Origin of the sequence: Flavobacterium sp. UGB4466, assembly GCF_903469665.1 — a bacterium.
Lineage (GTDB): Bacteria > Bacteroidota > Bacteroidia > Flavobacteriales > Flavobacteriaceae > Flavobacterium > Flavobacterium lipolyticum.
In genome coordinates this window covers 1-57,671 of the sequence record NZ_CAGKLC010000017.1, presented here as the reverse complement: position 1 = coordinate 57,671, position 57,671 = coordinate 1, and the positions used below count along the sequence as shown (strand labels likewise).

General features: G+C 36.8%; 42 protein-coding genes (1 of these 42 running past the window's edge). 13 read left to right on the top strand and 29 right to left on the bottom strand.

Features of this window, described 5'->3' with window-relative positions; all coding sequences use genetic code 11:
* Positions 1 to 463: the 5' portion of an AraC family transcriptional regulator gene (locus JO950_RS06990; RefSeq protein ID WP_202701998.1), read on the bottom strand. Its footprint begins 389 nt before the window's first position; only the first 463 of its 852 coding nucleotides appear in the window; it begins with the start codon at positions 461 to 463; the stop codon falls past the left edge of the window.
* Positions 464 to 708: 245 nt separating this feature from the next.
* On the opposite strand from JO950_RS06990, the gene JO950_RS06985 reads away from it, so the two are divergent.
* From JO950_RS06985 to JO950_RS06970, 4 genes are all read left to right on the top strand, one after another.
* Positions 709 to 1,071 (top strand): hypothetical protein, encoded by a 363-nt coding sequence (locus JO950_RS06985; protein ID WP_017497169.1) that lies wholly within the window; start codon positions 709 to 711, stop codon positions 1,069 to 1,071.
* 224 nt (positions 1,072 to 1,295) lie between these two features.
* Positions 1,296 to 2,396: an efflux RND transporter periplasmic adaptor subunit gene (locus tag JO950_RS06980; protein WP_202701997.1), complete on the top strand. Its 1,101-nt coding sequence runs from the start codon at positions 1,296 to 1,298 to the stop codon at positions 2,394 to 2,396.
* A 32-nt stretch (positions 2,397 to 2,428) separates the two neighbouring features.
* Positions 2,429 to 5,542, top strand: coding sequence for an efflux RND transporter permease subunit (locus tag JO950_RS06975; protein ID WP_202701996.1), 3,114 nt, complete (start codon positions 2,429 to 2,431; stop codon positions 5,540 to 5,542).
* A gap of 8 nt (positions 5,543 to 5,550) precedes the next feature.
* Complete coding sequence (locus JO950_RS06970) at positions 5,551 to 7,047, top strand: TolC family protein (protein WP_202701995.1); 1,497 nt, start codon at positions 5,551 to 5,553, stop codon at positions 7,045 to 7,047.
* A 167-nt stretch (positions 7,048 to 7,214) separates the two neighbouring features.
* Here JO950_RS06970 and JO950_RS06965 read toward each other — a convergent pair whose 3' ends face one another.
* The 9 genes from JO950_RS06965 to JO950_RS06925 all read right to left on the bottom strand — a co-directional run bounded on the left by JO950_RS06965 (position 7,215) and on the right by JO950_RS06925 (position 25,481).
* Complete coding sequence (locus JO950_RS06965; protein WP_017497164.1) at positions 7,215 to 7,463, bottom strand: hypothetical protein; 249 nt, start codon at positions 7,461 to 7,463, stop codon at positions 7,215 to 7,217.
* 290 nt (positions 7,464 to 7,753) lie between these two features.
* Positions 7,754 to 10,705, bottom strand: coding sequence for an FAD-binding and (Fe-S)-binding domain-containing protein (locus JO950_RS06960; RefSeq protein WP_202701994.1), 2,952 nt, complete (start codon positions 10,703 to 10,705; stop codon positions 7,754 to 7,756).
* 146 nt (positions 10,706 to 10,851) lie between these two features.
* Entirely contained in the window at positions 10,852 to 13,149 is a 2,298-nt protein-coding gene (locus tag JO950_RS06955; RefSeq protein ID WP_202701993.1) for an aminotransferase class III-fold pyridoxal phosphate-dependent enzyme, read from the bottom strand.
* A gap of 202 nt (positions 13,150 to 13,351) precedes the next feature.
* Complete coding sequence (locus tag JO950_RS06950; protein ID WP_237732302.1) at positions 13,352 to 15,514, bottom strand: beta-galactosidase; 2,163 nt, start codon at positions 15,512 to 15,514, stop codon at positions 13,352 to 13,354.
* 206 nt (positions 15,515 to 15,720) lie between these two features.
* Positions 15,721 to 17,727, bottom strand: coding sequence for a trehalase family glycosidase (locus JO950_RS06945; protein WP_202701991.1), 2,007 nt, complete (start codon positions 17,725 to 17,727; stop codon positions 15,721 to 15,723).
* 511 nt (positions 17,728 to 18,238) lie between these two features.
* On the bottom strand, positions 18,239 to 19,738 hold the full coding sequence (locus JO950_RS06940) for a RagB/SusD family nutrient uptake outer membrane protein (protein WP_202701990.1): 1,500 nt from the start codon (positions 19,736 to 19,738) through the stop codon (positions 18,239 to 18,241).
* A 24-nt stretch (positions 19,739 to 19,762) separates the two neighbouring features.
* Positions 19,763 to 22,894, bottom strand: coding sequence for a TonB-dependent receptor (locus JO950_RS06935; protein WP_237732301.1), 3,132 nt, complete (start codon positions 22,892 to 22,894; stop codon positions 19,763 to 19,765).
* Positions 22,895 to 23,049: 155 nt separating this feature from the next.
* A complete protein-coding gene (locus tag JO950_RS06930; protein ID WP_202701989.1) occupies positions 23,050 to 24,603 on the bottom strand; it encodes an aldehyde dehydrogenase family protein in 1,554 nt (517 codons plus the stop codon).
* Between the two features lie 83 nt (positions 24,604 to 24,686).
* Positions 24,687 to 25,481, bottom strand: a complete 795-nt coding sequence (locus tag JO950_RS06925; protein ID WP_237732300.1) for a DUF1338 domain-containing protein — start codon at positions 25,479 to 25,481, stop codon at positions 24,687 to 24,689.
* 210 nt (positions 25,482 to 25,691) lie between these two features.
* Here JO950_RS06925 and JO950_RS06920 point away from each other — a divergent pair, with 210 nt between their 5' ends.
* Entirely contained in the window at positions 25,692 to 26,162 is a 471-nt protein-coding gene (locus JO950_RS06920; RefSeq protein ID WP_202701987.1) for an Lrp/AsnC family transcriptional regulator, read from the top strand.
* 103 nt (positions 26,163 to 26,265) lie between these two features.
* Here JO950_RS06920 and JO950_RS06915 read toward each other — a convergent pair whose 3' ends face one another.
* From JO950_RS06915 to budA, 4 genes are all read right to left on the bottom strand, one after another.
* Positions 26,266 to 27,108, bottom strand: a complete 843-nt coding sequence (locus tag JO950_RS06915) for a helix-turn-helix domain-containing protein (protein ID WP_202701986.1) — start codon at positions 27,106 to 27,108, stop codon at positions 26,266 to 26,268.
* Positions 27,109 to 27,429: 321 nt separating this feature from the next.
* Positions 27,430 to 27,660, bottom strand: coding sequence for a hypothetical protein (locus JO950_RS06910; protein WP_202701985.1), 231 nt, complete (start codon positions 27,658 to 27,660; stop codon positions 27,430 to 27,432).
* A gap of 312 nt (positions 27,661 to 27,972) precedes the next feature.
* Entirely contained in the window at positions 27,973 to 29,385 is a 1,413-nt protein-coding gene (locus JO950_RS06905) for an L-dopachrome tautomerase-related protein (RefSeq protein ID WP_202701984.1), read from the bottom strand.
* 35 nt (positions 29,386 to 29,420) lie between these two features.
* Positions 29,421 to 30,203: an acetolactate decarboxylase gene (budA, locus tag JO950_RS06900; protein WP_202701983.1), complete on the bottom strand. Its 783-nt coding sequence runs from the start codon at positions 30,201 to 30,203 to the stop codon at positions 29,421 to 29,423.
* 434 nt (positions 30,204 to 30,637) lie between these two features.
* Here budA and JO950_RS06895 point away from each other — a divergent pair, with 434 nt between their 5' ends.
* Positions 30,638 to 32,290, top strand: coding sequence for a hypothetical protein (locus JO950_RS06895; protein WP_202701982.1), 1,653 nt, complete (start codon positions 30,638 to 30,640; stop codon positions 32,288 to 32,290).
* A gap of 73 nt (positions 32,291 to 32,363) precedes the next feature.
* Here JO950_RS06895 and JO950_RS06890 read toward each other — a convergent pair whose 3' ends face one another.
* From JO950_RS06890 to lon, 6 genes are all read right to left on the bottom strand, one after another.
* A complete protein-coding gene (locus JO950_RS06890; protein WP_202701981.1) occupies positions 32,364 to 33,740 on the bottom strand; it encodes a nucleoside permease in 1,377 nt (458 codons plus the stop codon).
* A gap of 67 nt (positions 33,741 to 33,807) precedes the next feature.
* Positions 33,808 to 34,500, bottom strand: coding sequence for a (d)CMP kinase (gene cmk / locus JO950_RS06885; protein WP_202701980.1), 693 nt, complete (start codon positions 34,498 to 34,500; stop codon positions 33,808 to 33,810).
* A gap of 46 nt (positions 34,501 to 34,546) precedes the next feature.
* Positions 34,547 to 35,149, bottom strand: coding sequence for a murein L,D-transpeptidase catalytic domain-containing protein (locus JO950_RS06880; RefSeq protein ID WP_202701979.1), 603 nt, complete (start codon positions 35,147 to 35,149; stop codon positions 34,547 to 34,549).
* A gap of 126 nt (positions 35,150 to 35,275) precedes the next feature.
* The gene (locus JO950_RS06875) at positions 35,276 to 35,878 is read right to left on the bottom strand and encodes a murein L,D-transpeptidase catalytic domain-containing protein (RefSeq protein ID WP_202701978.1); all 603 of its coding nucleotides are present in this window, start codon (positions 35,876 to 35,878) and stop codon (positions 35,276 to 35,278) included.
* 4 nt (positions 35,879 to 35,882) lie between these two features.
* A complete protein-coding gene (gene porQ, locus JO950_RS06870) occupies positions 35,883 to 36,902 on the bottom strand; it encodes a type IX secretion system protein PorQ (RefSeq protein WP_202701977.1) in 1,020 nt (339 codons plus the stop codon).
* Positions 36,903 to 37,077: 175 nt separating this feature from the next.
* Complete coding sequence (gene lon, locus JO950_RS06865) at positions 37,078 to 39,531, bottom strand: endopeptidase La (RefSeq protein WP_202701976.1); 2,454 nt, start codon at positions 39,529 to 39,531, stop codon at positions 37,078 to 37,080.
* 286 nt (positions 39,532 to 39,817) lie between these two features.
* On the opposite strand from lon, the gene JO950_RS06860 reads away from it, so the two are divergent.
* From JO950_RS06860 to JO950_RS06840, 5 genes are all read left to right on the top strand, one after another.
* Entirely contained in the window at positions 39,818 to 40,372 is a 555-nt protein-coding gene (locus JO950_RS06860) for an RNA polymerase sigma factor (protein WP_026110196.1), read from the top strand.
* Complete coding sequence (locus tag JO950_RS06855) at positions 40,369 to 40,908, top strand: anti-sigma factor (RefSeq protein ID WP_089077905.1); 540 nt, start codon at positions 40,369 to 40,371, stop codon at positions 40,906 to 40,908. The genes JO950_RS06860 and JO950_RS06855 overlap by 4 nt, the downstream gene beginning before the upstream one ends.
* Entirely contained in the window at positions 40,892 to 41,956 is a 1,065-nt protein-coding gene (locus tag JO950_RS06850) for a hypothetical protein (protein ID WP_230000865.1), read from the top strand. Before JO950_RS06855 ends, JO950_RS06850 begins: the two co-directional genes overlap by 17 nt.
* Positions 41,957 to 41,977: 21 nt before the next feature.
* On the top strand, positions 41,978 to 42,709 hold the full coding sequence (locus tag JO950_RS06845; protein ID WP_202701974.1) for a head GIN domain-containing protein: 732 nt from the start codon (positions 41,978 to 41,980) through the stop codon (positions 42,707 to 42,709).
* 125 nt (positions 42,710 to 42,834) lie between these two features.
* The gene (locus tag JO950_RS06840) at positions 42,835 to 44,664 is read left to right on the top strand and encodes a serine hydrolase domain-containing protein (protein ID WP_202701973.1); all 1,830 of its coding nucleotides are present in this window, start codon (positions 42,835 to 42,837) and stop codon (positions 44,662 to 44,664) included.
* A gap of 133 nt (positions 44,665 to 44,797) precedes the next feature.
* Here JO950_RS06840 and JO950_RS06835 read toward each other — a convergent pair whose 3' ends face one another.
* The 6 genes from JO950_RS06835 to JO950_RS06810 form a co-directional block, all read right to left on the bottom strand.
* Positions 44,798 to 46,096 (bottom strand): MFS transporter, encoded by a 1,299-nt coding sequence (locus JO950_RS06835; RefSeq protein WP_202701972.1) that lies wholly within the window; start codon positions 46,094 to 46,096, stop codon positions 44,798 to 44,800.
* Between the two features lie 145 nt (positions 46,097 to 46,241).
* The gene (locus JO950_RS06830) at positions 46,242 to 47,054 is read right to left on the bottom strand and encodes a M48 family metallopeptidase (protein WP_202701971.1); all 813 of its coding nucleotides are present in this window, start codon (positions 47,052 to 47,054) and stop codon (positions 46,242 to 46,244) included.
* Between the two features lie 86 nt (positions 47,055 to 47,140).
* Positions 47,141 to 49,540, bottom strand: a complete 2,400-nt coding sequence (locus JO950_RS06825; protein WP_202701970.1) for a glycoside hydrolase family 31 protein — start codon at positions 49,538 to 49,540, stop codon at positions 47,141 to 47,143.
* 487 nt (positions 49,541 to 50,027) lie between these two features.
* Positions 50,028 to 51,932, bottom strand: coding sequence for a 1,4-alpha-glucan branching protein GlgB (gene glgB, locus JO950_RS06820; protein WP_202701969.1), 1,905 nt, complete (start codon positions 51,930 to 51,932; stop codon positions 50,028 to 50,030).
* A gap of 36 nt (positions 51,933 to 51,968) precedes the next feature.
* Entirely contained in the window at positions 51,969 to 53,249 is a 1,281-nt protein-coding gene (locus JO950_RS06815; protein ID WP_202701968.1) for a glucose-1-phosphate adenylyltransferase, read from the bottom strand.
* Entirely contained in the window at positions 53,239 to 54,666 is a 1,428-nt protein-coding gene (locus tag JO950_RS06810; RefSeq protein WP_202701967.1) for a glycogen synthase, read from the bottom strand. The genes JO950_RS06815 and JO950_RS06810 overlap by 11 nt, the downstream gene beginning before the upstream one ends.
* Positions 54,667 to 54,805: 139 nt before the next feature.
* Here JO950_RS06810 and JO950_RS06805 point away from each other — a divergent pair, with 139 nt between their 5' ends.
* Both JO950_RS06805 and nth read left to right on the top strand, forming a co-directional pair.
* Positions 54,806 to 55,672, top strand: a complete 867-nt coding sequence (locus JO950_RS06805) for an alpha/beta hydrolase (RefSeq protein WP_202701966.1) — start codon at positions 54,806 to 54,808, stop codon at positions 55,670 to 55,672.
* 48 nt (positions 55,673 to 55,720) lie between these two features.
* A complete protein-coding gene (gene nth / locus JO950_RS06800) occupies positions 55,721 to 56,365 on the top strand; it encodes an endonuclease III (RefSeq protein ID WP_202701965.1) in 645 nt (214 codons plus the stop codon).
* A gap of 5 nt (positions 56,366 to 56,370) precedes the next feature.
* Here nth and JO950_RS06795 read toward each other — a convergent pair whose 3' ends face one another.
* The 3 genes from JO950_RS06795 to JO950_RS22225 all read right to left on the bottom strand — a co-directional run.
* On the bottom strand, positions 56,371 to 56,805 hold the full coding sequence (locus JO950_RS06795; RefSeq protein WP_202701964.1) for a nuclear transport factor 2 family protein: 435 nt from the start codon (positions 56,803 to 56,805) through the stop codon (positions 56,371 to 56,373).
* A 15-nt stretch (positions 56,806 to 56,820) separates the two neighbouring features.
* Positions 56,821 to 57,273: a DUF1569 domain-containing protein gene (locus JO950_RS06790; RefSeq protein WP_202701963.1), complete on the bottom strand. Its 453-nt coding sequence runs from the start codon at positions 57,271 to 57,273 to the stop codon at positions 56,821 to 56,823.
* A gap of 215 nt (positions 57,274 to 57,488) precedes the next feature.
* Positions 57,489 to 57,671 (bottom strand): hypothetical protein (locus tag JO950_RS22225; protein ID WP_237732299.1); only part of this gene is annotated, 183 nt, incomplete at its 5' end.

Below are 57,671 nucleotides of genomic sequence, written 5' to 3'. Positions count from 1 at the left end.
TCGATTTGGCTAAGAACAACTGAATATAAGCTCTCAATACAATCTCGGATGGAGTTTCCTGCTTTAGTTCATCCGTAATCTGATCCATTAATTGTGTGTATAATTGATGCTGTTCAACCGTTAATAGTATAGAAGGTTCTAAATATATATTATTGAAAAGTAAACCGTTACAAGCAACTTCATTCCTGTGATACTCAATGCAATAGAAGTCACCATGAAATTGTAAAACACTATATACAAGAGGTTTAATTTCTTTTATATAAATAGATTGTTGAGGTGTTGAGAACAAAAGAACCGGGCCTCTAAAATGAAAAGAGGCAAAATCAGCATGAAAAATCCCCTCGCCTTCACTAACGAATAAAACAGTATACTCGCTAAACTGAACAGGTGTACTCAAAACAAATTGTTCTGATCGATCTGTTCCTAATAAAAATGTGCCCTGTTGGGAGAATACTTTATTCATTTCAATAATTTTAATGCTTCTTTGTCATTTTACAAAATTAAGAATGAATTCTGTTTTTATAACATCAAGCCTCTATAAAACCGTCCTAAAAATGAATGGTGTCTTTCCGGAATGTTATCCTATCCTCAATTTTTAATATTTTCTTAAAATTTTAAGAATCCTTTATTTTGCAAATGCCTATATTTGGCCCATATCAAATAGAAGTTGTCTTTACAGATGACAAGCTACAATTTTTTACTGCATACATGAAACCACTAAAGTTCATAGGTATTATTTTGCTGTTCTTACTCCCTTTTTTAAGTGGAGGAGAATCTGGTAAACATACTGCTGAACTTACGATTTGTCAGCTTCAGGAAAACTTCACTGCTTCAGAAGTACCTCAATTTTCGTCTTCCGCTTTGGTTAGTCCCAAAGATCTTGACATTCATTTCATTGTCAAAAAGAAGATCAAACACCGTGCTACAACTTCAGACAGCAGTACTTTAAAAACACCGTACTATACCAAATTAGTACCATTCAGAATTTTCAAAAATCGCTTAATTTATGGTATGGCCACTGTCTACCAGATTCAGCGTCATACCCATCTGCACCTGTACCAGTTATTCTAGGTCATAATCCGTTTCATTTTTATATTCCTCTTATGCAATGCACTTTCTGTGTTTTATTGCAAAGGACAGCTTGTGATATAAAAAAATTCTATCCAAACGTTACTGCTCTCTAAAAGCAGTAGTCGTTACAATATCCCTTATTTAACATTTAAATTATTCACGACTCCCTGCAAATCAATGTTGGGGAGCACCTTCATTTATATACCCCTATTTAAAAATTCATTATGAACACTACAAAAAATCAATTCTTGTTAATTGTTTTATCTGTTTTATTTCTGAGCTCTTGTGGAGATAAAACCAAAAAAGAGACTTCGAAAATCAAGACACTGCCCGTCTACAAAGTCACCTTGCAGGACACCATCGTTTCTAACCGGTTTGTGGCTGATGTGCACGCCAAAAACAATGTAGAAATACACGTTCGCATTCCCGGGTTACTGGATAAGGTTTATGTGAGCGAAGGGCAAAAGGTACAAAAAGGGCAACTGCTCTTTAAAATCAGTGATGTCGAGCTGCAAATACAATTACTAAAAGCTCAGGCTGTCTACAAAAGTACCATGGCAGATCTGAGAATTGCTACAGTCGAGCTTGAGCAGGCACAAACCCTGTTTAACAAGAAAGTAATTGCCGACAAAGAACTGGAACTTTCAAAAGCCAAGTATGAAGCCGCTTCTGCCAAAGTTGCCCATGCACTTGCCGAACGAAAAGCAATCAATCAGCAGATTAGTTTCACCACTATCAGGGCTCCTTTTGACGGAACGATCGATCGTATCCCGTTCAAAGAAGGCAGTCTTGTAGAAAATGGCTCCCTGCTGACAACGGTTTCTCAACTGGATGATATCTACGCTTACTTTTCGATCCCTGAAAACATCTATTTTCAAATGATGACCGACAAAACTCTGAACAAATCAGGTGGCGACATTAAACTGGAATTACCAAATGGAGTCGTTTACAACCAAAAAGGCGAATTAAGAACTGCCGACGGTGAAATTGACCGACAAACAGGTTCTATTCAGTACAAAGCAAAATTTCATAATCCGCAAGGTTTTATCAAACACGGAACATCGGGAAAACTAATTATATCAGAACCTAAAAAGAATGTGATTCTAATTCCGCAGAAAGCTGTTTTTTCGATTCAGGACAAACAGTTTGTATTTCTTGTCAACAAAGAAGGAATTGTAAAAATGACCAACATTAGTATTGGAAGCACGCTTGACGATGTATTTATCCTCAACAAAGGATTAAAAAGCGACGACCTGATTGTACAAGAAGGAACTCAATCACTGCGGGACGGTGACAAAATTAACATCCAAAACGCAAGCTTATAGTTCCTTATTAATTAGTATCAAAAAAATATAAAATGATAGAGTTATTTATCAAACGAAAAATACTATCGTTAATCATTTCGGTTATGATAGTACTCCTTGGTATACTGGCCTTGTTTCAGTTGCCTATTACACAATTTCCTGATATTGTTCCGCCATCTGTAACGGTAACGGCTAAATATACAGGAGCCAATGCCGAAGTTTCGGCCAATGCCGTCGCACTACCCTTGGAGCGCGCTATTAATGGTGTTCCGGGTATGACTTATATGTCAACGGTTACGTCAAACGACGGTCTGACGCTGATACAAGTCTTTTTTGAAGTGGGAACCGATCCCGATTTGGCAGCCGTAAACGTCCAAAACCGTGTGACTACTATACTCGATGAGTTGCCGGAAGAGGTAATTCGTGCCGGAGTAACGACCGAGAAAGAAGTGAACAGTATGCTGATGTACCTGAATATTACGAGTACGGATAAAACTCAGGACGAGCAATTTATCTTTAACTTCACCGATATCAACATTCTACAGGAACTGAAACGTATAGATGGTGTCGGACGTGCTGAAATTATGGGACAAAAAGAATACTCGATGCGGGTATGGCTTGATCCTCAAAAAATGCTCTCTTATGCTATATCGGCAAATGAGGTCATTGCTTCTCTTCAAAAACAAAACATCTCTGCTGCACCCGGAAAAGTAGGTGAAGGCTCCGGACAATTGGACAATCAGCTTCAATATGTGATCAAATACGGAGGGAAATTTTACGAACCCAAACAGTATGAAGAAATTCCGATTCGTGCCAATTCAGATGGAACCATCCTAAAATTAAAAGACATCTCTAAGATCGAATTTGGATCGATGAGTTACGGAATGGTTTCCAAAACCGATGGTAAACCGTCTGCTTCTATCATGCTAAAACAGCGTCCGGGTTCAAATGCTTCTGAAGTAATTGCCAGCGTAAAAGAAAAAATGGCCGAACTTCAAAAGACTTCCTTCCCTCCCGGAATGGATTACAATATTGCTTACGATGTATCGCGCTTTCTGGACGCATCGATCGATGAGGTTTTAAAAACACTTGTCGAAGCCTTTATCTTGGTAGCCTTTGTGGTTTTTATATTCCTTCAGGACTGGCGTTCTACTTTAATACCGGTTTTAGCCGTACCTGTAGCGCTTATTGGATCATTTGCTTTCATGTCGATGATGGGCTTTTCGATCAACCTGCTAACCTTGTTTGCTTTAGTACTATCGATCGGAATTGTGGTCGACAACGCCATTGTAGTCGTCGAAGCCGTCCACGTTAAAATTTCCGAAGAACATATGGCTCCACTTCCGGCAACCATAAGTGCCATGAAAGAAATTACGGGAGCAGTTATTGCCATAACGATAGTAATGAGTGCTGTGTTTATTCCTGTTGCCTTTCTTAGCGGTCCGGTTGGAGTTTTCTACAGACAGTTTTCTTTAACCATGGCGATTAGTATTGTGATCTCAGGTATCAATGCACTTACTTTAACTCCTGCGCTCTGTGCTATATTGCTTAAACCGCATAATCCGGACGAGAAGAAGACTTCTTTACTGAATCGTTTCTTCGACGCTTTTAATAAATGGTTTGATAATGTAACGGCAGGTTATATCAGAATACTGGCCAAATTTGCAGACCGTACTACCGTTACAGCCGGATTATTGGTTTTATTCTGTCTGCTTACCTGGGGAACCAGTAAATTTGTTCCAGGTGGATTTATTCCTTCTGAAGATCAAGGAATGGTTTATGTAAGTGTGACTACACCTCAGGGCGCCACGGTAGAACGTACTGAAAAAGTACTGGATGAGGTTACCCGATTAGCCAAAGAAATTAAGGGTGTCGACAACGTGACCACTCTTGCCGGATACAGTATTGTAACCGAAATTGCAGGAGCTTCTTACGGAATGGGAATGATCAATTTAAAAGACTGGAACGATCGTGATATCTCGGTAAACGAATTCATCACCAAACTGGGAGAGAAAACAAAGAACATTTCTGATGCTCAGATTGAGATTTTTGCACCGCCAACGGTACCCGGTTTTGGAAATACAAGTGGGTTTGAACTTCGCTTACTCGACAAATCGGGTGGAACGATTACTAATACCGATGCCGTAACCAAAAATTTCATCAAGGAACTCAATGCTTCACCTGAAATACAAAACTCTTTTACCAGTTTTGATGCTACTTTCCCCCAATATTTGATTCATATTGATTACGATCAGGCTGCCAAAAAAGGAGTTTCGGTAGACAATGCGATGTCGACTCTGCAAACGATGCTGGGTTCTTTTTATGCGACTAATTTTATTCGTTTCTCACAAATGTATAAAGTAATGGTTCAGGCCAGTCCTCAGTTTAGGAAGAATCCTGAAAGTATTCTGGATATGTATCTTAAGAATGATGCCGGCGAAATGGTTCCGTTCTCTACTTTCATCAAATTAGAACGTGTGTATGGTCCCGAAGTTTTAACCCGATACAACATGTACATGTCGGCTATGATCAACGGAGAACCTGCTGACGGATACAGCTCCGGTGAGGCAATTGCCGCTGTGGAGAAAATCGCTGCCGAAAAACTTCCGAGCAGGTTTGAACTGGAATGGTCGGGTATGACACGTGAAGAAATCCTGTCGGGGAATCAGACGATTTACATTTTTGCTTTATGTATACTGTTTGTCTACTTACTTCTTGCTGCCCAGTACGAAAGTTTACTACTTCCGTTTCCGGTACTTTTAAGTTTACCTGTGGGAGTGTTCGGATCGTATCTCGCGCTGTTAATGGTGGGACTCGACAATAATATTTATGCTCAGGTAGCACTCGTCATGCTGATCGGGTTGCTCGCCAAAAATGCCATTCTGATTGTAGAATTTGCGATGGCGCAGAACAAAATTGGACGGGACATCACGGAGGCTGCCATCGAAGGAGCCCGACTGCGTTTCCGACCTATTTTAATGACTTCTTTTGCTTTTATTTCAGGGCTGATTCCTTTATGTATCGCCTCGGGTGCGGGAGCCGTTGGTAACCGTTCGATTGGTACAGCCGCCGCGGGAGGAATGTTCATCGGAACGGTGTTTGGACTTGTTATCATACCGGGTCTTTATATACTGTTTGCCAAATTTGAAAAAGCACTGAAAAAATAAATACAATAATGAAAAAATCACTAAATCAATATAAAGCAGTTACTGATCAAAACTATAAGTTTAAGTCGTTTTCACTCTTATTGGTAACCGGAATTCTGTTATTCACAGCTTGTTCTGCTCCAAAAGTTAATGATAATCTGGCTGCTAAAGCACTGCCTAAAAATTTCGATGTTACTTCAAAAAAAGCTACTGACAGCGGAACAACTTTTGTTCCGCTGCAAACAGCCACTTATTTTAAGGATCAAAAATTAGAACAATTATTAGACAAAGCGATGGCTCAGAATCCGGATTATTTAATCATGGAACAGCGTATCTTAATAGCCAACTCGCATCTGAAAGCAGCTAAACTGGCTTTATTGCCTTCATTGGATTTTCAGGCCGATGCTTCAGGAACCCGTTATGGTAAATATACTATGGAGGGTGTTGGAAACTTTGATACTAATTTGTCTCAAAACATATCCGACAAACAACGAATTGCAACGGCTACTACTCCTAACTTTTTCCTGGGAGGAAAAGTATCCTGGGAAGCTGATATATGGGGAAAACTAAGCAATAGGAAGAAAGCGGCACGTGACCGATATTTTGCCTCTCAACAAGGAATGCGATTGCTGAAGACTAAATTGTTAGGCGATATTGCAGAGCTGTACTACGAATTAGTAGCCTTAGACAAACAAGCACTAATCTACAAGCGAAACCTTGACACACAACAGCAGGCACTGCATACCGTTTCGGCACAGCGATCTGTTGGAAAAGCAACAGAACTTGCCGTACAGCAATTCAATGCGCAAAACAACAATATACTGGCTGAGGCAGAACAATTAAATCTTAAAATCAATCAGGCAGAAAAGGCACTACTTACGCTGCTTGGAGAATACGGCGGAAAAATCGAAAGAAACACTGATTTTTCATCGGGTTATCTTAAAGTCTTAAATCAAAAAATAAGTGTAGACTCTATCATACACAAAAGACCCGATGTATCAGAAGCTTACTTTGAATTGAGGGCTACAAATGCAGATGCTAAAGCGGCTCGTGCAGCCTTCTTTCCCACTCTAAATTTAGGTGGATACGTAGGAATGAACTCTTTTTCTTTGAGTACTTTTTTTGACAGCGGTTCGTTTGCCTGGCAACTATTAGGCGGAATCACTGCTCCGATTTTCAATAAAGGACAAATCAAACAGGAATTTTTTACTGCCAACCGAAGACAGGAAATTTCTTTTCTTCAATATCAAAACACCATTACAACCGCTTATAATGAACTAAGTGCTTTACTGCACCGAACTGAAGCTTTTGAAAATGTGCTGAAATATAAATCTAAAGAGATTGAACATCTTGAAATTGCTGTAAATGTTTCCAATGATTTGTATCTGAGTGGTTACGCCAATTACCTTGAAATCATCAATGCGCAAAAAAACAAATTGCAGGCCGAACTTGATTTTGTAGATATTCAGTTGAAAAATGCAAATGCACAGATCTTACTTTACAAAGCTTTAGGAGGTGGGATGTGATAAACATTCTGTTTCAGGTTTCAAGTTTCAGGTTTTAGATTTTAGGTTTCAACTTGAAACTTGAAACTTTGACTTTGGACAAACTATTTTAAAACAAAGAATCCCGTTTCGGTATAGAAACGGGGTTCTTGTTTTTTATGCATTATTTATCGTTTACTGCAAAAGTATTATTTGTAAAACGAGATTGTATCGGTTAAGTTTTCTCTGTGTATAAAAGCTGTAATAAACTCCTGAACTTCGTTAGTACTTTCAGATCGTGTTTCAAAAGAGTTAATATGAAATTCATCATCCTGATCCAGAATATGTATGATTTCTGTATACCCTTTAGAAATTAAACTTCCTTTAAGTTTTATAATGTTCAACTGTTGGCGACCATCTAATTCCTTGCGAACTTTTAGTTTTATAGCTTTTTCCATAATAGATGTTTTAAAATGACAAACCTTTAACCTCTACTCAAATTTAAATATTATTCTTTTGAATGCTTGTTAAAAAAACAAACATAAGCTATTATTTATCAACAAACTATAAACAATTGATTAACAAGTTGCCACAGTCCTGATTAGCGGAGATGAAAAAAATCATTCGTTACAAACTATTCTACTATACTTTTTGTTTTTTTGAAAGTTAAATACCTTAATTCCAGTTACAAAACCTATGTTTCTACGTTTTCGAATTATTTAAAAACTAAAAATCAAGCCGCTACGACCTATTTTAACGCTTTGTACAAGATCTCAACCGGATGTTGTGCTTTTCTACCCGTACCATCAGCAATCTGATGTCTGCAGCTGGTTCCGGAAGCAGAGATTAAAGTGGCTTCTTCTTCAGAACGAATGGTTGGAAACAAAACCAACTCGCCAATTTGCATCGACAACTCATAATGTTCTTTTTCATAGCCAAAAGACCCAGCCATACCACAGCAACCACTCGGAATGTTCAAAACGGTATAATTTTCAGGTAAAGCCAGTATTTTTTTAAGGGGCACCAATGACGATAAGGCTTTTTGAAAACAATGTCCGTGCATGCGTATACGTTCCTGCCTATCGGTAAAATTACTTGAAGAAATTCTGCCTTCTTCCAGCGATTTTGCCAAAAATTCCTCGATCAGAAAAGCTTTTGCAGCAGTTTTTTTTGCTTTCACTTTTAATTCTCCTCGGCATAAATCGGGATATTCGTCCCGAAAAGTTAAGATCGCCGAGGGTTCAATTCCAATCAGAATACCATCCTGTGGAATCGCCTGCTCAAAATCCTTAATATTTTGTTCTGCAATTTCACGTGCTTCTTTTAGCATTCCTTTCGAAAGGTACGTCCTGCCGCTAATCCCTATTTTTGGAATTTCGACCTGATACCCCAAACGATTCAGTAATTGTACCGCGGTCTGCCCTATTTCGACATCATAATAATTTAAAAATTCATCATTGTACAGGTATACTTTACCATTGCTAAAATTACCCTTTTGACGATACGTCTTCATCCACTTGGCAAAAGTAATTTTATGCATCAAGGGTAATTTTCGTGCTGTAGCAAAACCTGTTGTTTTCTTAACCACATTCCCAAAAGCCCCTTTTGTAGATAAATTATAGATCCAAGGAATCGCAGCAAACCAGCTGTTTATTTTAGGAGTATTTCCGATAAGTCTGGAACGAAATTTCACTCCATTTTTATCATGATAGTGTTGTAAAGTTTCAGCTTTTAATTTGGCCATATCCACATTCGAAGGACATTCTGATTTACAGCCTTTACAGCTCAAACACAAATCCAATACGGCAACAAGATTGTCATCGTCAAATTTATTAGCTTTTGTTGAGTTGGTTATCGTCTCTCTCAGCATGTTTGCTCTGGCGCGTGTGGTATGTTTCTCATCACGTGTGGCCATATAACTCGGACACATGGTACCCCCACTTTTTTCGGTTTTTCGGCAATCTCCGGATCCGTTACACATCTCGGCAGCACGCAAAATTCCATTGTGTTCCGAAAAATCAAAATAAGTTTCTGGCATCGGGGTATCCTGTCCGGCAGTGTACCTTAAGTTTGTATCCATCGGTGGTGTGTTCACAATTTTGCCGGGATTGAAAATACCCCACGGGTCCCAAACTTCCTTAATCTGAACAAACAATTGATAGATTTCCTCGCCTAACATTAATGGAATAAACTCACCTCTTAACCTTCCATCTCCATGTTCACCGCTTAAAGAGCCTTTGTATTTTTTAACCAAATGCGCAATGTCTGTTGCAATAGTTCTAAAAAGCACCGTCCCTTCTTCGGTTTTTAAATCAATAATAGGACGAAGATGCAATTCTCCTGTTGCTGCATGCGCATAGTGTACACAGTTTAGATTTCGTTTTTTTAGAATAGCATTAAAATCTTCGATAAAATCGGGTAAATCGTTTACATCTACCGCTGTATCTTCAATTACGGCAACCGCTTTGGCATCACCGGGAATATTAGACAGCAAGCCCAATCCAGCTTTGCGCAAAGCCCAGACTTTATTGGTATCTTCACCATAAACAATTGGGAAATGATACCCTAAATTTTTAGAACGCAGCAAAGCTTCCATTTCTTTGGCAATGGTGTCAATTTCTTCAGGAGAATCTCTTAAAAATTCAACGGCTAAAATCGCCTGAGGATCGCCTTTTACAAAAAAACGATTCTTACTTTGTTCAATATTTTCTTTTGTACATTCCAGAATATAGTGATCGATTAACTCCACACTGTCCGGTTGAAATTTTAAAGCCTCAATATTGGCTTTAAGTGATTCATTAATACTTTCAAAATGAATGCACACCAATGCAGAATAAGGTTTTAACGCGTCGACCAAATTTAATTTTATAGCAGTCGAAAAGAACAAAGTTCCTTCTGATCCTGCTATTAATTTACAGAAGTTGAATTGCTCTTCTGAATCTTTAAAAGGCATTGTATCGGCCAGTAAATCTAAAGCATAACCGGTATTTCTTCTGGGAATTGATTTTTTAGGAAAATGATCTTCAAACAAAATTTGGTTTGATGCTGACGATAGTATTTCTTTGACCTGAGCATAAATGGCTTGTTCCAATGGACTTACGACGTTAATTCCGTTGCACTTATCTTCAAATTCAGCGTTGGTTAACGAGCCAAATGTGACTTCGTGGCCATCGGCCAAAAAGCCTTTGATTTCAAGCACGTGTTCGCGGGTCGACCCATAAATAACCGATCTCGCACCGCAGGCATTGTTGCCCACCATTCCGCCAATCATACAGCGATTGCTGGTCGAAGTTTCAGGCCCGAAAAACAACTTATAAGGTTTCAAATGGAGGTTCAGTTCATCACGTATAACTCCGGGCTCAACCCATGCCGTTTTAGCGATTTCATCGACCGATATAATTTTGGTAAACTCCTGTGAAATATCTACTATGATTCCGTTCCCCACAACCTGTCCCGCCAATGATGTTCCGGCAGCGCGCGGAATTACACTGCTTTTATGCTCTCTCGCAAAAGCAATAATCTTCTGAATATCTTCTTTTGTTTTTGGAACGGCAACTGCGAGCGGCATTTCTTTATAGGCACTCGCATCAGTGGCATAAAGCAAGCGCATGGTATGATCGTAGAATAATTTACCTTCTAATTGTTTTTCCAACTGTTCTAAAGGAACAGAACTATCGGAAAAGACATTATTGTTATTCATTTTTATTCTTTTATTAATTGCAGTTTGTCATTTCGAGGAACGAGAAATCTTCGCAAGAAAGTCGACAAAGTATTTCAATCTTTGCAGAATATTGACGTGAAGATTTCTCGTTCCTCGAAATGACAATATTGTGTGTTATTAGGTACCTACAATTCGCTCAAAGCAATATCTAATAATCGCACCATTTCATCAGCGTTTTGTTTGCTGAATGTCATAGGAGGTTTTATTTTCAAAACATTGTGCAAAGGACCGTCTGTGCTCAATAAATAGCCATGGGCTTTCATTTTTTCTACTACAAAATCTATTTCAGAAACAGCAGGTTCCATGGTTGATCTGTCTTTTACCATTTCGGCACCAATAAACAGACCATGTCCGCGAACATCACTAATAATTGGATATTTTGCCATTAACTTTCTAAGACCATCCATTAAATGATTACCCGTTTCCAGAGCATGCTGCTGCATTTCTTCCTCCTGAATCACATCCAATACAGCCAATCCTGTAGTCATCGATACGGGATTACCGCCAAAGGTGTTAAAATACTCCATTCCGTTATTAAAGGCATCCGCAATTTCTTCTGTTACAATCACCGCAGCAAGAGGGTGTCCGTTACCAATTGGTTTTCCTAATACCACGATATCCGGAACTACATTTTGTAATTCGAAGCCCCAAAAGTGGTCTCCGATTCGTCCAAATCCAACCTGAACTTCGTCGGCAATACAAACCCCACCGGCGGCTCTGACATAATCATACGCTGTTTTTAAATAATTTTCCGGTAGCGGAATCTGACCTCCTACTCCCAATAAAGTTTCACAGATGAATACCGCAGGAGCTTTATCCTCTTCTTTCAAGTCCTCTATAATTCTTTGTACATCGGCAGCATATTTTTCTCCCGCATTGGTATCACCATATTTATAAGGGCCGCGATACAAATCAGGATTAATCGCCTTGTGTATCCAAGGCATTTGGCCAAATCCACCTTTACTGTCAAATTTATACGGACTCATTTCCATCGCAACGGTAGAAGTTCCGTGATAAGCATGATCCAATACAATAATATCTTTTTGTTTGGTAAAATGACGGCTCATTCGAATCGCCAGATCATTGGCCTCACTACCCGAGTTCACAAAGTAACAAACGCTCAGTTTTGAAGGTAATGTTGCTGTCAGTTTCTCGGCATAGGCCGTAATCGCATCATTTAAATAGCGGGTATTCGTATTTAAAGTGGCAATCTGTTTCTGCATTTTTCGAACCACGACCGGATGACAATGTCCCACATGCGAAGGATTATTGACACAATCTACAAAGGTTCGTCCTTTATCATCATACAAATATTGCAAAGCACCCTTCACAATTTTCAATTTGTCCTGATAACCAATGCTTAAATTACGTCCTATTTTCTTTTTTCGAACTTCCAATAAATCACTGTAATCATCCGCAGTAATTACTCCTTCAAAACCACAGGCTTTTCTAAAAGCATCCTGTGCTTTGATTGGATTAATCTGAATCAGTTTAAACAATAAATTCCACGCCGGTTTTTCGGTTATAAAATGATGTTCGTTGTTGCTGTCTAATGAAGCATTGTAAGCCGATTGTGTTACACTGATACAAAGTCTTCCGGCAATCAGATAATACAATACATCCAATTCCTGCTCGGTTAAAGCATACGATTTATGGTATCCTTCAACGATTAATGCTGCAACGGCCACCGGATCTTCTTCATCCAGCATGGCATACGTACAGGCTATCGCTAAGTTGTTGATTAAAGCAGTATACACCATATCACCAAAATCGATTAAACCGCTGACACGATTGTCCTGTACCAGTACATTATAATCATTGGCATCGTTATGCACATAAGCATGACGCAAGCGATGCAATTGAGGCAAGACTTCGGTATCAAACTGCAACAGGAAATAGCCGGAAATACGTCTTTTTTCGTGATTTAGAATGTATTTTAAATTGTCCGCTGCTTCACTCGCACGACTGATGTCCCAAGTATAATTGCGGTGCATGGCAGGATGTGAGAAATCTTGCAGAGCATGATCCATCTTTCCTAAAAAGCTTCCCAGATCATATTGTAATTCTTTTGTTTTAGCTTTTTCATCCACCCAAAAAACACCTTCCAAAAAGTTCAGTATTCTGATATAGTAGGTTTGAGAATTACTAACAATTTTAGTCAGTTCTTCTCCATGTTTATTGATACTGAAATGCTGAAAACAATTTGAAACAGGGCTCTTTTTTAGATGCTGAATGATATTGATCTGCGCTTCTAAAAAAGGAAAAGGGTGACTTTCGTTTGATACTTTTAGAATGTACTTTTCATTCTTCTCATTCGATAAAAGAAAGTTCAGTTCATCATATCCATTTAATGCTTTTACGGTAACGTTTAATCCGTAATGTTCTTTTACTAAATCCTGAATAGTTGCTTCTGAAAAAATCATTGATACTATATTAAAATTGTTTCTTATTTTTTTGCCGCGAAATTCACAAATTAACGCGAATTATTTTTTGTTTGTTTACCCAATCTGACAAACCTTTTTCGCCACGACCCGAGCGATAGCGAACGGACGAAGTAATTCACGAACTATTGTACGCATGCCACTTAAAAAATTCGTGCTCATTCGTGAAATTCGTGTCTAAATTTTATTTCCAAATAATCGCCTGAGCCGGTTGTAAAGGATTTTGTCCTACCAAAATTTTGCTTCCCTCAGGAATTGCTAACTGTATAGGCTCATTGGTATAATTTACTCCTGTATAAAACCCGTCTCTCCATTCTAAATATACACCTTTTGGCAAATCTTCGATAGTAACTTTAGAACGTTCGTAAACCGATCTCACTACTTGTCTTTCCAAGTCGCCGTCTTTACTTTCTGCTCCTATAAAAGTAACCGTTCCTTTTCCTAGTTTTCTGGTAATTGCTGCCGCTTTTCCCTTATAAAACTGATCGGCATACGTTGCTAAAACTTCTGTTCCCGGTTTCGGACTTAAAACATCTGCCCAGGTATTCCATTTATAAGTATTGTTTCCGGAACTTATCGTTCCATTTACATCCGCCACAAGCATGTCAAAAAAGTCAACATCAGCACCAATTAACGGAACGATTGGCGCACTCCATTTGGCCTCAAAGAAATGCCCGTTTTTATCTTTCTGACCGGTACGGCATGACAAAATCAGGTTACCACCATTTTCTACATATTTCGTCCATTTGTCAACCAATTTCTGATCGATCAGCTGATAAGCCGGTGCTACAATAAACGGATAGGCCGAAAAATCATCTTCTTCTGTAATAAAATCCATTGGTGCACCAGTCGATTTTACTGCTGAAGTATAAGTATTTCGATGTCTCCACGTACTCCAGAACTCTGTTTGTTTTTGGTTCTCCAAATCCCACAGATTCTCATGACTCCATAAAAATCCTGTTTTTCTTTTGGCAAGATCAGCCGGAAGTACCGCTTTCGGATTGTACTCTTTTCGAAGCAGTTTCATATCTTCGATCGACTGTACAAACTCTTTTCCTCCTGTAGTCAAGGTTACACCATCGGTACCTACAATTCCGTCATGGTACATTTCACTGCTCCCTAGTGGGTGTCTGTATCGATAGGTGCAGGTGAAAGAACAGCCTCCTCCAAAAGCTTGTGAGATCCACATATGAACAGTTCCCGGAAGTAATTGTGGATTAATACTCGCCCAGTTCACTTGTCCCGGCTGCATTTCCATAACCCCAGTCACCCCATTGATCGATCTGTAATAATCATTGGCTTCCGATATTTTATTCGGATGTCCCATTCTAAAATTCTGACCACCTAATTGATTTCTCCCGCTCACCGGATACATAGTGTAAGTGGCAAAATCCATCTTATCGGTTCTTCTTGGGTCTGCACCATAAACTACATTCGTATAATTGGTCGTAATCCATTGTTTTGGATCAACATATTTTCGAAGTGTTTCTGCTTGTAAATTCAAATATTCGGCTTGTGAATCTGCCGTGAATCTTTTGAAATCTAATATAGCATGCGGACTCAATTTGTCTTCAAAATAAATCTCAGCATTTGGAATGGCAATCTGTTCGAAGTTGTTATAGCGAATACTCCAAAAACTGCCCAGCCACTCGGCATTCAATTTTTCGATTGTACCGTATTTTGCCTTTAACCATTTTTGAAATCCTTTTTGCGCAGATGGGCTAAAATCATCCGGAGCTCCCGGCTCGTTATCCACTTGCCAGCCCATAATATTTTTATTCTTTCCGTATCTTTTTCCAAGTTCAGTCACTATCTTTTCGACAAATGCTCTGTACTTTTCATTTGAAACTGATTGATTGGCTCTGTTTCCATGCTCTCTGCGACGTCCGCTCGCATCTACGAGATAAATTTCAGGGTACTTTTCCCCCATCCATGCCGGCGGAGTTGGTGTTGGCGTGCAAAAAATCACTTTTAAACCTTCTTTTTCGGCGATTGCCAAAGCGTCATCGAGCCATTTAAAGTCATACTTGCCTTCTTCCGGTTCCATATACGTCCAGGCAAATTCGGCAAAATGTGTAAACTCAAATCCCAGTTTTTTGATGTTTTTTAAATCGCGTTCCCATTGCTCCCTTGGCCATTGCTCCGGATAATAATAAACACCGATCTGCATTAAATCAGGCTTTGAGAAAAAACGCTGTGGATCTTTCTTTTCTGTCGCTGTAGTTTTTTTTGTTTGAGCAAAAACAGGTGCCGAATGGCAATTTGCAATTAGCAGGCCTGTTGCTACTATTTTTGTGAATGCTATTTTCTGGTTGAACATACTTTGTACTGTTGTTGTTTTAGTCAAATTTAGATAGTTATTCTCAACTCGCTGTCGCAATTTTATAAAAGTTTAATTAAACAGATAGGGACATAGATTTTATTCTTAAAAAAAGAGAATACAATAAGAAACACATTTCTTCACACATAGCTTTGAGTATTAATGCGAAGTGAAACGTCTTTCTTGAGCGTATATAATCTATGTCCCTATGTGTTTACTACAAATTATTTTTACTACTTATCTTCTAAAAGCAGCATTAAATAATGAGAAGCCGACCAGCTAAAGTTGTACGCTTCCAATCCTTTTCCTGTAATAGGTTGATAATTTTCTCTGATAGAAGTTCCTTTGTCCAAAACTCCTTCGGCATTGTAAATTAATTTATGAGCCAGTTCGTTTGCTTCTTTCACATAGCCATACTTTTCCAGTCCGTTTATACCAAAATAACTTTGATCAAGCCAGACCGGTCCTCTCCAATACCCATTGTCCGGTTTGAACTTTGGATGATTGGCTGCCAGTGTCGGTAAAGGAACAAATGTGTTCAGACTGGCCGTATCAAACATGTTTTGTTTGGCTAACTGAGCTTGCTCAGCGGTAGCGACCTCTGCCCAAACAGGCAAATATCCTTCACAGCCCATTGCTTTTATCAAGGTTTTACCATCGATAGTCGTGTCGTAAAACCAACCTGTAGCAGCGTCCCAAAACTGATTTTGAATTTTAACTTTCAAAGCAGTACTTTCTTCCTTCCATTTTTTCGATTCTTCAGTTAGTTTTAAAACTTCTGCCATCTTCTGCAAATAATTTTTCTCGGCATATAAAAAGGAATTTAAATCTACACTTTCCTGATCTAACGAAAAGGCTTTCTCACCGTTTTTCAAAATCTTACTGTCGTCAAAACGAACCGCATTGTCCATTCCGCTTTCCCATTTGGCAGCAATCACAGTTCCATCTGTAGAACCAAATTCACACAAACCATCCTGATCGTGATCGCGGTCTTTGTACCACCAATTGTGATATAATTTCAACTTTGGATAAAACTCTTTTATGAAAGTAACGTCTTTTGATTTTTCATAAATCTTCCAGATGGCCCAGGCTGCAAGCGGCGCTTTAGTGTTTCGGTAATTGTTTTCTTCGAGAAGATTATTTCTGTAAATACAATCCGGAATAAACCCGTTTGGCTCCTGATAATCAAACAAAGCACGCATCTGATCTTTTGCCAGTTCTGAATTATAATTGGCAACTGCAACAGCTTGTTTCCAACTGTCCCACGCCCAGAAACCATGAAACCATTCGTAATTATAGCTTGGGAAAAGTCCGCCATGTTTCAAACCCTCGGCAGCAATTCGGGTATTGTTTTGTAAAGTCAATAGCAGTTTAGCAATCAAATTAGAGTAAACGGCCTCTTTGTAAATATTTTTCTTTCTGGCAATTAATTGCACCAGTTGCTTTTCTTTTTCTTTTTGTGTGTTGTTTAGCAGGGTATTGAATGCCGTTTTAGCAATGCTTTCATTTTCCGTTTTCCAGGAATACTGAGAAAAAATGAAGGTTTGAGAAACCACTATTTCTTTAGTTTCATTTGGTTTTAGAACCAGTTTCTCTGTCTGAGTTTTATAGCCCTGATTCGTAATTTCAATTTCAGGAGTGCTATTCAAAAACTGAATGTACCCCGTTGCTGTGCTTTTAGAAGAAACAATTTTTAAAGTTTTATCTTCTTTTGAAAGCTTCAAATCATTTAAAAAAAGTGTTGAATGATAGGACGGAAAAAGGGTTATTGTTTTTCCTGATGTGTTCGTAATGCTTGTTTTTTGTAAAGCCGAATGACCGGATAAATAAACCAACTGCTGTTTTACCGTTAACTTTTCGTTTTTAAACTCCTGTTCCAAATGGCTGTTATAGCTGCATTGGTTCACCAGCGTATTTTTCCATTGAATGGCATCTTTTTTGTTTTCATCCGTAAGCTCTAAAGAAACAAACGAAGGACTTAACCAGACACCATTTTGTTCTGTCATTAAAAAAGGTCCTGAAAATCCGGCCTGCACTACGGATGGTTCTAAAAATCCAAACCCAAACCAGGCCCCTTTATCTGAAAACGCCAGTGATTTTCGATCTGTTGCATTTGTTGGGTTTCCTTTATAGTTCAGACTGTTTTTAGCCGATTCTAAGTTTGGATAGCTTTTTTGTGTCCAACCGGATTGTACTATAAAAAAGGATGCAAGAATAAAAAGTATTTCCTTTTTGTTCATGTTATTTTGTTTTTGTGGTGTGTTTTTTAGTTAGATAATGTAGTAAATCTTTCATTAACTTAAGTACTTTGCGGTAGATTTTGTGGATTTTTTTAATCCTTTAATCTGTGGCTTTATTTCAGTACCTTTTTAATCTTTATGTTTAATATACTCTCGCAGATTTTGGAGATTAAGCAGATTTTCTTTAATCTCTCTAATCCTTTAATCTGTGGCTTTATTTCGGCAAATGCTTAGTTGCTTTGTGCTGAATGTTTTCTCGCAGATTTTGCAGATTTTCTTTAATCTTTTAATCCTTTAATCTGTGGCTTTATTTCAACACTTGCTTAGTTGCTTTGTGCTGAATGTTTTCTCGCAGATTTTGCAGATTTTCTTTAATCTTTTAATCTAATCCTTTTAATATGTGAGGCTTGTAGCTATAAAAATTAAACCTACAAGATCTGAAAAAGATCTTGCAGGATTAAAATCTTTATTGAAAACATTTTTTAGGAATTCAACTCTTTCTGCTAAAGAATTAATTTGTCTGTAATTCCGTTAATGGAATTGGGTAAAAATTGTTTTTTGCTGCATCAAAACCGCTGCGTCCTACTGCATCAAGTGCTGCTTTCGTTTTTCCCCAACGACGTAAATCATAAAAACGGTAGTTTTCTAACGGGAACTCTATGATTCTTTCGTGTTCAATCTGAGCTTTAACAGCGGTTGCAGTTGTTCCGGTCATCGCTGGCATATCAGCTCTTTCACGAACTTTATTGATATACGGAATAGCTTCTCCGGTACGTCCTAACTCATTCAGTGCCTCAGCCTGCATCAACAGTACATTCGCATATCGCATCAAAGGAATGTTGATTGCCGTAAACTCCTGATTCATTTTGTCCTGAGTATTTGGAATGTATCTGCGATATACCGGTTTGTCTTTCCCTTCAAACTTTTCATCATAAGTAGTGCCTAATACCAAAGGATTATTGACATCATTAAAATAAGGATCTTTAAAGAAAATAGTACTGTACAAACGCGTATCATAATTTCCTGTCGTCGCAATTTTTCCTTCTTTTTTGAATTCGTTTACCAACATAGGGCTTGGCAAAATTTCGTCCCATCCGCCCAATTCTCCTGCTGCCATCCAATAGTGAAGAGCATTACGGTAGAAAGCACCATTTGCGGTAGTTTCAGAAAATTGCAATTCAAAAATAGACTCTTTACTGTTTTTTACGGTACCGTCAAACATAGAAACATAATCTTTAACCAGCTCATACCCCTGAACTTTATTCAATGCAGTAAGCGCTTCGTTTAAAAAAGCTTGCTTTTGAGCTGTTTCCTCATAAGCTCTGGTTAAATATGCAAATCCAAGGTAGCTGTTGGCTGCTCCGCTTGTTGCGCGTCCTGTTTTATCCAAAGTTTGTTTTGCGGGGAGTATGTCTGCTACTGCTTTAAATTCTTTTGTAACAAAATCCCAGGCCTCCGATCTTGTCGATAACGGAACATTTAAATCGCTTTCTTTGGTTACGTATTTATCTCTAACATAAATTTTATCCCAGTTCAAAAGCAATTTCATGTGGTAATAAGCACGTAAGAAACGAGCTTCTGCCTCAATTTGTTTACGGTCAGCATCTGTTATGGCAGAAGCCGGAACCTTTGGTAATTTATCAATCACCTGATTGGCATTACTGATTCCTCTGTAATTAATTTTCCAATAACTGGTGAACTGACTATTCCCGTTCGTATAAGTAAAAGTTGAAAGTTCCACCCAGTTTTGGTAGTTCAAAGCATCGCTTCCCAATTCGTTGATGTCTTCACGATAGGCTTCTACCGGCCATTTTACTTCGGCAAAAGACCATTCGTTAGTAGCACATTCAAGCTGTCCGTAAGTTGCCGCCAAAGCAGATTCGGCATCGGCTTTATTTCTCCAGAAATTCTCTGAGGTCAATTGGTCCGGAGATTGCTGCTCCAGATAATCACTACAGCTTGTTATAGTCAGCAAACCTATAGTGGAAAATAATAAAAATATCTTTTTCATGATGATGTCTTTTATAAAATAGAATTAAAATATATACTGAATACCCGATACAAACGATCTTGTAAATGGATACACAAAACGATCAATACCAGTATTAAGTACAGAACTACGTGAAAACTCAGGATCAATACCTGAATAATTGGTGATCGTAAATAAATTCTCTGCACTGATATAAATTCTAAGCTTGTCTATTTTTGCTTTGCCTAACATTTTGCTTGGTATCGTATATCCAAACTGCAATTGACGCATTCTTATAAAATTTCCACTTTCCAGAAAACGATCTGACTCACGACTGTTTCCGTTAGGGTCCTGTAATACTGCTCTTGGAATATCACTACGGTTATCCGGTGTCCATGAATTTAATGTTGAAGCTAACATGTTAGTTCCTGAACTCATAGACTCGTAAAAATAACGGTTTCCGTTGTACAATTTATTCCCCCAGCCACTTCCAATCAATGCTGAAAAATCAAATCCTTTGTAGCTGGCTCCCAAAGTAAGGTTCACTTCTACTTTTGGCAATCCTGTTCCTGAATAAGCTTTATCGTTGTCGTCAATAACTCCGTCTCCGTTTATATCTTTAAAACGAATATCACCCGGCTTTGCATTTGGCTGTAATAAAACACCGTTTTTATTATGAGCATTTACCTCCTCAACTGATTGAAAAATGCCATCTGTTTTGTACAAATAGAATCCACTGATTGGACTTCCTACACGTGCCTGAGTTGGAAAATGTTCGGCATTGAATTTTAATCCTTCTCCATAAATAGTTTGTCCCTCATTTGCTAAGGCTACTACTTTATTTTTAAGAGTTGTAAAATTTAAACCTGCATTGTATTTAAATTCATCAACCTGATCACGGTAATTTACTTCAAATTCAAAACCGCTGTTGCTAATCTTCCCTACGTTCAAGATTGGATCATCAACTCCGGCGGATGGAGCCAGTTTTTTTGTAATTAATAAATTGTCCGTCACATTGTGATAGTAGTTCATCGAACCGCTGATTTTTCCTTTCAAAAGAGTATAATCAATACCAATGTTTTTAGAATCTGTAGTTTCCCACTGTAAATTTCTATTTTCTAATGCTAGCGCAATACTTCCCGGCCAGGGATTACTTCCAACTCCCTGTACATAACCTGAACCTAAAGAATTTCCTGTGTTAATTAAAGTATTAGCAGAATAGTATCCTAAAGCAGCTTCGTTACCCAATTGTCCCCAGCTCGCACGTAGTTTTAAAGTAGAGATAAAAATATCTTTCGGGAAAAAATCTTCCTGCTCGATTTTCCATCCTAAGGCGATAGACGGGAAAGTTCCCCAACGGCTGTCTGCACCAAACTTAGAAGAACCGTCTCTTCTAACGGTCATTTGCAATAAATAACGATCATTATACGAATAGTTTAACCTTCCGAAGAAAGAAACACGATTGTATTGAAACTTTGAACCGTCTGCAGTGTAAGTCCCTCCTCTTCCGGCTCCGATAGTTTCAAAACCAGGATCAAGAAATCCTGACGGACGGTCGATAGAAACCAACTGTCCATTTTCTACAGTATAATCAGTTGTTTTTCCTTCAACACTTACCTGATTCCAGTTGGATGCCTGACTGTTAAAAGTATTACCCAGCATTAAACCAAAAACATGTTTTCCGAAAGTTTTATCGATAGTAATAATGTTATCTAATATCTGCTCACTCCAGGTTGTTCTCAACTCCGATTGCAAGGGATAAAGATGTACCTCTTTTGGATTAGCAATAAATGGAGGAAAATGAGCGGTTTGCTGGTTGTTTTTCACACGATAAGAATAGGCCAATTTATATTTGAACCAAGGTGCAATATTAGCCGTTGCAGCAATATTAGCTGTAATATCCTGCCCTACATTATTACTTTTTCTAAAATGCTCTTCGGCAACCGGGTTCGTTCCGGCCGGCAAACCATTCTTATTAGTCAATCCATAACCGTATTGCTCATTATCATCATAAACCGGAACTAACGGAGACATTGTATAAACTTCTTTCAACTGAAAGTTAGGCAATGCATTTTGGGTTCCGATATAAGCCATTTTTCCATCAATATCAAAAATAGATTTTTTGAAACTTACCCTTGCACTTCCTGTTTGAGAACCAAATTGATTGTCGATAATAATTCCTTTTTGCTTTACAAAGTTTCCGTATAAAGCAAATTTAAAATCACCTTGTCTTCCTTGAACTCCTAAACCGTAGTTTTGTGTAAATCCGGAACGGAAAACTTCATCCTGCCAGTCTGTATTAACATCAGATGGAGCCGTGATATAAGCCGGAAGTGCTTTTGGTGAAGTCGCATACTTATTGTACTCATCGTACATTCTTTTATGAACCGTACGATACCCGTCAGCATCCAATAAATCTAATGTTTTCGACGGATTGGTGATACTTAAAAAAGAGCTGAAATCTATTTTTACGCCTTCTTTTTGTCCATTTTTAGTGGTTACGATAATCACACCATTTGCAGCAACAGATCCGTAAATTGCAGCCGCAGCACCATCTTTCAATACCTCCATCGATTCGATATTGGTTGGATTTATCGTATTAATATCTCCCTGGAATCCGTCAATAATATAAAGTGGTTCTGTAGCTCCAAAGGTATTTACCCCACGGATTTTTACGCTTACCGAAGCACCTGCTACACCTCCGCTTTTCTGCACGTTTACTCCCGCAACTAAGCCCTGAAGTGCCTCAGAAGGGCTTGTTGTCGCTCTGGTTTCTAAACTTTCTTTTTTAACAGTAGAAATAGCTCCCGTAACGTTGCTTTTCTTCTGAGAACCATAACCAATAACGACTACTTCATTCAGTTTATTGGTTTCTTCCTGCATGGTAATATTAAGTTCACCACGATTGTTTACAGCCTCACTTTTCTCTATAAATCCCATATAAGAGAAAACGATAACCGGATTCACAAGACTTGATGAATACACCAAAGTATAATTTCCGTCAATATCTGTTGCTGCATTGTATTTAGAGTCTTTAATAGAAATACTCACACCCGGCAGCGTATTGTTCTTATCATCAGTAACTTTTCCGGAAATGGTCTTTTGTGCTTGATTTGCTTGCGCAAAATTGATGTTTGGCAACCACAAGCATAACAATAAAGGAAGAAAATAGAACTTCCTAATGAGTAGTTTTTTCATTTTGGTAATGGTTTTGGTTAATTAAAATTTCGCTTTTTTTAGTTTTTTTATTTGTAGGCAAGCACTTTATAAGACATTCGATTACAAAACTGCCTTATAAAGTGCGGTATTCTCTTTAATTTGACTTTTAGAAAAACTGCTGGTATTCGTTTATTTTATAAGTCAAACTTTATTCCTTGTGCCAATGGCAGACTAGTGGTATAATTAATGGTATTGGTTTGTCTGCGCATGTACACTTTCCAGGCATCGGAGCCGGATTCTCTCCCACCGCCTGTTTCCTTTTCTCCGCCAAAAGCACCGCCAATTTCAGCACCGGAAGTACCGATGTTAACATTCGCAATACCGCAGTCAGAGCCGGTAACCGATAAAAATAATTCGGCTTCTCTTAAATTATTAGTCATGATTGCTGAGGATAAGCCTTGTGCTACACCGTTTTGAATGCCGATCGCATTCTCTACAGTCCCTGAGTATTTTAATAAATATAAAACCGGAGCAAAAGTCTCGTGTTGTACGATTTCAAATGAATTATCAGCCTCTGCAATAGCAGGTTTTACGTAACAGCCGCTTTCGTATCCCGAACCTGAAAGTACACCGCCTTCAACCAGAATTTTTCCTCCTTCGGCTACCACTTTTCTTAGCGCCTGCTGATACATTTCAACTGCCTGAGTATCGATCAACGGACCAACATGATTCTTTTCGTCCAACGGATTTCCGATGCGTAATTGCTTGTAGGCAGCCACTATTGCATCTTTTACTTTGTCGAATATACTTTCGTGAATAATTAAACGGCGTGTCGACGTACACCTTTGTCCCGCAGTTCCAACGGCTCCAAAAACAGCACCAATAACCGTCATTTTAATATCAGCATCCGGAGTTACAATGATCGCATTGTTTCCTCCCAGCTCCAATAATGATTTTCCTAAACGTCCTGCAACTACCTGCGCTACAATTTTTCCCATGCGGGTTGAACCTGTAGCCGAAATTAAAGGAACACGTGTATCCTTTGTCAGTAACTCTCCAATGGTATAGTCCCCATTGATCAAACCTGAAATACCTTCCGGTAAATTATTCTCTTTGATAACCTCACTTATAATATTCTGACAAGCTATGGCACAAATAGGCGTTTTCTCTGATGGTTTCCAAACGCAAACATCTCCACAAATCCATGCCAGGGCTGTATTCCACGCCCAAACAGCCACCGGAAAGTTAAAAGCCGAAATAATTCCAACTACCCCCAAAGAATGATACTGTTCGTACATACGATGTCCCGGGCGTTCTGAATGCATCGTTAATCCGTGAAGCTGACGGGAAAGTCCAACTGCAAAATCGCAGATATCAATCATTTCCTGCACTTCACCATAACCTTCCTGCAAAGATTTTCCCATCTCGTAAGAAACCAATTTTCCTAATGCCTCTTTATGCACACGCAACTTCTCCCCAAACTGACGTACAATTTCTCCACGCTGTGGTGCCGGCATCAGTCTGAACTGCTTGAAAGCAGCTGTTGCTGCCTCCATCACTTTTTCATAATCAGCAGCAGTTGATGTTTTTACTTTTGCGATCAATTGTCCGTCAACCGGAGAATAACTCTCCAGAATTTCTCCTCCCGAAAAATGATTCAATCCGGTTGAAGTTCCCTCATTAACTTCTTTTATTCCCAATTGGCTTAAAGCTTCCTTTATTCCGAATTGTAATTCTGTTACTGCCATTATGACTTTTTTAAAATAGGTTGTTCAGTTTTAAATTGTATAAAACTGATTATGATAACGATAACTATACTTAATTCCTGTGATTATTTAGCCTCCTGCAGCTTTACATCTGTACTTTCAAATATTTTATCGGCAGACGATGCTACAAATCCCTGATACAATTCGCCATTCGCCATTGGGTAACGAAGGGCAAACTCATAATAACAAGATGGAATTTCTAATACACCCTCTTCAAAATCAACTACATACAAATCAGCAAGTGTACTGGATTGCTCTAATAATTGCTCCGGAGTTCCTTTGATTTTTCCACCGGAAGCATTCAGTTTCCATCCGCTGTTTTCCAGAAAAGTATTAAGTTCTTCTAAGGTGTTAAATCCTTTTAATGCATTGGTACTAATCGTAAAGTGATTCGCTCTGAAACCGTAAACATACATCCAGGCTGCATACTCCGATTCCTCTAATAAAGATTTATAGATGGCCTGCGAATTCCCGTTCCATACAGATCCGCTTAAAACTAATTCAGGATCGTTAAATAAGTTCTGATCACAACTGTTCAGGATATTTTGTACCGTGTCCTGTAACTCAGAGGAACATTTTTCTAATTCCAGCTCCGAAATAAAAATTCTTGGTGCATCCTTATCAGTAGCGTGCTCATAATGTTTGGCAAAAAGTTTTTTGCTCTCAAAATTATATTCTCCTTTTGCTTCATAACCAACATTCAGGAAAGCTTTTTCCAAAACCTCAATATTTACACGTTTATCATTAAAAGTACGAATCGCTATATGGTCATTTTTTATCTCTTCTCCTCTTTCTTCCAGTAATTCATGTATTCTTCTTGCAGATGGGGTAATATTGGCATATTGCTCCCATAATTTCATAAGTAATTGATTTTTATCCATTTCCGTTTTGTTAAAATAGTGTGATTATCACACAAATTTATATATAAAAGTGTTATTATAACACCTTACTTTTACGTTTATTTAAAATCCGACATTTCATATCCTTTTTTTTGTAATTTTGACACTTATAAAATCATTTTTAACTTAAGAATTGTCAAAATAATAGAAATCTCTAAACTACGCCCAACCATGCCAAGTATCAAGAAGAATGAAAATACTGACTATTTAGACCGTGAAATCATACATAAACTAAGTGAAAATGGAAGAATCTCTTTTTCAGATCTTGCCAAAGAATTAAACATATCCAATTCATTGGTACATTTAAGAGTTAGAAAATTACAGGAATCGGGAATTATTACCGGTTTTTCGGTAAAATTAAATCCTAAAGAAATTGGTTTTGAAACCACTACCTATACAGGAATTGTGACTAAAGAAGCACGATTTTCCTATTCTATTGCCGAAAAATTAAAAGAAATTCCGGAAGTTGTAGAGTGCCATTGGGTTTCGGGAAAGTATGCCTTGTTTATAAAAATTGTGGCCGTTAATAATGAAGAGCTCCGCAAAATTTTGTACGAGCAAATCCATCAAATTGAAGGTGTAGGAAGCTCCGATTCGTTCTTTTCATTTGGATCAGCATTTGAGAAAAACCTGCCTGTATAAACATTTATATTAGCAGCTAAAGATTTACAGTTATCCCGGTTTAAATTAGAAAAGCTGTTTCCTAAAACTTAATTTTAGAAAACAGCATGTGTTTTAAAAGTATTTATATGCTTTTTTCAATCAAATCTTTAGAAGGATTTCTTCCAAAAACTTTAAAATATTTCTTTGAAAAATAATCTGCTCTGGTGAAATTAAGATCATAGGCCAACCGAACAATAGAATCATAAGATCCGCTACACAATAATTGGTGCGCCAAAATAATTTTTTCTCTCTTAAAAAAATCATTTGGTGTTACACCTTCAATTTCTTTAAAGAGTCTTTTGTATTTACTGGTCGACATATTGGCAACTTTTGACAACTCTCCAATTCCGGGGAATTTATTTTTTAAATTTTGCAGTAAATACTTTTTAGAAATCTCTATGCCGGTCAGGTCTGTTTTTTTTATTCTGCATGAAGGTAAAACGGTATCTGAATACCGCTGAATAAAGTTTCCCAGTAATTTTAAAGCGACTCCTTTGAGATAGAAACTTGAAAATTGATTTAAAACATCCTTATGCTTTATCGAATCAATCAGTATTCTGCTATTGCTGTCAATAAGATCGTGAAAGCAAAGTTCTTTGCTGTCAAATTTATCGTTGCTTTTTAAAGCTAGTTTATCGTTTAGTTTATGAATATAGATAGGACGAAGTAACTTCTGATCCACGATTAAACGCATTGTAAATATCCTCTTTCCGGCTGCATGTTCATAAATATTTTCTATGCTATTCTTCCAAACAAAGAGTCCTAAATTCGCTAAGGAACCTATTTTATAACTAATATCACGAATCTGAATCCAGTTGAACTCTTCGCTAAGATCAAAGTTTATGATATACAAATCATCATGGCTTGCCTGTTGTTTAATTCTTAAAGGAGCTGTTAGTTGATAAAACTTGCTTTCTGAGTACAAATATAGGGTGGTCTTATGGGACTCAAATGCCGATTTCAATAAGTGCATCAACTGTGGAATAATTGATAACTTTTAGTGTAAATGTGGAATATACTCTAAGTTAAAAAACACATAACCCTGAATATCAATACCTTTATTTTCAAATACCATTTAATTCGAATAAGAATCTTATTAATTTAACACATTGGTATAAGTATTCCAGTGAGCTAGTTGCTGTGAAAAATCCAGCGTAATGACAAAAAAAAGAGGAGATTTCTCCCCTCTTAAAAATGGTTAAATTTTAATAATTGGTTCTAGTTAGTCTACTTGTTAAATCTTTCTTTAAAATTTATAATTAAGCCCTGCCGTAGCAATTCCTTTATATCCAAAACCCAACTCCACGAAGGCCCCAAATGTTTTGCTTTTTTCAAATTTATCTTCGGTTCTAAGGTAACTCAAATCACCTCCTGCCTTAAATTTTCCCCTAATGTTGTAACGGTAAGCTACTTCAAACATTCCAAATGTGGTAGACTTCGCATTCTTGTATTTGACTCCACTTATACCAAAAGCCATGTTTACCCTACTCTAGTTTCACTTTTTTTTTCCTTATCTTGAGCATTTGCCACAAGAACGCAAAATAGCATTACTACACTGACTATTTTTTTATTGCTTATTATTAAAGATTAACTTTTACTTTACGAACACCAACAGAATCTATAAAAGGGTGATACTGTTTGTTCAAAAGTAAGTCTATTCGTACTATTTGACGACACGTTTTAAAAATGCGTTATCACTTACGTAATAATCGGTTATAAAATGATAATATTCGGTAAAATCAATCGGATACAAGCACTATTGTTATCATACAAAATATAAAAGATTGATTTACAGTTTGAAACGATAAATATAATAAGGAGGTTTTCCCTGATCGTCCGCACCTGTAAAAGCTGGCGAACTATTGAGCTGATTGACTGAAATGTACATCCAACCATCAGGTCCTTTATAAACATTGTCCGGCCATTGCATTTTTTGAGCATCCTGTACGACCGTAGTCAATTTACCTGAAATGTCCAGTTTTGTTATGGAGTGTTCTTGCAGATTCGTAAAATAATGATTTCCATATTCATCTGTCAAAGCACCGTCACTAAAAGGTTTGTTACCTGCTTTTCTTATTGCCTTATTAATTTCAGCATCACTTTTTCCTTCTCTGAATAATCTAGCCGGTACACTATACCAGGAAGTTCCATTCATAGCTCCAAAAAAGATTGTTTCCCTGTCATTTGAAAGTGTAATCGGGTCAATAGCTACACGCGCCGGTTTTCCGCCAAAATAGATCACTTTCCCGTCAATAATCATGTCTTTGTTTTCTGCCTGTAAAGAAGTATGTCCGCTAAATCGACGTGTTTTTTTTGTTTTCAGATTCAAAACAATAATACCTGGGTTGGCAATATCGGCTAAGTAAGCAAAACCATTTTTTTCATCAATGGCAACATCCTGCGTGAATGTACCTTTAGGCGCAACAGTTTGAGGCAATTCAATTTTTTGAACTACCTTATTCTTACTGATGTCAAAGGCCCAAAGTCTGGATTTACCTAATTCGAGTCCCATATCGGTAACCCATAACTGATTGTTTTTATCAAAGATTAGTCCTAACATCGCATCAAATTTTGTATCGGTTGCTTTTGCGTTATATTTCTGATAAGCTACAGATGGGTAAGGAATCGCTTTTCCGTTTACAATTTCTACCAATTGCATCTTCTGACTTCCTAACGGATGAATGGTTGCAAAAACACGACCCTCGGCTGATACAGCAACGTCACCCGGGCGTATATCCATAGCGGCAACTACTTCGAGAGCTGCTGCTGTTGTGTTTGAATTCCCGAAATAACTGGCAGTTCCCTCAATCCAGTCTTTGCGCGGAGGAGCAAAAAAATCAATGTCTAATGTTCCGTCTTCCAGACATTCAAATTCATGCGGTATATTGCCCGGAATAATCAATACTTCTCCGGTGTTAACTATGTACTCTTTACCTTGCATGGTCACTTTTACGCTTCCCTTTGTAATATAAGTCGTTTGCTCATTTGGATGTTGATGGAGTGGTACTTTGGCCCCTTTATCCATCTTAAACAACGCCAGCATCCCTTGCTCCCCATACACGTATTTACGATGTAATTTATCCCCCAATTGTTCCCATCCCAAATTATCAAATTTTAGATGTTGGATTTCTTTCGTCTGCTGTGCTGCCATAGCAGTACCGAGCAAAATCATTGCAGAAATTGCTAATTTTAATTTTGTCATGTTTTTTGATTTTTAAAATTTAATAAGCGGTCTTTTTAATAAGCGCTTTTAACATTGTTTTCTTTTGTCCACGGTTTGTTGAAGACACTGTTCTGCTGTGGCAAAATAACCTCACAGCCCGGTTTTTGATCAAGACTTACTTTTATGGCTGCTGCAGTCAATTTACCAGACATCACGTGTCCGCCATAAGTACGGTCTTTTGAAATAAAATGAAAATGAAACGGAGACAAATCAATCGCTGAAAAATAAGGCGGATTGTAAAAACCAACCATTGTTCCAGAAACATGTTCTTTTGAGTACAAAGGTCTTGATTTCATTAGCTCGGCTAATCCGGTAGTTTCATTTTCACCAAGACGTTTGGCACTGCCTACAGTAATAATCTCAAATGTACAATCAATACGTATGGCATAAAGTTTATTAGAAGACGGTAGTCTTTTTATCACCTCATTCTGAAGTTCTTCGATGTTTTTTACGTTGGAGAGTTCAAACTCAACATCGGATTTAAAGAATGCCACAGAAGCAAATGGTGTCTGAAGACTGGTTTCAGCAATACTAACTGCTCCGGAAGCATCTACCCGATAACAAATACCTTCAAGTACGATCATTTCGCCATCTAAATAATTGTAAGTCCCTATTCCGAAATTTCCCTTTTCTCTCAACTCGGCAATAGTAAATTCTCCTGTATAAGCACCATTGCGTAACGCGTCCATTACGGAATAATGAAAAACAGGTTTCTCTGAATGAATTTGAGCATTTGACGTTAGAAATTTCAGTAATGCAATATAAAAAACAGCAGATCCGGCGATTTTATTTCTCATACTTTTATTTATTAGATGACATTCTCCTCTCATTACACAAACAAAGATATCTCATAAAAAAGTAAGACAAATTGTACTTCACGGCTTTTTTCCTGTACAATTTTATCATCCACTAAAAAAAACAATCCTGTTAACCATTAAGTTACATTAATCTCATAGTTGCTGTAACATTTCGTGTCAAACAAAGTCGAGATCAGAAGCCTATTAGAATTAATTCTCTTAACGGGCTAATATAGTATAGATTTACGATAATAAATCGGCATGCAAACCTTTAGAAAGCAATGATATTTGTTGTTTCATACTTCAAAAAATATGATAAAATTAATTCCTGTCAGATTTCTAAATAGTATTGTTCGGTTAACTGCTTTTATTTTCCGCCGGGGAAAAAACAATGGCGATTTGTCTTACATTTGTTATTCTATTCTTCTAAAACTATGATAAAATTAACTCCCATCAAATTTCACAAATATTATTATTCCGCAAGTTGTTTTTTACTATTGGTTGGGTGCAAAACCGGCCAGCAAAATGTTATACAGCACAATTATATTGCCGGCGATAAAAACAAAGGCGATTTATTCTACAATACATTACTGGATGTTTCCATCGACATACCGGAAAATGTGAGCTATAAAGATCTTTCTAAGATTAATAGAAGTACACTAAGGAAGCAAATTGGGAATTATAAAGATATATCTGCCGCAAAGGCAATACTTAGTTATAAAACGAATCAAAATTTAGAAAGCTATTATTTCTTTGAAAAGATTGAAAAACCAACTGACACTATTGTTCACGAAAAATTAGTTCGAAATGATAGTATCAATGGCATTATAATTTTTGAAAAACAAAAGGGAGCAAAAAAAATCATTTCACTTACACGAATGTCTGGTAATTCCAATCATTTGGAAAAGGCTAGCGAAAATATCCGAAGGGTCCATCTGGACAGTACCTCTTTGAATAAATTGTCTTATATGCAGCTATTTAATTATTATACCTCTGAATCTCATAAAAACTACCTGCAGGGAAGAGAAAAAATAAAGCAGGTACCTATAAAAGATCCAAAAAAAATAATGTTAAAGACCCCTTTATACCTGACGATCAATTCATTTATAGGTAATAATAAAGAATATAATTTACTGCTTAAAGAACATGAAAGCGATAAAAGTGATTTTAAACAAACTGTTCTAAATTCTCTAACTAAAAATGAGGTCAAAAGAGACGAATCTGTAATCGCAGCAATTGCAGATCTCGCTAACAGCAATCAGATTATTATACTCAATGAGGATCATTTTTATCCCAAACATCGGTTGTTTGCACTAAATCTTTTGGATGTTTTAAAACAAAAAGGATTCACTGTGATTTCTATGGAGACCTTTGTTCCAAACTATAGTACCAATACAGCGCCCGTTCCAAATGCTAGAAATGGATTTTATATTAAAGACCCTTATTTCGGCCATTTCGTAAGAAAAGCAAATGCTATGGGATTTACTTTAGTGGGGCATGAAAATTCTGATCAGAAGGTAGACCGGGAAATAGGTCAAGCTAAAAATATCATGAGAATACTGGAAAAAGATCCAAAGGCAAAAATTTTCATTTATGTAGGTCATGGTCATCTGGAAGAAGTAGGAAAAAAGCGTCTTATGGCCAATTATTTAAAGGAATACTCGAACATAGATCCCATTACCATCAATCAGGAAACTGTTATGATGGATACAAAAGAAAAACTAGTTTTACTTCCTAAAGCTGTATTTGCAAAAGATACTTTAATGAAATCAAGTGCTGATTATTTTGTAATCAATAATCTTGAAGCGAACCTGCAGTCTGTTTACCCTAATCAGACTTTTAAAAAAGTTAATCTGAAAGACCAGAAGCTCTCACAATTTAAAAACGAAGCACTATTGGTTGACGTTTTCCTATTAGAAGAGTATAATGTGACTAAAAATGCAGATTTACTAATTCCGATTCAATCTATCTTAGTAGCTCCAAAAAACAACACAATTGAAATTGATTTGCCTGTTGGACAATACTATATTACAGCAAAATCCGCCAAAAATGAGCTGTTTCAATTTAATCGCATCGAAGTCAATTAACGATGCGGCTTATTTCAAAAAAAATCCCGTTTTCATCAATTGAAAACGGGATCTCAGACAGTGTCTTATATTTTTAATGACTTAAATTCTCTAATTCTTTCGGGTCATGTTTGTGTTTAAACAAAATCGCAAATGCAATTGCAATTACTAAGGCATAAGCGGCAAATGACAGCCAGATGGTTTGCCAGTCTTTCATTAATATAGGGTTAGCAAAAACTCCATCACTAGAAACAGAATTACCTTGCTTTTTTACAAATTCCAACATTATTGAATTTGTGCTGTCAGTTTGCAAAAATCCAGCTAACTCAGTAGTATTTGCAAATGATTTGGTAAAGAAACGATCAATAGCCCAACCTGAAGTTAAACTTCCTAAAACGGCTCCTACACCATTGGTCATCATCATAAATAATCCTTGCGCAGACGAACGTATTTTCGAATCCGTATTGCTTTCAACAAATAAAGAACCTGAGATATTGAAGAAATCAAATGCCATTCCGTACACAATACATGACAATATGATCATCCATAAACCGCCTACAGGATCTCCAAAACCAAATAATCCGAAACGCAGTACCCAGGCCAACATACTAATCAGCATTACCTGTTTGATTCCAAAACGTCTTAAGAAAAATGGAATTGCGAGAATAAATAATGTTTCAGAAACCTGAGAGATCGACATGATGATAGTCGAATACTGGATTACAAAAGAATCTGCATATTTAGGAAAATGTTTGAATTCGTCTAAAAATACGTCTCCATAAGCATTCGTCAATTGTAAAGCCCCGCCTAAAAACATAGAGAATACAAAGAACAGAGCCATTTTGTAGTTTCCAAACAACTTAAAAGCTTCCAATCCTAAAGTTTCAACTAGTGAAGCATCTTCTTTTGTCAGACGCTGTGGCTCACATTTTGGTAATGTAAAAGCATAAATTCCAAGAATTAATGCACCTACACCGGCGATGTAAAACTGATATTCTGTCGCTTTACTTCCACTTAAATTAGTGATCCACATTGCGGCAATAAAACCAACGGTTCCCCAAACACGGATAGGTGGAAAATCTTTTACGATGTTTTTATTGTTCAATTTTAGCGAAGTATACGAAATCGAGTTACTCAAAGCAATGGTGGGCATGTAGCAACACATTGCAGCAAACATTACGTATATAAAATGATCTGGGGTGGTAATATGTGCAATAGTAAATAAAACTACTGCATATAAAATGTGCAGGACACCATACAGTTTTTCTGCATTAATCCATCTGTCCGCAATAATCCCGGTTAAGGTGGGCATGAATAAAGAAGCAATTCCCATGGTTCCGAAGACCAAACCAAACTGGGTTCCTTCCCAGTTTTTAGTTCCAAACCAATAATTTCCAATTGTTATAAGCCAGGCTCCCCAAACAAAAAATTGAAGAAAGCTCATTATAATCAACCTGTTTTTAATTCCCATATGATGAAATTGTCTTTAAAATAAATGAAGCGGTAAAACTACCATTAAAAATGATATCTACAAAAAATTAAATTGTTTTAACAACATCTGTTACTAATTCCAGTACTGCTGTAAACTGTTCTTCTCTGTTTAAGTAAGAATTATCTATTTCTATCGCATCATCGGCAATAATTAAAGGAGAATCTTCACGATGTGTATCGATATAATCTCTCTCGACTACATTTTTCAGGACGTCTTCATAAGAAACGTTATCTCCTTTTTGCTGTAATTCATCAAAACGTCTCTGTGCACGGGTTTCGGCACTGGCGGTCATGAATACTTTAAGTTCAGCATTTGGAAACACTACGGTACCAATGTCTCTTCCGTCCATTACAATACCTTTATTTTTTCCCATTTCCTGCTGTTGTTCCACTAATTTAGAACGTACTTCAGAAACTTCTGCTACTTTACTAACGAAACTGGAAACTTCGATGGTTCTGATTTGTTTCTCCACATTTTCGCCATTAAGATACATCTCGGCAAAACCAAGATCGGCATTAAATCTAAATTCTAACTGAATGTTCGGTAAAGCCGCTATAAGGGCTACTTTATCAAAAAAATCGGCTGCAATAAGCTGATTTTGCATGGCAAAGTACGTTACGGCACGGTACATTGCTCCAGTATCTACATAAACATATTCTAACTCTTTCGCTAATTGTTTGGCCAAAGTACTCTTTCCTGTAGAGGAGAATCCATCAATTGCAATGGTAATTTTTTTCAATTTTTTATTTTTTTAATTTAAACTTGTTTACTGTTTTGGTTCGGACTTAATAATAAATACTCATCACAATATCGGATCCGGAAGTATCAATTATTTTAGCCACTCGTTCAAAATACTTTTTGTTCACCATCGGACATCCATAGCTGTTGCAAATATATCCTTTTTGCTCTTTATACGGAACATCAAAATAATAATGGAAAACAATATCACGATCAAATACATTGGAATTTGTAGTATCTAATCCGTATAATTTATAGGCCTTGCCAAACTTTCCATTATAATGCCCGCCAACAGCATATCTCCCCAACGAAGTACTGAGTGAATTAGGGACATTACTAAATTTTAGTTTACCTTTTACTTTAGTCTCAGATCCTAAACCATGAGCTACTAAACCTTTATCAATAATTTTATTATTTTTTAGATCGTATATAAAAAAGCGATTCTTACCGGAAGGAATTTTCATATCTATAAAAAAAGCATATCTGTCATTGTATTTTGGATTGTTTTTTATAATGCTCCGGACTTCATTTATTTTTATAATATCAATTGTTCTTGCTACTGAAGGAGATGCAGTATGGTCTTTCCTGAGGATTCTATATCCCGCGAAAATCAAAAGTAAAACCAATAAACCAATAAAGATTTTCTTCATATTACAATACTAAAACAATGAATTAAGTTGGAAAAACAGATAAAATCGAGGCAAAAAAAATGCTGTTGAAGGAAAAACAACAGCAATATAAGATTTAAGTGTATTGAAATTTTATTCTAAGTTTTTCTAATAATAAACATCCAGAATGATATTTGACTTAGAACAATCTATATATTTTTCGAGTCTTTTAAAGAACTGTTCATTCACCATTGGACAGCCATGGCTGTTACTGATGTAATAGTCTTGTTCTTCATAAGGAACTGCCGAGTAATAATGTAACACTATAGCTCTTTTTAAAGCATTATTATTGGTTTCATCCAGACCGTTTAATTTATAGGCTTTTCCGAAGATTCCTTTATAACATTTCTGAATCACATATCGGCCTAAAGCAGTGCAATTGGAATTAGGAGTATTACTGAAACGTAAATTCCCTTTTACACCCGTTTCTGATCCTGAACCATGTGCTACAAGCCCCTGATCGATAATTTTACTGTTTACCAGATCGTAAACAAAAAAACGATTTTTGCCTGATGGTATGCTCATATCAACGAAAAAAGCAATTTTGGTATTGTATTTAGAATCAATACTCATCATGTTTTTTATTTCGTTTACTCTAAGATTCATACGCTCTACTTCCAAAGTGGAAATAGCGGTTTCTTTTTTATAGTAGTGTTTTGCACCCGTAAAAACACCTACTGTTAAAAACAAAAACAAACTAAGTATTTTCATATCATTACTGAAAATTTAAAATTAGACCAAAAAGACTTGTATTTGCTGCTAACGTATATCTGGAATAAGAATAGTTAAATTTTAACCTGTTCATTTTTAATCCAAATCCTACTGACACTCCTGAAAAATTACGTTGTTCATTCACCCGTAATTCTTCTCCCCTTCTAAAATTATATCCTAAACGCAAATTAAATGCTTTTTTTGGGAAAAGCTCCACTCCTAAAACAACATGCCTTAATGCGTTGTTTAAAAACGAAACTTTTTCTTTGTTTGTTGATCCATCTATGCCGGTTCCCCCACGAACGGGATTCGAAAAAGAGATGTTCCACTGTTGCAAATTTTCTAATGTAAGATGCCAGCGAAGGGGCACATGCTCTAATTCCTGAGAAACTCCAGCCACGATTTCAAATGGTAAATTTTCCTTTATTCCCGAATACGTTGTAAACTGTGTACCTATATTACGGATTACCAAACCCAAATTTACATCATTTTTTTCAATTACATACAAAAAACCTAAATCAATTGCTCCTCCCATCGAATTATAACTCTCTAAAGTTGAAGTTATTAACTTGGCGCTTGCTCCAATATGCAGATCAGTATAAGGAACATTATAAGCATACCCTAATGAAAGTGCGCCCTCACTCCCAGTAAAATTAGAAGTGGCCTGACCATTTTCATCATAACCTTCAAATGAACCATAATTGACATAGCTTACTCCTGCATAGAATGTCTGCACATGTCTGTCGTAAGTATAGGCATACGAAGCGGTTCCATAAGAAGCTTCTCCATAATAACTCCCATAATTCAAAGCAAGACGATTGTCCATATCTTCATTTAAAGCTGCTGGGTTAGACATCACCTGATTGACATCCTCGTCATAAATCGTGATGGTTTCTCCTCCTAACGCTGCCTGTCTTGGAGAAGTCGTTAAATTCAAGAACTGATAGGTGTGACGCCCTCCTATTTGCCCATAACTAATGGAGCAAATTGTTACTAATAAAAATAAAACAAATTGTTTTAACATTCTTTTGGGGCGATCCTATAGAGGGATAACGCAAGTGCGAAGATAAAATTATATCAATTATAAAAATAAAATACGATAAAAATAAATTCCAATAAAAAAATCCAAATTCCAAAACTGAGGTCTCAGATTGGAATTTGGATTTTGGAATTTTTGTATTGAAGATTAAGTATATACTTTATTTCAGCGTTTTCGCGTTCTTAACATTCTGATCCGTCAATGCCAAAGCCAAAACTTCACTCATTTCTTTCACATAATGAAAAGTAAGTCCTTCTAAATATTCGGCTTTAATTTCATCAATGTCGCTTTTATTTTCATGACATAAAATGATCTCTTTAATATTGGCTCTTTTTGCTGCCAGGATTTTTTCTTTAATTCCGCCTACCGGTAAGACTTTACCTCGAAGCGTAATTTCACCTGTCATGGCTAAACTTTTCTTTACTTTCTTTTGTGTAAGTAATGAAACCAAAGAGGTCAACATGGCTATTCCGGCACTTGGGCCGTCTTTTGGTGTTGCGCCTTCGGGTACGTGTAAATGGATATTGTACTTTTGAAACAATTCAACATTCAAGCCTAATTTTTTAGCATTGGCTTTGATGTATTCTAAAGCAATTGTAGCCGATTCTTTCATTACATTACCAAGGTTTCCGGTAATGGTCAAAGCTCCTTTTCCTTCAGAAATCAAAGATTCGATAAACAAAATATCTCCACCCACACTCGTCCAGGCTAAACCTGTCACTACTCCTGCAATATCGTTGTTTTCATATTTATCGCGTTCTAATCTTGGTACCCCCAAAACGGTCACGATATCTTCGTCGGTTACTTTTTTATTGTACTCCTCTTCCATCGCAACTGCTTTTGCTGCATTACGAATGACCTGAGCAATTTTAGTTTCCAAATTACGAACTCCGGATTCGCGTGTGTATCCTTCTACGATTTTTTCCAGTTGTTTTTTACCAATGGTCAAATCTTTAGCTGTCAATCCGTGTGCCTCTAATTGTTTCGGAAAAAGGTGTCTTTTGGCAATTTCAACTTTTTCTTCGATGGTGTAACCGGACATTTTGATTACTTCCATTCTGTCGCGTAATGCCGGTTGAATGGCTGACATATTGTTTGAAGTTGCGATAAACATTACTTTAGACAAATCATACCCCATTTCAAGGAAGTTGTCGTAAAAAGCATTGTTTTGCTCCGGATCTAATACTTCTAACAAAGCAGAAGAAGGGTCTCCACTGTTACCGCTTGACAATTTATCAATCTCATCCAGTATAAAAACAGGGTTCGAAGTTCCGGCTTTTTTCAAACTCTGAATGATTCGTCCCGGCATAGCACCGATATAAGTCTTTCTGTGTCCGCGAATTTCAGCTTCATCACGTAAACCACCTAAGGAAATACGTACGTACTCACGTCCTAAAGCTTCAGCAACCGAACGACCGATAGAAGTTTTACCAACTCCCGGAGGTCCTGTCAAACAAATAATTGGCGATCTCATATCGTTACGAAGTTTCAATACAGCCAAATGTTCAATCATTCTTTTCTTTACTTCTTCAAGTCCAAAATGATCTTTATCTAATACTTTTTGTGCATGTTTTAAATCGAATTTATCTTTAGAATATTCACCCCAAGGCAATTCTAAAAATAATTCCAGGTAGTTACGCTGAATTCCAAAATCAGGAGATTGCGGGTTCATTCTACGCATTTTAGACAATTCTTTTTCGAAATGTTTCTGCGTTTTCTCGTCCCACTTTTTGGTTTTGGCTTTCAATCCCATTTCATCCATTTCTTCCTCCTGCGAAACGCCTCCCAATTCTTCCTGAATGGTTTTCATTTGCTGGTGAAGGAAATATTCACGCTGCTGCTGGTCTAAATCAAAACGAACTTTTGACTGAATGTCGTTCTTTAATTCTAATTTTTGCAGTTCCACGTTCATGTAACGCAAAGTTTCAAGCGCGCGTTCTTTTAATCCGTTTATCGATAACAAACCTTGTTTTTCTTTTACGGATAAATTCATATTGGAAGAAACAAAATTGATTAAAAACGACTGGCTTTCAATGTTTTTAATCGCAAAAGTAGCTTCTGACGGAATGTTTGGACTTTCTTTTATAATTTGAATCGCCAGTTCTTTTACTGAATCTAAAATTGCGGTAAATTCGGTATCATCTTCTGTCGGACGTTCTTCTGAAACTTCTTTGATCGTGGCAGTGATATAAGGTTCTTCTGAAACTACTTCGTCAATTTCAAAACGTTTTTTACCTTGTAGAATTACGGTTACGTTTCCATCAGGCATTTTTAAAACGCGAAGAATTCTTGCTACGGTTCCAATTTTATGAATATCATCTTTTGACGGGTCTTCGTCTTCTTCATTAATTTGAGAAACCACACCAATAATTTTTCCGCCGGCATTGGCATCATTAATTAATTTGATTGATTTATCTCTTCCTGCCGAAATCGGAATAACAACTCCCGGAAATAAAACGGTATTGCGCAATGGTAAAATAGGCAACGAGAGCGGAAGCTCTTCGTTATTCATTTCCTCTTCGTCTTCCGGAGTTAATAATGGAATCAAATCTGCTTCTGAGTCAAATTCCTGAAGTGACAGATTGTCAATTGTGAGTATTTTATGGTTTGACATAATAGTATATAAGTCGTTTTGTCATTAAATATTTCATACTAACCGCAAATATAACTTTACAGGCGCTAGTTTTAGCTAAATCTATGCAAAGTATTTCATTTACAAGATTAGCGGTAAAAATAGACAATCATTGTGCCAAAAGCAAAAAAGAAAGTTTTGAAATTGTATGATAGAAGTTAAATAACCTAAGAAAGACAATTATTTTAAAAAAAAATAAAATTAATTTTATCAAAACTGTAACAAACCTAAAAAAGCAAAGTCATTATTAAAAACTAGCAACAATTACTTGAGTATAACTAACCAGAATATCGAAGAATTAATCACGCTTTGTAAGGAGAACAACCAAAAAGCGCAGTTCGAAGTTTACAATCGTTATTGTAAAGCGATGTACAATGTGGCATTCCGCATTGTGAAAGATGAACATTTTGCACAGGACGTCATGCAGGAAGGTTTTCTGAAAGCTTTTACAAAAATCAATGACTATAAACAAGAAGTAGCATTTGGTGCGTGGTTAAAAAGAATAATCATCAATTACAGTATTGATTTTTATAAAAAGAATAATGCTTTTCAGGCAGAAGATTTGACTAAAACCCTTTATAAAATAGAGGAAAATGACAGTGTATTAAGTGACAGCATTGACCTGAATTCACTTAAAGTAAAACAAGTCTTAGATACGATTTCAAACCTGAAAGACAATTATCGTATGGTTTTAACCCTTTTTTATATTGAGGGTTATGATCAGGAGGAAATTAGTGAAATATTAAACATCAGTTATGCTAATTGCCGGACGACGCTAAGCAGAGCAAAAGAAAGTTTACGAAAAAAATTAGAGGAGATATGAAAAAGGAAAATGACGATTTAGATCAATTATTCAAAAAGTTTGAGAACCAATGGGATGTAGCCGAATTAACTTCTGACCATCAGCTTGATTTCTTAAATAAATTAAACAAAAAACAACCTAAGAAGAAAAATCATGCGGTCTGGGCCATTGCTGCTTCAATTGTGGTATTGTTGGGGGTATCTATATTCTACAACAGTTACCAGGAGCCTAAACAGTATAAGTTTGCTTCAAAGGAAGCCAAAAGAACCGATTCGATATTCAGTATTTTAATCGATAATGAGCTAGTAAAATTAAAAGAAAAAAGTTCTCCTCAGAATGAACAGATTATTAACGATGCCTTAAAACAAATGAAGGTGTTTGATACCGATTATGCAAAAATCATGAAAGAATTGCAGAAAAACGGCGAAAACAAACAAATTATTTATGCCATGATCAGTAACCTGGAAACACGTATTTCCTTTTTACAAACAGTATTGAAACGCATTGAAGAAAATGAAAATTTTAAAACTAACACTACACATGAAAAAACATTATAAAATACTCATCCTATTCCTTTTGCTTCCTTTTTTAGGATTCTCAAACGATGATAATAGTTACATCACTAAGCAAAAGAACATTAAAAAAACCTATATCGTAAATTCGAACGCAGGTATTGATATTGACAACAAATACGGAGACATCACGGTCAGTACCTGGAATGAGGATAAAATCGACATTGACATTACTATAAAGGCAACCAGCAAAAATGAAAGTTGGGCAAACCAAAGAATTAACAGTATTGATGTTGACATTACTGCCCTTAAATCGATGGTTACTGCAGTGACAAATCTTGGAAATTCTTCGTTAAGAAGTAAAGGAAGTGCTGATTTCTTTGAAATTAACTATGTCATTAAGATTCCGAAAAACGGTTCGGTAAAACTTAATAATAAGTATGGAGATATCACAACGCTGAGTTTAGAATCTACCACAGATATTACTTGTAAATACGGAAAAATAACGTTAGGGAAACTAAATGGTTCCAGCAATCGAATTGAAATTGGCTATTGCGAGAACTCAACCATTGAATCTATCAAAAACGGAAATATTGAAGCGCGCTATTCTAACCTGAAAATAACACATTCCGGAAACTTAAATATAGACTCCAATTACACTGATTTGTATTTGCTTGATGAAGGCCAGAATATTAAATACGATAGTAATTACTCTACTTTTAAACTTCAAAAAATCAGTTCGCTGACGGGTTCCGGAAATTACTTAAGTGTTTCTGTTGGGGAGCTCACCGGTAATTTGAATATTGACACTGCTTATTCAAAGATAAATGTGGATACTCTAAATGAGAAAAAAAAGAATGTGAATGTTACGAGCAGCTACACGAATGTATCACTGGGTTACAGCGCTGATCTTTCTTTTGATTTTGACATTAACACCAGATATGGGAGTATCAAGTACGACAGTTCATTAGAAACATCGGTGACGGAAAGCAAAGGCAGTGCTAAAAAAATAAGCGGTTACAACAAGAAAAAAGGACAAAGCAAAATAACGGTAACTACCAGCTATGGTAATGCTGCATTAATCAAAAAATAACAATCTAAAACAATCAAAACAATGAAAACATCAGTTAAATTATTCGTTTGCAGTGCATTTTTATTCAGTTTTATTGCAAATGCTCAATGGTCTAATAAAAAGATAAAAGGAAATGGCAATGTCGTTTCTGAAACCAGAACCACTTCTGATTATGATGGTATAAAAATTTCCGGTTTTTTTGATGTGGATTTAGTAGCAGGGAAAGAAGGAAAAATTACACTGGAAGGGGAACAAAATTTATTGGCCGCCATAAAAGTTGAAGTGGAGAATAATATTTTAAAAGTTTACGTTGAGAAAGGCGTTAATCTCTCCCCAAGTCTTGGAAAAAAGATCGAAATGACGATACCTTTTGAAACCATATCTCAATTGAGCCTTGCAGGTTCAGGAGACATCCGCACTAAAAATCCAATTAAAAGTGACAAATTTAAGGCAAGATTATCAGGCTCAGGAAACTTTAATCTGACTTTAGACTCCAACGATCTTGAATTTATTTTAAGCGGATCAGGTGATGTAAATTTAAAAGGAAATGCAGCGAATTTTTCAACCATATTATCAGGTTCCGGAGATATCGATGCCACAAATCTTAAAACAAAAAATACTGAAGTAACCATTTCGGGATCAGGAGACGTTCGCGTAAACTGTACTGAAAGTATAAGTGCAAAAGTTTCAGGATCCGGCGATGTCAGATACAGCGGAAATCCAGAAAAAAGAAGTGTAAAAGTTTCGGGATCAGGAAGTATCTCAAAAGCTTAATTCTATAAAAGCTCAATAATAAAAGAATATTTATCATCATCAAATCAAAGAACAAACAGCTTACTTTTCTTTTATTATTGAGCCTTATACTTTCAAAGCGGTACCGCAATCCAAAATCATTACTAATGAAACAAACTTTTTTAGTTTTACTTCTGATTACCTCTTATACCTTTTCCTTTTCTCAGGAAACAACTATTTCTGAAAAAATCAAATCTTTGGACAGCTTAAAAAATGGTACCCCAGAAATGATGTCAAAATACAATCTTAAAGGATTAAGTGTTGCAGTTTTTGAAAATTACAAAGTAATCTGGACGAATCAATGTGGTGTAAAAGCAGCGGATACAGGAGAAAAAATTGATTTGAATACTGCTTTTTCTACTGCCTCCATTTCAAAGCCTATCGTCGCTATTGTTTGTACAATTTTAGAGGAAAAAGGATTAATCGACCTTAATGCCCCTATCTCTCAGTATCTAAAATCATGGCAATTGCCTAAAAGCGACTTTACTCAAAAAACACCCGTTACCTGGAAACACCTTTTATCTCATACAGCCGGAACAAGTCAGGGCGGTTTCGAAGATTATTATCAGGGAGATTCCATTCCCTCAATTGTAGAAAGTCTGCAGGGTAAATTATTAACCCGATCTAAAAAGCCTATCGAATTTCTTTTCAAACCTGAAACCGAGTGGCAATATAGCGGTGGCGGTTATGTAGTTATTCAATGTGCTCTGGAAGATCATTTCAAAAAGCCATTGGCACAAATTGTCAAAGAACAGTTGCTTGATCCTTTGCATTTGCAGAATTCAACCATGATTCAGCCCAATGAAAATGGTTTTCTGACAAATACTGCTAAAGTACATAATAGTAATGGTAAAATAATCCGAACAGGAATTCCTATAACGCCACAAGTTGCACCTTCGGGATTGTGGTCTACTCCTACTGATCTGGCCTTAATTGCGATTGAATTGCAAAAAGCACTTGCGGGTAAAGGAAAAGTAATTTCTAAAGCTGTGGCTGAAAAGGTTACAAACCTGGTGACAATGAAAGGTCCAAGAGGATGGAGTTACGGATGGCAGCGCAGTCTTGGATACGGAAATCTGGACTGGTTCTCGCATGATGGCTCTAATACCGGAACCGGCGGAGAGTTACTTGCTACCATGAAGAATGGTAACGGAATTGTCGTTTTAGCCAATGGTGATAAACCTAACAGGCTTCCCGTAATGGCGTACATCGAAAAAGAAGTCATCACAAAACTAAACTGGGCAAAGTCTATAAAAACGAATTCAATCAAAATTCCATCAGAATTAAAAAATGCCATAAAAGGGTATTATACTGAATTTCTGTATGGATATGACGGAATGGGAACCTCTAAAATTGAGGAAGAAAATAGTAGTCTTTATCTTTACTCTCCATTTTTAAAAGAGAATTTTGATACTGAAAAAACTAAGATGCATTACTTAGGAAACAATACTTTTAAAATCGATAATTATCCCAACGAGATACATTTTAACTTACTCAACCATAAATTACAAGCCATAACGATCACACGTGCAGCTAGTACCACGCGATTTTTGCAGCTTAGCTTGGAACAAATCAGAACACCTCAGACTCAGTTAATTGAGATATTCAGTGAGAATACGTTTGAAACTGCTGTCAATCAATTTAAAAAATTAAGATTAAAATATCCTGATTACAATTTTGAAGACGATTTAAACAATTTTGGTTATAATTTATTTAATAAGAAACTAACGGATCTTTCGGTTCAGATTTTTGCTCTTAATTGTTCCGAATATCCGGCTTCTGCGAATGCTTTTGACAGCTTGGGTGAAATTTATGAAGCCATTGGACAATTAGTTCCTGCTAAAGAGAATTATTTAAAATCGTTGGAGTTAAATCCTAAAAACGAAAATGCTGTACAAATGCTTGTAAAAATCAATGCGCAGCTTAAATCTAAATAAAATAAAAATAGAGGAACTTTTTAAAGCTTTAGTTTGAACACGAATTCCACGAATTTGCACAAATTCTAAAAGGCGAGCCAATGCTTAGTGACAATTCGTGTTATTCATTATACTTCATTCACAGAGCAGCTTTTTAAAGTGCCTTTTTTGGCACTCTTCGTAAAAGGAAAATGGCAGTAACGAAGAAGATGGCCAAAATCACAATTGCGGCACGCGGACTTCCGGTGATCTGATCGATGATACCATAAACACACATTCCGATTACAATTCCGATTTTCTCCGCTACATCGTAAAAACTAAAGAAAGAAGCGGTGTCTTCTGTTTCCGGTAATAATTTTGAATAAGTCGAACGGGACAATGCCTGAATACCTCCCATCACAAATCCAGCAACGGTAGCCATCACATAAAAATGCATTGGTAATACTATAAAGTACGCCAAAGCACAAAATACAGCCCAAACACTATTGATAACAATCAAAGTTGGAATGTTTCCAAACTTAGCCGAAGCTCTTGAGGTTAAAACTGCTCCAACAACTGCTACTAACTGGATGATCAAAATACATTTTATTAATCCAATGGTACTATCTTCTTTGGTTGCCCACTCAATTTCCTGTGCTCCAAAATAAGTCGCCACAAGCATTACCGTTTGCACCGCCATACTTGAAACAAAAAATCCGCTTAAATATCTTCTTAGAGCAATGTTATCTTTTAGCAAAGCCCAAACTTTTTTTAACTCTTTAAAGCCATTAAAAACAACTGAAGTAGTTAATTTCTGACCACTCGCTTTACTTCCTTTTGGCAGATAATAGTAGGTATACTGGCTGAATAGAATCCACCAAACCCCAACCATTATAAACGAATAGCGCATGGCTTTCATTCTGGCTATATCGTCTTCTGCCCCCATTATCATCACAAGATTGATAACTAACAAAATAACGCTTCCAATATATCCCATCGAGTACCCTTTGGCGCTAATTTTGTCCTGCTGCTCTTCAAAAGCAATATCCGGTAAATAGGAGTTGTAAAAAACCAAGCTGCCCCAATATCCCAGCAATCCTAAGAAATAAAAAGCCAATCCAACATAAATATTCTCGAGATCAAACCAATACAATCCCATGCAAGACAAGGCTCCCATATAACAAAAGAATTTCATAAATACTCTCTTGTTCCCCACATAGTCGGCAATTCCGGATAATAAAGGAGAGATAAAAGATACTACCAAAAAGGCTGCTGCGGTAATAAAACTAATTAAGGCCGAATTTTTAAGATGCATTCCAAATACATCAATATAATGATCTCGGTCAGTAAATAAAGCTTCATAAAATATGGGAAATACTGCCGATGCAATCGTTAGTGTATAAACCGAATTGGCCCAGTCGTAAAATGCCCAGGCATTCAATAATTTCTTATCTCCTTTTTGTAGGTTCTTCATAGTAATGGTTTTGTTAACAGGCTACGAATTTATTTCTTTTTTATTACAATCAAATCAATTTTCAGTAATTCATGTATTAATAAATTATCAGCATAAAAAAAGCTACCCTAAAAAGGATAGCTTTGCCTATTTTATCGTAAAAAATCTATTTAATGATTCCAACTTTAAGTGCTGTCGCTCTTGCTTCCGGTATTAAAGCTCTTATATTGGCAATCCTTGATGCATCTGAAGGGTGTGTACTCATAAACTCCGGTGTTCCCGATCCTCCGGATTTGGCTGACATTCTGCTCCAGAATGAAATAGCATCATCCGGATTGTAACCTGCAATGGCCATTAACGTTAGGCCAATTTTATCTGCCTCCGTTTCATTACTACGACTGAACGGCAACATTACTCCCACCTGAGTCCCCAAACCATAAGCCTGTGCAAATATTTCCTGTGTTTGCTGGGTTTTACCGCTTGTGGCTGCTCCTAAAGCGACGCTTCCTATTTGCTGTAACTGTGCGGCACTCATTCTTTGTGCGCCATGATTTGCTAAAGCGTGTGAAACCTCATGTCCCATAACGGTAGCTAAACCGGAATCGTTTTGTGTTATTGGTAAAATTCCTGAGTATACCACAATTTTTCCTCCGGGCATACACCACGCATTCACCTCTTTATTGTCTACAAGTTTGTACTCCCAACGATAATCTTTCAAATACTGCGATTGTCCTAAGTAGATCAGGTATTTTTCGGCTGCTGCCTTAATTCTTCCTCCTACCAATTCTACTTTTTTCGCATCTGCAGTTCCCGTAATTACCTTGTTTTCGGATATGAAAGTATTGTATTGCTGAAACGAAGATGGAAATAATTCACTGTTTGAAACAAAATTCAAACTTTGTTTTCCTGTGATGGGATTGGTCGCACAACCGGCCGCTAAAACAACGGCAAGTAAGCCTGATGCTAGATGTTTTCTCATGATAGTGGTATTATAACAACATACAAAAATACGATTATTAATTTTTCTACTTTTATATAATTACCAAAAAAAATATCAGGATTATACTATTCCCCAACAATATGAAGTTCGTTGAACTCTTTATCCACAATTAAAAAATGATTAAGTTCAAAACCTTCCTTGTCAAATGCGATTTTCTCATTATCGATTTCAATTTCTGTCACTTTAAAAGGCAGTCCGATTAAATTGATTTTATACTTACTGTACGGTGTATCATACTTTCCTTCTTTGTGCAACTGAATGATCAGTTCTTTTTCTTTTCCGATGGTTCTGAAAGATAAAAAGCTGTAACGTCCTTTTTTATAATCGTATCCGTCCTGTGCGTCTTCGTAAACGACTGACTTTTCTTTTCCGAGTTTAAAATACAGATCGAGTGTTAATTCATCAAATTCTAGTTCGCCAACATATTGCTGTACGGGATATTTCGGAATAACAGCGCCTGCTTTTACAAAAACCGGAATTTCATCAAATTTAGTATCAATCCAGACTTCTCTTCCTCCTATTGCAAACTCGTTGGTCCAGTAATTGTACCACTCTCCTCTTGGAATGTACATTCGTCTGCCGACAGCATTTGGTTCGAGTATCGGACATACTAAAATTTGATTCCCAAAAATGAATTCATCATTACGATAATGAGTTTGGGTATCTTCCTGATCGTAATATACTAAGGGTTTTAACATCGGAACTCCTTCTTCAATATACTGCCAGAACATGGTGTATAAATATGGGAGTAACTGATAACGCAGGCTCACAAACTTACGGGTAATGTTTATGACCTCTTCATCAAATGCCCACGGTTCCTGATTGCCATGATCTCCGGAAGAATGCGTTCTGCAAAATGGGTGGAATACGCCTAACTGAATCCAGCGGGCGTACAATTCTCCGGTAGGCTGTTCGGCAAAACCTCCAATATCAGAACCTGTAAATCCCATTCCGGATATGCTCATTCTTTGTACCTGAATATTGGCAATCCATAAATGCTCCCAGGTAGCAACGTTGTCGCCTGTCCAGGAAGAAGTATAACGCTGTGCCCCGGAATAGGCTGATCTGGTGATCACGAAGGGGCGTTTAGGGTAGACAAAACGTTTTACCCCATGATAAGTGGCTCGAGCCATTTGTGTGCCATAAATATTATGTGCTTTTCTATGGCTGCATGGATTTCCGTCGTATACGTGACGTACATCTGTTGGAAATGTTTTGTTGGGAACTTCCATTACAGCGGGTTCGTTCATATCGTTCCAAACTCCTTTTACGCCAATATCTGAAATTAATTCTTTAAATAACCCCGCCCACCACTCTCTTACTAAGGGGTTTGTGTAATCGGGAAAATTACATTCGCCCGGCCAAACTTTCCCTTTCATATAAGGCCCATCGGCTCTTTTGCAGAAGTAATCTTTTTCTAAGGCTTCCTGATACACCCAATACTCTTTGTCTATTTTAATTCCCGGATCAATGATCACAACTGTTTTGAAACCGTCTTCGGCCAATTCGGCTACCATTTTTTTAGGATCGGGAAAATAGTTTTTGTTCCAGGTAAAACATCGGAATCCTTCCATGTAATCGATATCGAGATAGATAGCATCACACGGAATTTTGAGTTCTCTGAATTTTGAAGTGATTTCTTTTACTTTGCTTTCGGGATAATAACTCCATTTGCATTGGTGGTATCCTAAAACCCAAAGCGGCGGCAGTTCCGGTTTTCCGGTCAAATCGGTATAAGTCGTTACTACATCCTGCATTCGCGGACCGTAAATGAAATAATAATTCATTTCTCCGCCTTCTGCCCAAAAGCTGGTAACGTTTCTTCTTTCCTGACAAAAATCAAAGAAGGTTCTGAAGGTATTGTCAAAAAAGATTCCGTAAGATAATTTGTTGTGCAAACCAATATAAAACGGAACCACTTTGTATAACGGATCCTGTTCTTTTTGGTAAGCATATTGATCGGTGGCAAAATTCTCAAGTCTTTTGCCTTTTAGATTCATTTGTGTTGCTTTGTCTCCTAAACCATAAAAACACTCCCCGTCTTTAGAGGATTTACTCATTTTTACGATATTTCCTCCGTATTCGTAACTTTCTTCCCAATGAAAACCAAGTTCATCTTCCAGAATAAGAAAATCGTTTAAATCGTAAATAGCGAGACGCAAATCTCTTTTTTGAATTTTACATTTTACTTTACTGGTTCTGATTTGGAAATAAGCTTCTTCTTCTGTGAGCTCTAAAAAGTTGTAACCGTGAAGCTGTGTTTTATCGACGGCATACGAAAAATCATTACTAAAATACCCTTTTGTTGTAAAACGAAAGCGAATCAAACTGTCTCTAAGAATAGTGACTTTTAAGATTACTTTATTGTCAGTATGAAAAAAAACAGAATCTCCTTCATGTTGATGCGAGATAATTTTTGATGGATATAAATCGCCCTTGTATTCTAATGCTGTATTTGTAATCATGTCGATTTCTGTATTAATTATATAACGCTAGTCTCCCTTTCAAACATACAAAAAAACATTATAAACCTCTATAAATAAAAGGATTATTCACGAAAACGTTTTTTCTGAATGAGTGTTAAATATCTTCTTAAAAATTCAACAAATCGATAATCTAAGAACGTGAAACTGATAAAATAATATATTGACTGTCCGCTAAGCGGACAAATAACTCAATAATACGAATGGATGAGACGCATTTGATGGATTTTCATTGACATCAATATAAATTACTTTCTATTGCCACGAATTGCACAAACTAAAACCAATTTATCTGCCACAGATTGAAAGAATTAAAATGATTTTACCAAAATCTGCCTGATCCTTATCAACTATTTTATAGGACTATCTGCTAAACGAACTAATAATACAACTATACAATACTGACTTTAAACATTCTAAATGTAAAATCTCTGCTTATCAGTCTAAATTGGTGTCATCTGTGTGCCATCTAAACAAATGAATACACTGTGATACTCAAAGGCGGTAAATTTAAAGCTACGGAATAATCTCTCCCATCATATGGCGATGACTCTATTGTTAATGCCTGCGGATTTCCTACACCGCTTCCTTCATAAATAACAGCATCACTATTAAAAATTTCCTGCAGTTTACCTTTTTCTGAAATTCCTATTATGTAATTTTCACGCACTACCTGCGTAAAATTGCCAACGATAATCAGATTCTCTTTCGGATTGTTTCCTTTTCGAATGTACGATAAAACCGCATTCTGATGGTCTGAATAATTGATCCACTCAAAACCTTCTCCCGAAAATTGTTTTTCATACAATGCAGGACGGGTTTTATATAATTGATTCAAATCTGTAATTACTTTTTTAATTCCGGAATGGTAGTCGTATTGCAGTAAATGCCAATCCAGGCTTTTTTCAAAATTCCATTCATCACTTTGCCCGAATTCAGATCCCATAAACAATAACTTAGCTCCCGGATGTGTGAACATATAACCGTACAGCAATCTTAAATTGGCAAATTTTTGCCATTCATCACCCGGCATTTTATTGGCAATCGATTTTTTTCCATGCACTACTTCGTCATGCGAAAACGGCAACATAAAATTCTCGGTAAAAGCATAAGTCATCGAAAAAGTCAGCTCGTTCTGATGGTATTTTCGGTAAACGGTTTCTTTTTGAAAGTACTTTAAAGTATCGTGCATCCAGCCCATCATCCATTTCATCCCGAAGCCCAAACCTCCTGTAAACGTTGGTCTGGAAACCATAGGAAACGACGTGCTTTCTTCGGCAATAGTTTGAACTCCATCAAAATTAGCATAGATTACTTCATTGAATTCTTTAAGAAAACTTATCGTATCCAAATTTTCTCTTCCTCCATAAATATTCGGTTCCCACTCCCCTTCGTTTCTAGAATAATCGAGATACAACATAGACGCCACGGCATCCACACGCAAACCATCGGCATGGTAATGCTTCAACCAGAAAACGGCATTGCTGATGAGGAAAGCGCGAACTTCATTGCGTCCATAATTAAAAACCAAGCTTTTCCAATCCGGATGATACCCTTTTCGACGATCCGGATGTTCGTATAAATGCGATCCGTCAAAAAAGCCTAAACCATGTGCATCATCAGGAAAATGCGACGGCACCCAGTCTAGAATAACGCCAATACCGGCTTGGTGTAATTTATCTACCAAAACCATAAAATCCTGCGGTTTCCCGAAACGCGAAGTCGGTGCAAAATATCCCGTGAGCTGATATCCCCATGAAGGATCGTAAGGATATTCCATAACTGGCATAAATTCTACATGCGTAAAACCCGTTTCCTTTACATACTCAACCAAATCATCTGCCAGTTCTAAATAGGTTAGAAAGCGATTATGTTCGCCACGTTTCCAGGATCCCAAATGCACTTCATAAACCGAGTGAGGTTTATCTAATGCATTATTCTCCTGACGTGATTGCATCCATTTTTCGTCCTTCCAGTTATAATCCAAATCCCAAACCACAGAAGCGGTATGAGGTGGTTTTTCGCAATACAAAGCAAATGGGTCTGCTTTTTCGGTAACGATTCCGTCAATATTCGATTGAATTTTATATTTATACAAAGTTCCTTTTGAAACCTCCGGAATAAATCCTTCCCATATTCCTGAAGAATCCCAACGCACCTGTAAAGCATGTTCGCCCTGTGTCCAGTAATTAAAATCACCCACCACAGAAACCGATTGCGCTGTTGGGGCCCACACGGCAAAATACACTCCTTTTACCCCATTAACTTCAATTAAATGCGCTCCTAATTTTTCGTACAACTGGTAGTGTTTTCCTGCTTTGAATAAATTAATATCAAATTCGGTAAAGAGAGAATGCGTAATTACTTTCGACATATTTGGTTTTTAAGGCAATAATTAATTCTAAGCATTTTATTCAATTCTAAAATTATCAGAGAGAACAGCTCCTTTTTTAATCACAACAATACCATCTTTGATACTGTACAACTCATTCGTAAAATTATCCAAATGTTTTCCACCGCTAATGTGAACGTTATTTCCAATTCTGACATTCTTATCAATCAGAGCATTTTGTATGAAACAGTTTTCACCAATACCAACATGAATTTTATGGATTGCGGCTTCACGATTTAGTTCGTCCAGATCCTGATAAAAATCGTTCCCCATCACATAACAATTCTCTAATACAGTTCCCTCTCCAATTCTGGAACGGATTCCAATGACTGAACTTTTAATTTCCTTGGCATTAATGATACATCCTTCCGAAATCAACGATTGATTGATGGTAGAATTTCTAAATTTAGACGGTGGTAATAATCGGGGTCTTGTAAAAATTTTGTTGTCGTTATCAAACAAATTAAATTCAGGAATATCGGTTGTTAAGCCAATATTAGCTTCAAAGAAAGATTCAATATTCCCAATATCGGTCCAATACCCTTCGTATTGGTAACTCAGAATTTTATGTTTGCCTACAGCCTGCGGAATGATTTCTTTTCCAAAATCTTTTGTTTCCGGATCAGCCATCAGTTCTACGAGTAATTCACGGTTGAAAATATAGATTCCCATAGAAGCCAGATAATTTTTTCCCTTCTTCTTCATGTGTTCACTTACATCAGATTCCCATTCGGGTAACAATGAAGCATGGGGTTTTTCTATAAAAGCTTCGATAAAACTCTCATGATTGGTTTTAAGAATTCCAAACTCAGGTGCGTCTTTAGCATTCACCGGTAATGTCGCAATCGAAATCGCAGCATCAGCAGCAATGTGAGCCTCGAGCATTTCATTAAAATCCATCTGATACAATTGATCTCCGGATAAAATTAAGGCATAATCAAATTCGTGTTTTAAAAAATGCGACATACATTGCCTAACGGCATCAGCTGTTCCCTGAAACCAGGTTGGATTATCAGGGGTTTGTTCTGCCGCCAGAATATCTACAAACGACTGGCTAAAGATGCTAAAATTAAAAGTGTTTTTAATATGTGCGTTTAGAGAAGCCGAATTGAACTGTGTCAGGACAAATATTTTAAAAATATCAGAATTAATACAATTGGAAATAGGAATATCCACCAATCGGTATTTTCCACCAATTGGAACTGCGGGCTTAGATCGGGTTTCGGTTAATGGGAACAAGCGTGATCCTTGTCCTCCTCCTAAAATAATGGCAACTACATTCTTCTTCTTAAATTTCATTTTTCTCAATTATTAGGTTGTATATCTCGATGTATTCTTGGCATGCACGCTCCCAGGAATGATCTGTCCCCATTCCTTTCGCTCTAATATTTTTAAAACTAATTTTATCCCCGTATAATTTTACAGCACGATTGATCGAATAACAAATATCCCCTACCGAAGCCTGGTCATGGCACACCCCATTACCATCGTCGCCAAAATCTATTACCGTATCTCTCAAACCTCCGGTTCTTCTCACAATCGGAACCGTTCCATAGCGCAACGCATACATTTGATTTAAGCCACAAGGTTCAACTCTCGAAGGCATTAAAATAAAATCTGCTCCTGCGTAAATCAAATGTGCTAATGCCTCATTATACCCAATAAAAACGTTGTAATTCCCTTTATAATCATTTCGCAATTGAACCAATTGTTCTTCAATCAACGAATTTCCTGATCCCAGAATCAGTATATTAATATTTTCAAAATTTTCAGATAATGCCAGTGCCGAAGCCTGTGGAAGCAAATCCCCTCCTTTCTCCTCAAACAGACGTCCAATAAAACTGAATAATGGTTTTGCAGGATCGAGTTCAAACTCCTCACACAATTTTTCTTTGTTCTGCTGTTTTCCGATCTCAAAAGTATCTATCGAATAATTACTCGCAATCATTTGATCTTTGACAGGATCCCAAACTTCAAAATCAATCCCGTTTAAAATCCCCTTTGATTTGTGTCGAACAGCTTTAAAAAGGGCTTCTAAACCATTTGCTGCATTATTAATTTCATCGAGGTAACTTGGAGAAACTGTAGTCACAGCATGGGCACACTTGATTCCTACTGCTAATGAGTTAATCGAATGGTCCCACTCTAAGAAACCAACATGTTTCAAATCAAACTCAGGCAAATAAAACAGCTTATCAAAACCAAACCAACCCTGATACAGACCATTGTGTATCGTAATTACTGATCTTACATTGCTAAGGCTTTCATATTTGTATGCATATTGAACTAAAAACGGAATCAATCCGGTGTGATGATCGTGGCAATTTAAAACATCCGGAACTTTATTCCGTGCTGTAATCCAGTCTAAAGCCGCAATCTGAAAGGATACAAATCTTTCAATATCATCTTCATATCCGTAAACATTTGGGCGATCGAACAATTCTTTAATTTCAATCAGATACAACTCATATCCCAATTTATCTGTTGTTTCTTTCAAAACACTAAACGGAAAATTAAAATTCCCCAGCTTCACAGTTCCCCAATGAACAGATTCAAAATCGTTTTCTTTTCTGAATTTTGTATCGTAACAAGGGACCACAACACGAACGTCGTGACCAGCTTTAGTCTGATACTTAGGCAATGCGCCAACCACATCGGCCAAACCACCCACCTTTGCCATTGGATAACACTCTGCACTGATGTGAAATATTTCCATTCTTAAAATTTATATGCGTACTAAATACTATTTTCTCAATTCTTTTTTTCAGTAAACATCTATTAATGTGTTACTTTTATCTTTTTTTAAATTTAGGAAAAAATAAACAGAATTCAGCCCTCAGAAAAAAATTATTGATATGTCAAAAAAGGAAAATAATCCTACTAAATCTCTAAAAATTCCCAAGTTTATTATTGCATCCGCTAAAATTTGTGCCTTTTTTTCGGCAAAACTGGTTACCACTTATGCCGCAAAACTTTTCACAACTCCTGTAAAACATAAAGTTCCAAAACGCGAATTCGATATGGAGCAAAAAAGTATTCAAAAAACCATTTATGTTCCCGTAATTAATAAAAGCGTGGTTACGTACGAATATGGGAAAAGTAATCGTAAAATTTTACTGGTGCACGGTTGGGCCGGAAGAGGAACCCAATTATTCAAAATAGCCGATGAACTTTTAAAAAATGGCTTTTCAACGGTAAGTTTTGATGCTCCTGCACATGGAAAATCCGAAGGAAAAAGTACGATTATGTCTGAATTTATTGCTTCAATTTTAGAAATTGAAAAACAATTTGGTCCTTTTGAATTTGCTATCGGCCATTCCTTAGGCGGAATGTCGGTTCTAAACGCGATTAAAGACGGATTAAAGGTAAAAAAGGCAATAGTAATTGGCAGTGGTGATATAGTACAGGATATATTGGATGATTTTGTAGCCAAGCTAGAGCTAAAACCAGAAATAAGCGAACGTTTGCGCGACCATTTTGAAAAGAAGTATCAGGTAAAAATGGATGATTTTTCGGCTTACAAAGCAGCTCAGAAAGTTAAACTACCAGTCCTCGTAATTCATGATCATGATGATCCTGAAGTTTCGGTGAAAGCAGGAATCCACATTCATAAACAACTGGAAGATGGGACTTTATATCTAACAGAAGGTTTGGGACACCGAAAAATTCTTGGCAATCAAAATGTCATTAAAAAAACACTCGATTTCATCAAAACCCCTTAATTTTGTGATAGTTATACTTTCTATTGTTCAATTCTAAAGAAATTAAAAATGGACTTATTTGGAGAAACAACAAATTGGGAAACAAAACTGGAACCCATCCTAAGTAAATATAAAGGAAGAAAACATCCTTTAGACTATCAAAATACTTATCAATTGCTAGTAATGGTTGTTCTGTCTGCTCAGGATTCTGATGCCAACATCAATAAAATTGCACCGGCACTATTTGAAAAGTATCCCACACTAAAAAGTCTGTCTCAAACCGATGCAGAAGCTTTCCTTCCTTACATAAGCAAAGTCCGTAATTATCCCACAAAAGCACAATGGCTTTTGGAAATTGCAAAAACGGTTCAAAATGATGAAGACATTCCATTAACCATGAAAGAATTAACCGCTTTGAAAGGTATTGGAAGAAAATCAGCCAATGTAATTTTACGAGAAACTCATCAACCGGCAGAAGGAATTATTGCCGATTTACACGTCATACGCGTAGCACCAAGAATTGGTATTATCAAAGAGAGTAAAGATGGAATTAAAACAGAAAAAGACCTAATGCAGGTTTTACCCAAAACCATTTGGTCTGAAATTGGGATGGCAATTTCTTTTTTAGGAAGAGAAACCTGCAGACCCAAACCCAAATGCGATGAGTGCACATTGGCAGACTCCTGTTATTACTTTGCAACTGAAATTGCATAAAAGCATTATTTTCTTCTGGTATCGATCAGATAGATGATTTTCCAGTTGTCTTTTTCTTTAAACAAAGTAAAAGTGTTTACTCCCGAGTGACTCAGTTTATCGTTCACATAAAACTGATAGGGTGCCCAAACATGTGCTATTGTTCCGTCAATTTGAATATTGTAGCTTAAAATCTTTTCAGAAAATTCAATATTAGATGGGATGGTAGCAATTGACTTATAGAATTTACCCGAATTTTCCTCTGTAAGTTTGTTTCCTTTAACCAAACTCTCACTAATAGATTGCAGGACTATTTTATCCGCACAAACAGATTTCATTCTTACGGTATCTCTTTGGTGAAAACCCTCAAAAAAAGTTTCAATACTCTTTTGGACTTCCTGCTGCTGTGCGTTTACAGCTAATCCCAAAAATAACGAACTGATAATACAGAACATTCTCATAAGCAAAGCATAAAATTAAACCCCAAATTGACTCAGATGATGTTCCAGATGTTTAGCAAACATATTACTCCATTCTGTCGCAGTTAATCTACCAAAAGAATGCGATTCTTTACCGTCGAAATCTTTTTCACCCAGCAATTGCGTTTTATTAATGTAAGCAATCAATCTATCTCTTTCAAGATCGAAATCACGACTGCCGTTTATGATAAATTGAGATGCAGTGGGATTATTATGTTTATACGGTGTCTCGCTTACCACCTTATTTTTAACCAATGTCTTTAAAATAAACCTCAAAAAGAAACCCGGTTTGGGATGAATATCCTCGTAAACCATCTCATAGGAAACATTACAGTGTGCCAGCATTTGAGCTACATCCATTTTACCCCACAGCCCTTTCGAATCCGGTTGAAGCGAATTAATACGTTTTACAAACTCATCACAATCTCCTTTATAAAAGACATTTTTCATCGTATTCCGATTTTTAGATCAATTAAACACTAAAGTAAAAATATGATTTTTATCTGAAATTACAATCTCTGATTTTAAACCGTCGAAAAAAAAATTACTCACAGATTTTTAAATTAATTTCTACTGAGCAAAAATATAGTAAAGATAGTTATGGCGTTCCCCTACGGGTCGGGCTGTCCGCTAAATCTTTTGCGATAGAAGTTTCAGTTTTTTTTTTAGAAGTATGGGTATCGCAAAAGGATATCACTCCCATCCCTAACGCAGTCAACGATAAAAAGAATATTTAAAGAAAAAAAAAGATTAAAAATCATCCATGAGCTATTTTTTAACCGCAAAGTCCGCGAAGGTTTACGCAAAGCACGCAAGAAAAAAGGGCTGAAAGCCCCAAAAGCAAAGAG

Excerpts from the sequence above, each read along its gene's own strand:
- JO950_RS06890 (WP_202701981.1), bottom strand. The coding sequence starts at position 33,740 with ATGGGAATTAAAAACAGGTTGATTATAATGAGCTTTCTTCAATTTTTT.
- JO950_RS06975 (WP_202701996.1), top strand. The coding sequence starts at position 2,429 with ATGATAGAGTTATTTATCAAACGAAAAATACTATCGTTAATCATTTCG.
- JO950_RS06795 (WP_202701964.1), bottom strand. The coding sequence starts at position 56,805 with ATGAGAATGTTCTGTATTATCAGTTCGTTATTTTTGGGATTAGCTGTA.
- JO950_RS06965 (WP_017497164.1), bottom strand. The coding sequence starts at position 7,463 with ATGGAAAAAGCTATAAAACTAAAAGTTCGCAAGGAATTAGATGGTCGC.
- JO950_RS06930 (WP_202701989.1), bottom strand. The coding sequence starts at position 24,603 with ATGGCAGTAACAGAATTACAATTCGGAATAAAGGAAGCTTTAAGCCAA.
- JO950_RS06955 (WP_202701993.1), bottom strand. The coding sequence starts at position 13,149 with ATGATTTTTTCAGAAGCAACTATTCAGGATTTAGTAAAAGAACATTAC.
- JO950_RS06905 (WP_202701984.1), bottom strand. The coding sequence starts at position 29,385 with ATGACAAAATTAAAATTAGCAATTTCTGCAATGATTTTGCTCGGTACT.
- JO950_RS06920 (WP_202701987.1), top strand. The coding sequence starts at position 25,692 with ATGCCAAGTATCAAGAAGAATGAAAATACTGACTATTTAGACCGTGAA.
- nth (WP_202701965.1), top strand. The coding sequence starts at position 55,721 with ATGGACTTATTTGGAGAAACAACAAATTGGGAAACAAAACTGGAACCC.
- JO950_RS06830 (WP_202701971.1), bottom strand. The coding sequence starts at position 47,054 with ATGAGAAAACATCTAGCATCAGGCTTACTTGCCGTTGTTTTAGCGGCC.
- lon (WP_202701976.1), bottom strand. The coding sequence starts at position 39,531 with ATGTCAAACCATAAAATACTCACAATTGACAATCTGTCACTTCAGGAA.
- JO950_RS06960 (WP_202701994.1), bottom strand. The coding sequence starts at position 10,705 with ATGAATAACAATAATGTCTTTTCCGATAGTTCTGTTCCTTTAGAACAG.
- JO950_RS06835 (WP_202701972.1), bottom strand. The coding sequence starts at position 46,096 with ATGAAGAACCTACAAAAAGGAGATAAGAAATTATTGAATGCCTGGGCA.
- JO950_RS06855 (WP_089077905.1), top strand. The coding sequence starts at position 40,369 with ATGAAAAAGGAAAATGACGATTTAGATCAATTATTCAAAAAGTTTGAG.
- JO950_RS06825 (WP_202701970.1), bottom strand. The coding sequence starts at position 49,540 with ATGATTACAAATACAGCATTAGAATACAAGGGCGATTTATATCCATCA.
- JO950_RS06910 (WP_202701985.1), bottom strand. The coding sequence starts at position 27,660 with ATGGCTTTTGGTATAAGTGGAGTCAAATACAAGAATGCGAAGTCTACC.
- JO950_RS06925 (WP_237732300.1), bottom strand. The coding sequence starts at position 25,481 with ATGAAATTATGGGAGCAATATGCCAATATTACCCCATCTGCAAGAAGA.
- JO950_RS06815 (WP_202701968.1), bottom strand. The coding sequence starts at position 53,249 with ATGAAATTTAAGAAGAAGAATGTAGTTGCCATTATTTTAGGAGGAGGA.
- JO950_RS06940 (WP_202701990.1), bottom strand. The coding sequence starts at position 19,738 with ATGAAAAAGATATTTTTATTATTTTCCACTATAGGTTTGCTGACTATA.
- JO950_RS06895 (WP_202701982.1), top strand. The coding sequence starts at position 30,638 with ATGATAAAATTAACTCCCATCAAATTTCACAAATATTATTATTCCGCA.
- JO950_RS06880 (WP_202701979.1), bottom strand. The coding sequence starts at position 35,149 with ATGAAGAAAATCTTTATTGGTTTATTGGTTTTACTTTTGATTTTCGCG.
- JO950_RS06945 (WP_202701991.1), bottom strand. The coding sequence starts at position 17,727 with ATGAACAAAAAGGAAATACTTTTTATTCTTGCATCCTTTTTTATAGTA.
- JO950_RS06840 (WP_202701973.1), top strand. The coding sequence starts at position 42,835 with ATGAAACAAACTTTTTTAGTTTTACTTCTGATTACCTCTTATACCTTT.
- JO950_RS06845 (WP_202701974.1), top strand. The coding sequence starts at position 41,978 with ATGAAAACATCAGTTAAATTATTCGTTTGCAGTGCATTTTTATTCAGT.
- JO950_RS06970 (WP_202701995.1), top strand. The coding sequence starts at position 5,551 with ATGAAAAAATCACTAAATCAATATAAAGCAGTTACTGATCAAAACTAT.
- JO950_RS06805 (WP_202701966.1), top strand. The coding sequence starts at position 54,806 with ATGTCAAAAAAGGAAAATAATCCTACTAAATCTCTAAAAATTCCCAAG.
- JO950_RS06850 (WP_230000865.1), top strand. The coding sequence starts at position 40,892 with ATGAAAAAACATTATAAAATACTCATCCTATTCCTTTTGCTTCCTTTT.
- JO950_RS06875 (WP_202701978.1), bottom strand. The coding sequence starts at position 35,878 with ATGAAAATACTTAGTTTGTTTTTGTTTTTAACAGTAGGTGTTTTTACG.
- JO950_RS06980 (WP_202701997.1), top strand. The coding sequence starts at position 1,296 with ATGAACACTACAAAAAATCAATTCTTGTTAATTGTTTTATCTGTTTTA.
- JO950_RS06985 (WP_017497169.1), top strand. The coding sequence starts at position 709 with ATGAAACCACTAAAGTTCATAGGTATTATTTTGCTGTTCTTACTCCCT.
- glgB (WP_202701969.1), bottom strand. The coding sequence starts at position 51,932 with ATGTCGAAAGTAATTACGCATTCTCTCTTTACCGAATTTGATATTAAT.
- JO950_RS06790 (WP_202701963.1), bottom strand. The coding sequence starts at position 57,273 with ATGAAAAATGTCTTTTATAAAGGAGATTGTGATGAGTTTGTAAAACGT.
- JO950_RS06935 (WP_237732301.1), bottom strand. The coding sequence starts at position 22,894 with ATGAAAAAACTACTCATTAGGAAGTTCTATTTTCTTCCTTTATTGTTA.
- JO950_RS06810 (WP_202701967.1), bottom strand. The coding sequence starts at position 54,666 with ATGGAAATATTTCACATCAGTGCAGAGTGTTATCCAATGGCAAAGGTG.
- porQ (WP_202701977.1), bottom strand. The coding sequence starts at position 36,902 with ATGTTAAAACAATTTGTTTTATTTTTATTAGTAACAATTTGCTCCATT.
- budA (WP_202701983.1), bottom strand. The coding sequence starts at position 30,203 with ATGAGAAATAAAATCGCCGGATCTGCTGTTTTTTATATTGCATTACTG.